Genomic DNA, 56575 nt, shown 5'->3' with positions numbered 1-56575 from the left:
ACAGCGCTTGGCGCCAACCTGATCTTCGATATGAATCGCCGCCGCGCCGAACTTGATCATCGACTTCACCGTGCGCGCGACGTTGAACGCCGACGAGCCGAAACCGGTATCGACGTCGACCAGCAACGGCAGATCGCAAACATCAGTGATGCGGCGCACATCGGTGAGCACGTCATCCAGACCGGTGATGCCCAGATCCGGCACGCCGAGCGAGCCTGCGGCCACCCCGCCACCGGACAGGTAGATCGCCTTGAAACCGGCGCGCTTGGCCAGCAGCGCGTGGTTGGCGTTGATCGCGCCGACCACTTGCAATGGATGCTCGCTGGCGACCGCATCGCGGAAACGCTGGCCTGGAGTGCTGTGCTTGGAACTCATGACTCACCTCGTTCAGTGGCTGTCTTATTGTGGGCGCCGTCCTGGTAATGACGGGCGATGTTGCGTTTCGAGGCGCCGATGTGGCGGCGCATCAACAATTCCGCGAGCTCGCCGTCACGGTCGGCGATGGCATCGAGAATCCGGTGGTGTTCGGCAAAGGCCTGGCGCGGGCGGTTCGGCGTGGTGGAAAACTGGATGCGGTACATGCGCACCAGTTGATACAGCTCGCCGCAGAGCATTTGGGTCAGCGTGCGGTTGCCGCTGCCCTGAATGATCCGGTAGTGAAAGTCGAAATCGCCTTCCTGCTGGTAGTAGCCGACGCCGGCCTGAAACGCGGCGTCGCGCTCGTGGGTTTCCAGCACCCGGCGCAGTTCGTCGATTTCTTCGACGCTCATGCGCTCGGCTGCCAGACGGCAGGCCATGCCTTCGAGGGATTCGCGGATTTCGTAGAGTTCGATCAGCTCGGCATGATTGAGCGAGACCACGCGCGCGCCGACATGCGGGACGCGTACCAGCAACCGCTGGCCTTCGAGACGGTGAATCGCCTCACGTAACGGTCCACGGCTGATGCCGTACGTGCGCGCCAGTTCCGGCTCGGAAATTTTGCTGCCCGGGGCGATCTCGCCTTTGACGATGGCCGCCTGAATACGCCGGAAGACGTTTTCCGAGAGCGTCTCGGAATCGTCACCGTTGATGACCGGGGGATCGAGTTGATCCAGCATGATTGTCGACACCTTTAAATCCAATGCGGCAAAAACTAGCTAATTCAGCCGAATCAGTCAAAGGATAAATGGGTATTGTCGACAATCGTCTAATAACCTTAAAAGATCGCAGCCTTCGGCAGCTCCTACAGGGATCAGTGTAGGAGCTGCCGAAGGCTGCGATCTTTGGATCTTGTATAGACCGCCCCCAGCGCTGGCGCCATAAAACCACCGTGCTAGAATGCCGCCCGCATTTGCTGGCCATTTGTACGGCTTGTCATAAAAAGCTGCCAGGCACACGCAGGCGCTTGCACAAGTCTTGCCAGGCACCTGAACCGACCACGGAACGCTGCGCACCAGGATTTATGAGACTCAAGCCTTTTCCCACATTTTTTGCCCTGTTTTGCCTGCCCGGCCTCGCCGCCGCGGGGGAAAAAACCGTGTACGGCCTCAACGAATACGCTTCGCTTGACGGCATCAATCTCGAAGTCGCGGCCAAACTCGACACCGGCGCGAAAACCGCCTCGCTGAGCGCCCGCGACATCAAACGCTTTAAACGCAACGGTGAGTCCTGGGTACGTTTCTACCTGGCGATCGACGCCGCGCATTCGCACCCGATCGAACGGCCACTGGCCCGCGTCAGCAAAATCAAACGCCGCGCCGGCGACTACGACCCGGAAGAAGGCAAGAAGTACACCGCCCGTCCGGTAATCGAGCTGGATATCTGCATGGGCACGGCGATGCGCAGCATCGAAGTGAACCTGACCGACCGAAGTGCGTTCCAATACCCGCTTTTGATCGGCTCCGAAGCGTTGAAACGCTTCGACGCGCTGGTCGACCCCAGTCTTAAATACGCTGCCGGCAAACCCGCCTGCACCATCGCCGCTCATACCGCCGAGTAATTTCCATGCGTTCTCTAACCTTCCACCTGAAAATCCTGATCACCATTTTGGTGTTACTGGGCGTTTCGGTTACGGCCTATCAGATTTTCGTACTCGGCATCCCGGTGACCGAAGATGCTACCGACGACTTGTGGAACATCGACGCCAAAGTCGAGTTCGTCGCCAGCACCAAGGATCCGGTGAAGATCCAGATGTTCGTACCGCCGCTGAGCCGCGATTACGTCAGCCTCAATGAGAGTTTTATTTCCAATAACTACGGCGTCGCGGTGAACCGTGTCGACGGCAACCGCAAGGTCACCTGGTCGGCACGTCGCGCCAAGGGCAACCAGACCCTTTATTACCGTCTGGTGCTGACCAAGCGTTACACCGCGGAAAAATCCAAGGTCAAAGGCCCGACTTTCCGCGACAGCATCGCCATCGAAGGCCCGGAAAAAATCGCTGCCGAGGCCCTGCTCGCACCGATCCGCCAACACTCGGCTGATGTCGAAACTTTCATCGGCGAAGCGATCAAACGCGTCAACAACCTCAACGACGACAATGTGAAACTGCTGCTGGCCGGCGATCCGTCGACTGCGCACAAAGCCAAAATCGTCGAATTGCTGCTGTCCATCGCCCACGTACCGGTGGAAAAAGTCCACACCATCCGCCTCGTCGCCGATCAACCGCAAATGCCCGAACTGTGGCTGCGCAGCTTCAACGGCAACGATTGGCTGTATTTCAACCCGGAAACCGGCGAGCAAGGCCTGCCGACCGACCGCCTGCTGTGGTGGACCGGCGATGAAAACCTGATCACCGTCGACGGCGGCAAGAAAGCCAATGTGACCTTCAGCCTGAACAACAGCGAGATGAACGCAATTCGTCTGGCCAAGCTGACCGACGAAAACACCGACGCCAACTTCCTCGAATACTCGCTGTACGGCTTACCGCTGCAGACCCAGCAGACTTTCATGATCATGGTGATGATCCCGATCGGAGTGCTGGTGATCCTGATCCTGCGCAACCTGATCGGCCTGCAAACCCTCGGCACATTCACCCCGGTACTGATCGCCCTCGCCTTCCGCGAGACGCAACTGGGCTTCGGCATTCTGCTGTTTACCGTGATCACGGCGCTGGGCCTGTCATTACGTTCCTATCTGGAACACCTGAAGCTGCAAATGCTGCCGCGACTCTCGGTGGTGCTGACCTTTGTCGTGGTGCTGATCGCGGCGATCAGTCTGTTCAGCCATAAACTCGGCCTGGAGCGCGGCTTGTCCGTGGCGCTGTTCCCGATGGTGATTCTGACCATGACCATCGAACGTCTGTCGATCACCTGGGAAGAACGCGGCGCCAGCCATGCGATGAAAGTGGCGATCGGCACGCTGTTCGCGGCGTCCCTGGCGCACCTGATCATGACCGTGCCTGAGCTGGTGTACTTCGTGTTCACCTTCCCGGCGATCCTGCTGATTCTGGTCGGCTTCATGCTGGCGATGGGTCGTTATCGCGGCTACCGCCTGACGGAACTGGTACGTTTCAAGGCTTTCCTGAAGAAGGCTGACGCCTGATGTTCGGTTTCTGGAAGACCTGGAAGGCGCTGGAAGCGCGCGGCATCATGGGCATCAATCGGCGTAACGCCGACTACGTGCTCAAGTACAACAAGCGCAGCCTGTACCCGATCGTTGATGACAAAATCATCACCAAGGAACGCGCAATCGAGGCCGGCATCCACGTGCCGGAATTGTATGGCGTGATTTCCACCGAGAAGGAAATCGACAAGCTCGGCGAGATCATCGGCGGGCGCAGCGACTTCGTGATCAAACCCGCTCAGGGCGCTGGCGGGGACGGCATCATCGTCGTCGCCGACCGCTTCGAGGGCCGTTATCGCACGGTGTCGGGCAAGATCGTTGACCACGAGGAGCTTGAGCACCACATCTCGAGCATTCTCACCGGTTTGTACTCGCTGGGTGGCCACCGTGACCGTGCACTGATCGAATACCGGGTGACCCCGGATCAGATCTTCAAAAGCATCAGTTATGAAGGCGTGCCGGACATCCGCATCATTGTGCTGATGGGTTATCCGGTGATGGCGATGCTGCGTTTGCCGACCCGGCAATCCGGCGGCAAGGCCAACCTGCACCAGGGCGCGATTGGCGTCGGTGTCGATCTGGCGACTGGTCTGACCCTGCGCGGCACCTGGCTGAACAACATCATCACCAAACACCCCGACACCACCAACGCGGTGGACGGCGTGCAACTGCCCTACTGGGACGGTTTCATGAAACTCGCGGCGGGCTGTTATGAGCTGTGCGGGTTGGGGTATATCGGCGTGGATATGGTGCTCGATCAGGAGAAAGGCCCGCTGATTCTCGAGCTGAATGCGCGGCCTGGGTTGAATATTCAGATCGCTAACGACTGTGGGCTGACGTTGCGTACGCACGCGGTTGAGGCACGGCTGGAAGAGCTGAAGGCGCGTGGGGTGGTGGAGACGGCTGAAGAGCGGGTGGCGTTTACTCAGGAAATGTTTGGGCATATTCCCGCCGTCGAAGGCTGATCTCCCCCGATGATCGTTCCCACGCTCTGCGTGGGAATGCATCCCGTGACGCTCCGCGTCACAGTGGACGCAGAGCGTCCATGGCGGCGTTACCACGCAGAGCGTGGGAACGATCAGTAAAACCCCGATCTGCTCCCTTTCCCCCTCGCCCCTTTGGGGGCGGTCCGACGTTTCGGGAGGGCTGGGGTGAGGGGTGGCTTTTGACTTTGATCTGGCATCGGAGAGGACTACAATCCCCACCCCGCCTCAACGGCCGATCTGCCCCGCCCATGTTGACCTGTTCCGTACACCCGCTGCCCTACCGCGCCAATCCTGCCGACTATTTCGCGGCCATCCGCCACGCGCCCGGCGCCGTGCTGCTCGACAGCGGCCGGCCGAGTGCCGACCGTGGTCGCTACGACCTGCTCAGCGCCTGGCCGCTGGAACAACTGGCGGTGTTGCCGGACGAGAGTGGCAGTCATTTCCTCCAGCGGTTGCGCGACAATTTGCAGCACTTGGGCGAGGCGGATTTACCGGCGGGTTTCGAGTTGCCATTCGCCGGCGGCTTGATCGGTTACCTCAGCTACGACTTCGGCCGGCATCTGGAAAACCTGCCAAGCCAGGCCCGCGATGATCTGCAATTGCCTGACGCACGTTTCGGCCTGTACGACTGGGCGCTGATCAGCGATCACCAGACGTCAACCAGCCAATTGGTCTTTCACCCGTCCGTGATCGACAGCGAGAAACAGCGGCTGATTTTGTTGTTCACGCAGCCAGTCGTTAGTGCTTTAACCCCGTTCAAGCTCAACAACCCGATGGCCGCCGACCTCTCGGCAGACGATTACCGTCAGGCCTTCGAACGCATTCAACATTACATCCAGGCCGGCGATTGCTATCAGGTCAACTTCGCTCAACGCTTCCGCGCTGAGTGCCAAGGCGATCCGTGGCTGGCCTATTGCGCATTGCGCGAAGCCTGCCCGACGCCGTTCTCCGGTTTCCAGAGCCTGCCTGACGGTGGCGCGGTGTTAAGCCTGTCGCCGGAGCGCTTCGTCAAAGTCAGCCAGCGCCAAGTGGAAACCCGCCCAATCAAAGGCACCCGCCCCCGAGGCCTGACCCCAGCCGAAGATGCCGCCAACGCCGCCGAACTGCTGGCCAGCCCCAAGGATCGTGCGGAAAACCTGATGATCGTTGACCTGCTGCGCAACGACCTCGGCCGCACTTGCCGCATTGGTTCGGTGCGGGTACCGGAGTTATTCAGTCTGGAAAGCTATCCGAACGTGCATCACTTGGTCAGCAGCGTCACCGGCGAACTGGCGGACGACCGCGACGCACTGGATTTGATAGCCGGCAGCTTCCCCGGCGGCTCGATCACCGGCGCCCCGAAAATTCGCGCGATGCAGATCATTGATGAGCTGGAGCCGACCCGGCGCGGGTTGTATTGCGGTTCGTTGCTGTACCTCGACGTGCGCGGCGAGATGGACAGCTCCATCGCGATTCGCAGTCTGTTGGTCAAGGATGGGCAGGTGTGCTGCTGGGGCGGTGGCGGAATTGTTGCCGATTCGGACTGGCAGGCTGAGTATCAGGAGTCGATCACCAAAGTCAGAATCCTCCTCGAAACCCTGCAAAACCTCTGAGTAATGATCGTTCCCACGCTCTGCGTGGGAACGCAGCCCGGGACGCTCGGCGTCCCATTCAAAGCCGAACGCGGAGCGTCCGTTGAGGCATTCCCACGCAGAGCGTGGGAACGATCATTTAGCCAGGCTTACAGGCTGAGGTCGCGGTTGGAGGCCTTAAGGAATTCCTGCTTCAACTCAGCAAAGGTATGCACCGCCGGAAACTGCGGAAACTCGCGAATCACATTCTCCGGCGCATGGAACAGAATCCCCGCATCTGCCTCGCCCAGCATCGTCGTATCGTTATACGAATCCCCCGCCGCAATCACCCGGTAATACAGGCTCTTGAACGCCAACACAGACTGACGCTTCGGATCTTTCTGGCGCAACTGATAGCTGGTCACCCGCCCGGTGTCGTCAGTAATCAGACGATGGCACAGCAACGTCGGGAAGCCCAACTGGCGCATCAGCGGCTGCGAGAACTCGTAGAACGTGTCCGACAGAATCACCACTTGAAAGCGCTCGCGCAGCCAGTTGACGAACTCCACCGCGCCGTCCAGCGGCTTCAGCGTGGCGATCACTTCCTGAATGTCGGCGAGCTTCAAGCCGTGCTCGTCGAGGATGCGCAGACGCTGCTTCATCAGCACGTCGTAATCGGGAATGTCCCGGGTGGTGGCCTTGAGGGAGTCGATTCCGGTTTTTTCAGCGAAGGCGATCCAGATTTCCGGCACCAACACCCCTTCAAGATCCAGGCAAGCAATTTCCACAAGACACTCCCGTTTGTATTGATTATTTGAGTCGAGCGAGGCCGAACTCTAGCGACTCAAATCCACTCGCGCAACGCACAGCGCGCCCCGAGCCGCGCAGCTTTTTGTTACCATCGGCCCCATATAGAGCGCCCAGCGCCACCGACCTGTAGGAAGCCGCCCTGATGAGTGCAACGTTCGACGTCGTGGAACTCGCCACGACCTATGCCAACAAATCCGCGCAAGACATTCTCAAACTCGCCTTTGCCGAGTTCGGCGATGACCTGTGGATATCTTTCAGCGGCGCCGAGGATGTGGTGCTGGTGGACATGGCCTGGAAGCTCAACAAGAACGTCAAGGTGTTCAGCCTCGACACCGGCCGCCTGCACCCGGAGACCTACCGCTTCATCGATCAAGTGCGCGAGCACTACAAGATCGACATCGAACTGGTGTCGCCGGACTACACGAAACTGGAACCGTTCGTGAAGGAAAAAGGCCTGTTCAGTTTCTACAAGGACGGCCACGGCGAATGCTGCGGCATCCGTAAGATCGAACCGCTGCGCCGCAAGCTGTCAGACGTCAAAGCCTGGGCAACCGGCCAGCGCCGCGACCAGAGCCCGGGCACGCGCAGTGCCGTGGCAGTGATGGAAATCGACACGGCGTTCTCCACGCCGGAACGCACCCTGTACAAGTTCAACCCGTTGGCGCAGATGACCAGCGAAGAGATCTGGGGTTACATCCGCATGCTCGAGCTGCCGTACAACAGCCTGCATGAGCGCGGTTTCATCAGCATTGGCTGCGAACCGTGCACCCGCCCTGTCCTGCCAAATCAGCACGAGCGCGAAGGGCGCTGGTGGTGGGAAGAAGCGACGCAGAAAGAATGTGGGTTGCATGCGGGGAATATCATCAGTAAGTCCAACTAAAAGATCGCAGCCTGCGGCAGCTCCTACAGGTGACCGCATTCCCATGTAGGAGCTGCCGCAGGCTGCGATCTTTTGATCTTGAAAAAATGTGTACACACGAATGTCACCATCGGTGCCATTTGTGTGTGCACTTTTTTGCTTCCGCGCCCTGAAAGGTTACATCCCCTCCGAAATCCCCACGCTTTTGCTCCCCGCCCAAATCCCCCACCGAAAATAAATACCTGTTCAATCGGTCAATTTTTAATCACCACATTTCAGTCACTTAGCGCTCCTCGATAACTTTTCGAAATGAGCAACGCCGTCCATAGATCAGTAACTGGCACAAATCTGGCTTTAGTGCATACATGTTTTGTATACAAAACTGCAAAACATAAACACACTTTCGATCCGCAAGCCTGAAGCGCCCTATCCCGTACAGGCTGCAGATGCCCCGTAACCAGTGATGTTTCACTGCCACGACGAAGATTTGTCGAGCCTGACGGCTTAAGCACAGTCATCGCGGCGCTGAACATCAGGAGCCTGCCGGAATGCGTACAAGTCTCTCCAATAACATCGCGCTGAATCTGCCCGCCTCTGCCCTCGATCAACCGTCGTCCTACGACGGTCTGACCGAACCGTTACAACTGAGCCACCGCCTGCATAACAGCGACCTCGCGCCGACCAAGGCCGAAGGTAGACGCTGGGGCAAATACAGCATCTTCGCTTTGTGGACGAACGACGTGCACAACATCGCCAACTACTCGTTCGCCATCGGCTTGTACGCGTTGGGCCTGGGTGGCTGGCAGATTTTGCTGTCGCTGGGGATCGGCGCGGCGCTGGTGTACTTCTTCATGAACCTGTCCGGTTACATGGGGCAGAAAACCGGGGTGCCGTTTCCGGTGATCAGCCGGATCAGTTTCGGCATTCACGGTGCGCAAATTCCTGCATTGATCCGGGCGGTTATCGCCATCGCCTGGTTCGGTATTCAGACGTATCTGGCGTCAGTGGTCCTACGAGTACTGCTCACGGCGGTGCATCCCGGTTTCGCCGAATACGACCACAACTCGATCCTCGGGCTGTCGACGCTGGGCTGGGCATCGTTCGTGGCGATCTGGTTCGTGCAACTGGCGATTCTCGCCTACGGCATGGAAATGGTGCGTCGTTACGAGGCGTTTGCCGGGCCGGTGATTCTGCTGACCGTCGCCGCCCTCGCCGCATGGATGTATTTCCAGGCCAACACGACCATCGCCTGGTCGACCCGCGATCCACTGACCGGTGGCGAGATGTGGCGCAACATCTTTGCCGGCGGCGCGTTGTGGCTGGCGATCTACGGCACGTTGATCCTCAACTTTTGCGACTTCGCCCGCTCTTCGCCATGCCGCAAGACCATCAAGGTAGGAAACTTCTGGGGTTTGCCCGTGAATATTCTGGTGTTCGCTGCGATTACCGTCCTGCTCTGTGGCGCGCAATTTCAGATCAATGGCCGAATCATCGAAAGCCCGACGGAAATCATCGCGTCGATTCCCAATACGTTCTTTTTGGTACTGGGTTGCCTGGCCTTCCTGATCGTCACCGTGGCGGTGAACATCATGGCCAACTTCGTCGCCCCGGCGTTCGTGCTCAGCAACCTGGCGCCGAAGTACCTGACCTTCCGCCGCGCCGGGCTGATCAGCGCAACCATCGCCGTGCTGATTCTGCCGTGGAATCTCTACAACAGCCCGCTGGTGATCGTGTATTTCCTGTCCGGCCTCGGCGCCCTGCTCGGCCCGTTGTACGGGGTGATCATGGTCGACTACTGGCTGATCCGCAAAGGCCGGATCAACGTGCCGCAGCTCTACAGCGAAGACCCGAACGGCGCTTATTACTACAGCCGTGGCGTCAACCTGCGCGCTGTTGCCGCGTTCATTCCTGCCGCGCTGATCGCCATCGTGCTGGCGCTGGTGCCGGGTTTCCACAGCGTCTCGCCGTTCTCCTGGCTGATCGGCGCCGGCATCGCCGGAATGCTCTACCTGATCATCGCCAAACGCGAAGCTCACTACGCCGACGTCAGCGGCGAGTCGATCGCGGTCGACAACGTCTGCCATTAATTTCCCTCGCGGCCCGGATGTCGGGCCGCAGAACTGCCCGCTATAAGGATTTCCCATGCGTATTCTCGTGGTCAACGTCAACACCACCGAGTCCATCACCCAAGCCATCGCCCGCTCGGCGCAGGCCGTCGCGTCACCGGGTACCGAGATCGTTGGCTTGACGCCGTTTTTCGGCGCGGACTCGATTGAAGGCAACTTCGAAAGCTACCTCGCCGCGATTGCCGTGATGGATCGGGTGATGGCCTACGACCAACCGTTCGACGCGGTGATTCAGGCCGGTTATGGCGAACATGGTCGCGAAGGTTTGCAGGAATTGCTTAACGTGCCGGTGGTGGACATCACCGACGCGGCGGCGAGCACTGCGATGTTTTTGGGCCACGCGTACTCGGTGGTGACCACGCTGGATCGCACCGTGCCGTTGATCGAGGATCGGCTGAAATTGTCGGGGCTTTGGGATCGTTGCGCTTCGGTGCGAGCCAGTGGTTTGGCGGTTCTGGAGCTGGAACACGAACCGCAGCGTGCGCTGGAAGCGATCGTGCATCAGGCCGAACTGGCGGTGACGCAGGATAAGGCCGAGGTGATTTGCCTGGGTTGCGGCGGCATGGCCGGGCTGGATGAGCAGATTCGTCGACGCACCGGCGTGCCAGTGGTGGATGGCGTTACGGCGGCGGTGACGATTGCGGAATCGCTGGTGCGGTTGGGGTTGTCGACGTCGAAGGTGCGGACTTACGCGACGCCGCGGCCGAAGAACATCATTGGCTGGCCGGGGCGGTTTGCCCGGTAGACCGCGTTATCGTTCATCGCGAGCAGGCTCGGCTCCTACAGGTTTTGTGTCGAATCACCATTTTGCATTCAACACAAAACCTGTAGGAGCCAAGCTTGCTCGCGAACGGGACAACTCGGTTTAAAGCCTTACTCAAATAGCACTAAACCGCCGCACCAACCCCCGCTCCGCAAACTGCTCAATCAAAAAATCCACAAACGCCCGGGTCTTCCCCGGCAACAATTTATGCTCGGCGTAGTAAATGGAAATATTGCCATCATCGACAAACCACTCCGGCAACACCCGCTGCAACCTTCCCGACTCCAGATACCCCACTGCAAACGGCATGCTCACCAACGCGATCCCCAACCCTTGCGCCGCCGTTGCGCACGCGGCTTCGGAATCGCTCAGGGTCATGCGCGCCTTGAGCATCAATGGCCGACAGTTCTGCGGATCGCGCCCGGTCAACTGCCAGGAACGCACGCGTCCGGTTTGCGGCGAACGGATCAGAATCCCGTCGTGATGGCTGAGATCGTCCGGCTCGGTGATTTCGGGATTGGCCTGTAGATAGTCGGCAGATGCCACCAGAACCCGGTGCGCCGGGCTCAACTTGCGCGCGATCACCCCTTGCGGCAGATCGAAGCCGCCACCGATGGCTGCATCAAATCCCTGCCCGATCAGATCAACCTGGCGATTATCGAAATGCCAGTCCGGACTGATCGCTGGATATCGCTGCAAAAACTCACCGAGCATCGGCACGATGTGCAAACAACCAAACGCGGCGCCCATGCTGACTTTCAGCGTTCCCGCCGGCAGCCCTTCGACACTGGACAGATTGGCCACGGCATTCTGAATGGTGGTCAGGCTGCCGCTGACCTGATTCAAAAACAGCTGCCCGGCCTCGGTCAGCGTCAGGCTGCGTGTACTACGCTGGAACAGCCGCACGCCGAGCCGCACCTCAAGTTTGGCAACACTTTTGCCAACGGCCGCCGGGGTCAGACTCAAGCGCCGTGCAGCCTCGGCAAAGCTGCCGACCTCGGCACTGCGCACGAAGCATTCGATGCTGCTGAAGGTTTCCATGATCGCCACTATAAACTTCTGGTTTACACAGACTATAGCAATCATGGTCTACACAGTTGTCGATACCACGCCGATACTCGCCACCAATACCAAGGCATTCCCGCCTTGAACACTCTGGAGATCGAACATGACCACTCAACACCTCAGCGGTAAAGTCGCTCTGATTCAAGGCGGTTCCCGCGGTATCGGCGCTGCCATCGTCAAACGTCTGGCCGCTGAAGGCGCTGCAGTAGCCTTCACTTACGTCAGCTCCACCGCCAAAGCCGAAGAGTTGCAAAACAGCATCACCGCCAACGGTGGCAAAGCCTTGGCGATCAAGGCCGACAGCGCCGACGCCGCCGCCATCCGCCACGCCGTTAGCGCCACCGTCGAAGCATTTGGCCGCGTCGATATTCTGGTCAACAACGCTGGTGTGCTGGCCGTCGCACCGCTGGAAGACTTCAAACTGGAAGACTTCGACCAGACCGTGGCGATCAACATTCGCAGCGTGTTCATCGCTTCGCAAGAAGCCGCCAAACACATGGGCGAAGGTGCGCGCATTATCAACATCGGTAGCACCAACGCCGACCGCATGCCCTTCGCCGGTGGCGGCGTGTATGCGATGAGCAAGTCGGCACTGGTCGGTCTGACCAAAGGCCTGGCCCGCGATCTCGGCCCGCGCGGCATCACCGTCAACAACGTGCAACCTGGCCCGGTCGACACCGACATGAACCCGGCGCACGGCGACTTCGCCGAAAGCCTGATCCCGCTGATGGCCGTCGGCCGCTATGGTAAAGCCGAAGAAATCGCCAGCTTCGTCGCCTACCTGGCAGGCCCGGAAGCCGGTTACATCACCGGTGCCAGCCTGACCATCGACGGTGGTTTTGGCGCCTGATACTTCAAAGCCGGAACGAAAAACGCCGCCGCTCTTTTCACAGAGCGGCGGCGTTTTTTTGTCTCAAGCGTTTACGCCCATTCCAGCGCCGGCAAACCGCAAGCACTCGGGGTGAAGGCTTTCAACGTACGAAGAATCCCGTCCGCGTGTGCGTATTTTTCATCAGCCATGGCGGCGTCCGGAATCGCAATCGCGGTCATGCCGGCGGCTTTCGCTGCGGTCACGCCAAACGGTGAATCCTCGAACACCAGACAATCCTCAGGCGCGACGCCCAGACGTCGCGCTGCGGTGAGAAAGATATCCGGCGCCGGTTTCGCCGCGCCGACTTCCGGATCGTCGGCGGTAACAATGAAGTCGAACAGCGCAAACCATTCTTGGTGCAGCGTGGTTTTCTGACCAAACGACTGACGCGATGAACTGGTGCCCACCGCGATCGGAATGTTGTGCGCCTTGAGGTGCCGAATCAGCTCCTCAGCGCCCGGCATCGCCTGCGCTTTCGGGAAACGCTCACGCATCAACGGCTCGCGGATCTCCAGGAACTCTTCGGCGGTGATCGGCAGATCCAGCGCCTGCACCACGTAATTGGCCAGATCGTTGGCACCGCGACCGATGATGTTCTGTTTGACGCTCCAGTCGAAGGTGCGCCCGTAGCGCTGGGCAATCAGCGACGTGACCTCGGTGTAAATGCCTTCGGTGTCGAGCAACAAACCGTCCATATCGAAAATCACGGCCTTGATCGGGCCGAACGCCTTCAGCGCTGCATTCATCATCGGATCCGTTTTCAAAGACATCCCAGGCGGCATCGCGCCGCTGCTCGGATCTGATTAAAGGGTTCAGCAGCATAACGAGCGCGACAGACATTGAGCAACGGGCAATGTCTGTTGCGCCGATGAACTACTCGCGAATATTTAGCGAAACGTCCTACAGGCATCACCTACTTGGCCGACTTCTTTCCTTTCTGATCCCCCGCAAAGTCCGTGCTCCTCCTTGATGTGCGCGAGCGACTGCGAATGTTTCAACCCGATCGGCTACTGGCCCTGAACAACAGCATTGGCCTGCTGATAGTTGCCGCACTGAATCCGGATCACCCGGATTTCGAAACCCTGATCGGCGAATTTCGCCTGTGCCTCAATAACTACGAAACCTGGGCCGAACAATACTGGACGGGCACAGCGCTGGATGTCGAGCAGGTGTTTACCGTCGGCAACGACGTGCGCCTCAGCGCCCCGATCAAATCCCGCAAACCGATCAGCTCATCCGTAGTCATGTGCCCCGCCAGCGGATCTTTGACCCTGGTGCACATGTTCGAAGCCGCCGGCTTCGTACCGATCGGCAACACCCCGGTGCTGCTCGAACCGGTGATTGGCGACGTCGGCGGTGTCCTGACCTTCGGCGAAGCGCTGCGCCATACGATCGGCCCGAGCGGGATATTGCAGGTGACCGATTGCGATCGGGGCCAGCGTTATCGCATCACCTTCTTTCCCGATGTTTCCACTGCGCATGTTCGTGAGTTGTATGACTCCTACGAAAGCATTCTCGGTGACCTCGAACGCTGGTTGCGTGCCGAGTGGACAGGTTTTCAACCGTTGTGGGCGGAGTTTTCCAACGCCGGATTTTCCGATCGTTACCGGCAGTTGCAACGGGCGGATTGGCGCGGTTTCGAGAAAGCGCTGAACGGTGTCTGGGACGACATCAAGCAACTGTTTGCCCTCCTCGCCGATCTGCAGGCCAACAGCGAAAAGCTCCTGGAATACCTCAGCGGCGCCGAGCTTGAAGCCCTGCTGCAAATCTCCAGCGACGCGATTGCCAATGCGTTGCTGATGCTCAGCGATGAGCCGCTGATGTTCATTCATCTGGCCGCGTTCACCAGTTGGCTGAAGATGCTGCCGCCGCAGTACCTGGCCGAAGTCGTGGCTGAGGTGCGCGTCGAACTGTTGATCAGTTTCCTGCTGATGCGGGTGTCGGGTGGCGTCGGCGTGCCGCTGCGCCTGAGCAGCAAAGTGCTGGCAAAGATCAAATCGCCACGGGCGCGGGAATGGCTGGCGGCCTCGGCGTTGCGCCTGGCTGAACTGACCTCTGCGCCGGAGCTGACCCAGCATGCGGGCGCGCTGAGACCGTTGATGCTGAGTGCGCGTGATGTGCCGTTGAAGCCGACGCCGTCGATTCCGCTGAACATTCGGCAGGCAGATGAAGTGGTGTTGACGGTGCCAAACCCGGCGCCGATTGCGCGGGACAAGTCGCAGGGCGCCACGCGAATGGAGCGTCATGAGCCTCACGATGACGCTTCGGATCAGGCGAAAAATCCAAATGGGGATAGCGCTGATTGTGTACCGCGTACCTGCACCAACGGCTGTCCGGTATCGATGGTCACTGGCGAGGAACTGCTGACGCTGACTGATGGCGTGCTTGATGGCGTGTTGCCGTTTGAGTTCACCCGGTTGTATCGCACGAGTGCGGTGGAAATCGATGTCGGGCTTGGGTTTGGCTGGAGCCATTCGCTGGCGCATCGGCTGGAGTTTGATGGCGACTCGGTTGTTTGGGTCGATCACGAGAATCGGCGCACACGGTTTCCGCTGCCGAATGTTGAGCGGCCTTCTATTCACAACAGTTTGTCGCGGGCAGCAATTTTTCTCGGGGATGAACCGGAGGAATTGATCCTAGCGCTGGCTGGGGAAACGGCGCGGTTTTACCACTTTCGGGCCGGGCGTCTGACGTCGATCAGCGATGCCTATGGCAATCGTCTGACGGTGCATCGCGATCGGTCTGACAGGGTTCAGCGACTGGATAACGGTGCAGGTCGCTCCTTATTGCTGCGTTACGACCGCGCGCAACTCATCGCGGTCGATTACCAACGTTTGCAAAACGCTGAATGGGCGACGGAGCAAATCCTTGTTCGCTATTGCCACGACGCGCGTCAGCGCTTGTTGGCGGCGACCAATGCATTAGATGAAAGCGAGCGCTACGACTACGACGATGCGCACGTCATCCTGCAGCGACAGCTGACCGGTGGTGCGAGTTTTTTCTGGGAGTGGGAAAGAGCCGGCAAGGCTGCGCGTTGCGTGCGGCACTGGGCGTCGTTTTCGCAGATGGACACGCGTTACGTCTGGAGCGACGACGGCAGTGTGGCGGTGCATTACGTCGATGGCACTGAAGAGGTTTACGTTCACGACGACCGTGCGCGACTGGTGCGCAAGGTTGAGGCGGATGGTGGCGAGCAACTCAAGGCGTACGACGATCAGGGACGGTTGGTCGCTGAACAGGATGCTTTGGGTTCTGTCACCGAGTACCGCTATGACGATGTCGGACGACTGATCGCGCTGATTCCTGCGGCGGATACGCCAACGTCCTACGAGTATCGCAACGGTTTCCTGCATCGGCGTTCGCGTGGCGATGCGGTGTGGATTTATCGGCGCAATGCCGAGGGCGACATCACCGAGGCTGTCGATCCTGACGGACAGGTCACTCATTACTACTACAGCGTTCGCGGGCAACTGGTGTCGATCCGGTATCCGGACACCAGCCGTCATCTGCTGGCCTGGAATGACTTGGGCCAACTGGTTGAAGAGACGTTGCCCCAGGGCGGCGTACGGCGTTTTTCCTACGATGCTTTGGGACGGCGGACGACCACGGTTGATCAACATGGCGCCGTTACGCGACAGCAATGGGACGCCGTTGGACGACTGGTTCAGACGACTTTTCCTACGGGTGCCACGCGTGGTTATAGCTACGGCGCTTACGGGCAAGTCACCGCCGAGCGTGATGAGCTGGGGCATATCACCCGGTATGAATACGACGATGACCTGCATCTGGTCTCCCGCCGCATTAACCACGACGGCACGCGGATTCAATATCGCTACGACCACGCGCAACTGTTGCTCACGGAAATCGAGAACGAGTCGGGTGAGAAATATCGGCTGGATTACACGCCGACCGGATTAATCCGACAGGAAACCGGTTTCGATGGGCGCCGTACCTCTTACGTGTATGACCTCAACGGTCACCTGCTGGAAAAGACCGAGTTCGGTGATGACGACTCTTGGCTAGTCACCGCTTATAAGCGCGATGGCGCCGGACGCCTGCTGGTCAAAACCCTGCCCGACGGCGTCAAAGTCAGCTACCAGTACGACCCACTCGGTCGCTTGATCGGTGTCGATAATGGCCAGAACCATCCGCTTGCCTTCGAGTACGACCGCCAGGATCGGCTGATTACCGAGCACCAAGGTTGGGGCACGCTGCGCTATGCCTACGACGCCTGCGGTCAGCTCAAAAGCATGCGTTTGCCGGACAACAGCAAACTCGACTATCAACACGCCAAGGGTGGCGCCCTCGCCGGCATCGACCTCAACGGCGCCCCACTCACCCGCCACGTCTACCAGTCCGGTCGCGAACAACAACGCGAGCAAGGCCTGCTGCTCAGCGAATACTCCTACGACGAACAGGGCCGACTGCTCGCCCATGCCGTAGGCCATAAACGCGATTCGATGTATCGCCGCGATTACGCCTACAGCGCCAACGGAAATCTGTCGTACATCGCCGACACCCGCCACGGCCAACGCACCTACGGCTACGACGCCCTCGACCGCTTGATCCGCGTCCGCCACTCCCGCGACGAACTCCCGGAAACCTACGCCCACAATCCCGCTGGCAACCTGCTCATGCAGGATCGCCCCGGCCCGAGCCAGATCAAAGGCAACCGCCTGCTGATGCAGGGCGATCGCCACTACGACTACGACGCCTTCGGCAACCTGATCCGCGAACGTCGCGGCACAGCGCACAAACTTGTCACCGAATACCGTTACGACTGCCAACACCGACTGATTGGCCTGACCCGTCCTGACGGTAAAACCGCGTCTTACCAATACGACGCCTTCGGCCGGCGCATCAGCAAAACCGTCGACAGCGCCACCACGGAGTTCTTCTGGCAAGGCGACAACCTCGTCGCTGAAAGCAGCGATACCGAATACCGCAGCTACGTCTACGAACCCGGCACCTTCCGTCCGTTAGCACTACTCGACGGCAAAGGCCCGAAAAAGGCCTGCCCGTTTTACTACCAGAACGACCACCTCGGCACGCCGCTGGAGCTGACCGATTACAGCGGGGAAATCGTCTGGTCGACGCAGTACGACGCCTATGGAAAAGTCGCGGCGGTGACGTTGGCGGCTGAAGAGTATCTGGATCAGCCACTGCGGTTTCAGGGGCAGTACTTCGATGCGGAGAGTGGGCTGCATTACAACCGGCATCGGTATTACGACCCGAGATTGGGGCGGTATCTGACCCCGGATCCGGTGAAGCTGGCGGGTGGGTTGAACCAGTACCAGTACACGCCGAATCCGATTGGGTGGGTGGATCCGTTGGGGTTGAACTCCAATTGTCCGCCGCCGAATAGGCCTGGGTGTGAGGTGCCGGGTGAGGTTAGCGGCGCTAAAGTAAATGAAGGTGACCCAACACTGCCAACAACAAGATCGCCACCAAAGGATTTTGGTAGCGAAGATAAGCTTGATTACCACTTTGAAAAGCATGGTGCAGAGTTCAAAACCGAGAGCAAAGAAGAATACTTAAGCATGGCCAGATTTCTGGTACGTCATGGCACACGAATTGAGTATGAATACAAGGACGAGACCCGATCGGGTTATCTGAAGCTAATGGGAAACAACCGGAAGGGAGAGGTAAAATTCGCTTTTTTGGGAACAAACCAAAACAATGAAATCACAACCCTCCATACAAAAAGCGGAAAGGAATTATGGCGAACGATAAATGGCGACGCGAAGGATAAAACAGTGAGGCCGGCAGATGACTAAGAGATATCTCGTACAAATAATTGAAATCGATCCAATAATCGAAGAATTAGTTGTCCTTAGCGTTCAAGGTGTGATCATCCGATGCTTCGCAGGATACTGTCCATCAGTCATTGAGGAGGGAAGAAACTACGAGGTCGAATTCGAAATGGTTTTGCCTGACGAATTAAACATCATAAAAGCAGAGAACGAAGAAGCACGTATCGAGATGCTAGATGATGGGTTTTCGTGTGATATCTACGGTTACATGGATGGGGATTTTTTCCGGTCTCTAATTGAATTTTCGGATCAAGGCATTCATTTCGAATACCCGCACCTCAACGAACAGTTCGTCAAAATCACTGCGGAGAGAATTGACGTCTCATTCTGAGTCTCAAGTATTATTCGAACCTCACAAAGGGCCTGAGAGAAACAGGCCCTGAAGAATTGGCGATCACGCCAAAAGCAGGCGCGAATCTAATAATTACGCTCACTGCTCATCCTCATCCTCTTCATACTCCATATCCGCCTCATCCGAATCATTCAGCGGCACCGTCGCATCATCCATCAGCGACCCCGGATCTTCGTTCCCCGGATCATTGATAAACGGCAGCCCGCTCGGGCCCTTCTCTTCCTTGCCTTCAGTTTCAGGAGTCATGGCGAACCTCATCATTTCCGGGGAGTGTAGACGTTCGAAAAGTCCTGCAGCCAATCGTTCCAGCGCCTGACCGGCAAATACGAAAAACCCGGCAAAACGCCGGGTTTCCGTTAAACCATTACATCAATCAATGATGGCGGTTCTTGTGTTTGTTCTTGTGCTTGTGACCCCCACCGGAGTGAGATCCGCCGTCGTCACCCAGGTTATTACCGACCGCACCACCCGCCGCGCCGCCCAATCCTGCGCCGACAGCCGAACCGGTTGATCCGCCGAGGCTATTGCCGACAACCGAACCACCCGCCGCGCCGAGGCCACCGCCGATGGCAGCTTCGGTGCGATTGTTTTTATTCGCCCCAACCGCACCGCCGGCCGCGCCGCCGACACCTGCGCCGACCGCTGCGCCAGTGCTGCCGCCGAGTTGTCCACCGACCACGTTGCCCAGCACGCCACCGAGCCCACCGCCCACGGCGGCTGAACCATCGCCGGCGGCCATTGCGCCTTGCGCCACGAGCAATCCGAAAAACAGTGCAGATAATGACAATCGCATGTGTACCTCACAGTTCCCGAATCGGGACAGTTCGCCCAAGCAAGGGCCTATGTGAGATTGGAGAGGTTTGCGGGAAAATCGTTCAGCCATGAAAAAGCCCGGCATCGAGCCGGGCTTTGTCTGCAAGCGATCAATCTCAGTGACGCTTGTGGCCTTTGGCCAAGTTGCTGCCGACGGCACCGCCCGCCGCGCCGCCCAGACCAGCACCGATGGTGGCGCCATTTCGGCCGCCCACGCTGTTACCGATTACCGAACCGCCCGCCGCGCCAACACCGCCACCAATGGCCGCTTTCGTCCGGCTGCCTTTGCGTGCGGCCACTGCGCTACCGGCCGCGCCCGCTACACCTGCACCAATCGCTGCACCGGTGCTGCCGCCCATTTTCTGACCGACGACATTACCCAGCGCGCCACCCAGACCGCCGCCCAATGCAGCGGTGCCGTCGCCGGCAGCCATTGCTCCTTGAGCGAACAGAAGGCCGAGAACCAGAGCGGGCAGTGTTAAACGCATGACGAAAACCTCAAAGACAGAGAAACAAAAAGGGGCGCGATTGAATGCCGTCACAGCGGCAAAGTCCAGAAAAAAGCGGAAGCATCCGCGCAATGGGCGCCGATTGGACAGTGATTCTGGAAAAGGTTTTATGACGGGCAAAAAAAAGCCCGCTGGGGAGACGGGCTGGAGACTTGCTTTCTAACGGATGGCTTCACCCTACTTAAGCGAACGTGAAAAGTTTGTGAAAGAAACACAGATCCTGACGACCGTCTGTAGGTCTAGTCCGAAATCAAATCTCAGAGCATAAAAAACCCCGTTCTTAGACGGGGTTGGTTGGCGGAGAATCATTTTCGGGCGCGTGCCGTGACCTTGGGTAAAAACTTCGCTTTCGGCCCTTTCGGCACCGTGGACTTGATCTTGCCGGTGTGAACCGGATCCTCGCCGAAACCAGACTGATACTCGGTCTGGCCACAACGAACGCAGTTGTTAAACGGAAACTCGGCGCCATCGTCTTCGATATACGGTTCTGTCATACCTTCGCCCCTGCGATGCGGATCGACACCGGCAAAACTTTTTTGCCTGAAAAAATATCGACCTCCAAGGCTTTTGAGACTAGCCGGTCATTACTGGACTTGTGGTTCAGATCGGCCAATGCCCGACGAATGGCCTACACCAATCAAACACGCTAATCTGGCACCCTCGTCTCATTGCCAAGGATTGCGAGCATGACAATAAAAACCATCGCCTTGCTGCTTTCAGCGCTAGCCGTTACTGGCTGCGGCACGATTAGCAGTGTCGTACAGGAAGACACCGTCGCCGGAAATGATCTAAAAAAACGCCAAACCTACTGTGATTCGATTTCCCGAATTTACAGCGGCGTCGGCTACGACTTCTGCATCCTGCACGCCCCCGATCTGCCGATAAAATCCTGGAAGGGTCGCCCTTCAGCCCCACTGGTTTTGATAGATCTGGCAGTCTCCGGTGTGACAGATACGTTGGTATTGCCATACACCGTGTATCAACAGGTTAAACACGGCAATATCGAAATCTACCAGGCACAAACGTCCGATCAGTGATCAGCGCAACTTCACGGCGGTGCCGGCCCGCCTACTGATCTCGAAATCAAAACCGCTGTCCGATAAATTCCAGACGCCAGAAACCACAAAACCCCTGACTTCTTTCGAAATCAGGGGTTTTGTGTACTGAATGTGGCGGTGAAGGAGAGATTCGAACTCTCGATACAGTTTCCTGTATACACACTTTCCAGGCGTGCTCCTTAAGCCACTCGGACACTTCACCGTATCTCTTCAAACATGTTCTGTCTGTCGAGGCGCGCTAATGTAGTCGAAAGCTTTTCCGATGGCAAACTTTTTTTTAAGATTTTCATGCGCTTAAGAGAAAAAGCCGTTTGCCCTACCGGCAGCCTATGGCAAACCGGCCAATCTTCGGTGGGTGCGGCCCTTCTATATAGAAGCAGAATGGCGTGCGGCGCTGGATCAGCCGGGATTCGGTGACCGGTGGGTCAGTCACGGCGCTTTACCTGGCCTGCGGTGGTGGGTAACGTCTGCTCATCTTTCTTACAAGGAATCGCGTCATGAGTGAGTTGATTGCCTACCACCTCGAAGACGGCATCGCGACCCTGACCTTGAGCAACGGCAAGGTCAATGCCATTTCCCCGGACGTGATTGCGGCGTTTAACGCGGCGCTGGATCAGGCGGTGACTGATCGTGCCATCGTGATCATTACCGGTCAGCCGGGGATTCTGTCGGGCGGCTACGATCTGAAAGTGATGACCGCCGGCCCTAAAGAAGCCGTGGCGCTGGTGACCGCTGGTTCCACCCTCGCCCGTCGCCTGCTTTCTCACCCGTTCCCGGTGATCGTCGCTTGCCCGGGTCACGCCGTGGCCAAGGGTGCGTTTCTGCTGTTGTCGGCCGACTACCGCATCGGTGTCGACGGCCCGTTCAGCATTGGTCTGAACGAAGTGCAGATCGGCATGACCATGCACCACGCCGGTATCGAGCTGGCGCGTGATCGTCTGCGTCGCTCGGCATTCCACCGGTCGGTGATCAATGGCGAGATGTTCGACCCGAAAAGCGCAGTGGACGCCGGTTTCCTCGACAAGGTGGTTTCTGCCGAAGAGCTGCAAGGTGCCGCCCTTGCCGCCGCGCGTCAGTTGAAGAAGATCAACATGCTCGCGCACAAGAACACCAAGCTGAAGGTGCGCAAAGCGCTGCTGGAAACCCTGGACAACGCGATTGTTCAGGATCAGGAGCATCTGGGTTAACCCCCGTATCCTGCGTCGAAGAAAAGCCCGACCCGCGTGTCGGGCTTTTTCTTGCGCGCTCGGTTGAAAACGCCGTGGCTGCTCTAGGACGGGTCTGACAAGCAATTCGGAAACATGCGCTTAAACATCGCCTATCTCCCGACTCTATAGTGGCAATTGCCGAAAACAGTGCACATCCGTACACTGCGCCACCTTTTGCGCCGGTGGGGCCTGAAAATGCTGTTCGTGTTTCGTATGTTATTGATGAGCCTGCACTTTATTCTGGCTGGCGTGCTTGGGGTGATCCTCGGCATATGCCGTCCGTTCAATCCGGACAACAGCCGTCTGTGCGCGCGCCTCTATGCATTGCCGGCCATGTGCATTTTGCGTTTGCGGGTGAAAACCGACGTCAGCGGTTTAATGAACAAACCTGCCAGTTGCGTGATCATCGCCAACCATCAATCCAACTACGATTTGTTTGTGTTCGGTAACGTTGTGCCCTACCGCACGGTGTGCATTGGCAAGAAGAGCCTGAAGTGGGTGCCGCTGTTCGGGCAGTTGTTCTGGCTCGCCGGCAATGTGTTGATCGACCGTGGCAATGCGCACAAGGCGCGCCAGTCGATGCTCACCACCACCAACACTCTGCAAAATGAAAACACCTCGATCTGGGTGTTCCCGGAAGGCACGCGCAACCTCGGCGAAGAGTTGCTGCCGTTCAAGAAAGGCGCGTTTCAGATGGCGATTGCCGCCGGTGTGCCGATCGTGCCGGTGTGTGTCAGCAGCTACATCAAGCACATGCGCCTGAACCGCTGGAACAGCGGGGAAATTCTCATACGCTCGTTGCCGGCGATTCCTACAGCCGGACTGACCATGGACGACATGCCCATGCTTATCGAGCAGTGCCGCGAGCAGATGCGCGAGTGCATCGAATCAATGGATCGGCAGTTGCAAGCCGCCTGAAAGCAAACCCGCCTTGTGCGGGTTTTCTTTTGCCGAATGAACGGTGCAGATTTCACTGACTCTCAAGTAGCGACACGGCTAAGCTGAAGCCTTGTATTCCTGCCACCTGCCAAGAAGAAGTGAATCACCACCATGGGTCGAGTTGTTGCTGCTGCTGTGTACAGCGCCGGTAAGAAAGTCACCAATATTTCCCTAGACGAAGGCGCCGCCTGGGCCGCGAAAACCGGCCACTTTGTCTGGATCGGCCTCGAAGAGCCGGACGCTCAGGAGCTGTCCAACCTGCAACGTCAGTTCAACCTGCACGAACTGGCGATTGAAGATGCGCTGGAAAAACACAGTCGGCCGAAGCTGGAAACCTTTGGCGACGCTTTGTTTATCGTCACCTACTCGCCGATCCGTGAAAACGGCGTGCTGCAATTCATCGAAACGCACATCTTCGCCGGCAAGGGCTACATCATCACCGCGCGTAACGGTCACTCGGCGTCCTACGCGCATGTGCGCCAGCGCTGTGAGGCGCGTCCGCTGTTGTTGGAGCATGGGGAAGATTTCGTACTCTATGCGCTGCTCGATTTCGTCATCGAGAACTACCAGCCTGTCGGTGAAGCGATCCATGCCGAGATCGATGAGCTGGAGCGCAACGTGCTGTGCAGCGCATTGAATGAGCGTGATATCCAGAAGCTGCACGGCTTGCGTCGTGATGTCGTGCGCCTGCGTCGCTATGCGGCGCCGATGGTGGAGATCGGCGAGGAATTGCAGAAGCTCAGCTTCCCGTTTATCGACAAGAACATGCGCCCGTACTTCCGTGATGTGCAGATTCACGTGACGCGGCAGATGGAAGACCTCAGCACGCTGGCCGATATTGCCAGCCAGACCATCGAGATCGGTGTGTTACTGGAGGCGTCACGGCAGAGCGTGGTGCAGCGGAAGTTTGCTGCGTGGGCGGCGATTCTGGCATTCCCGACGGCGGTGGCGGGGATTTACGGGATGAACTTCCAGAACATGCCGGAGCTGAGCTGGCATTACGGTTACTTCGGGGTGCTGGGGTTTATTGCGGTGGGGTGTGTGAGTTTGTGGGCGAGTTTCAAGAAGTCTGGGTGGTTGTAGAAAAGCAAAAGATCGCAGCCTTCGGCAGCTCCTACAGGGTCTCAGCGTAGGAGCTGCCGAAGGCGGCGATCTTTTGATCTGCTGTTAAGCGACCTCAGGTTTGTGCGCCACAAACCGCATCATCCATTCCGCAACCGTAGCGCCGTGGTGTTCTTGCTCCAGGCTCGCCACGCCTTTGCTGTAAATCTGCGAACCCAGCGCTTCCTGACGCAAATCCAGCAGCGCCCGCGAGTAATCGTGGATGAACTCTGGATGGCCCTGGAAGCACAGCACTTGATCGTTGATGTGGTACGCGGCAAACGGGCAGAAATCGCTCGAGGCGATGACGGTGGCGTTTTCCGGTAACGACGTCACTTGATCCTGGTGGCTGATCAGCAACGTCAGTTCTTCACGCACCGGGCTCATCCACGGCGCCTTGGCCGCGAGTTTGTAGTTGTGGGTGCCAACGCCCCAGCCCTGCGTCGCGCGCTCGCTCTTGCCGCCCAGCAGCAGCGCCAACAGTTGATGGCCGAAGCACACGCCGAGCAGTTTGTCGCCACGCTCGTAACGGCTCAGCAGGTATTCCCTCAGCGTTTCAATCCACGGGTCGGTACCGAACGAATCGGCCTTGCTGCCGGTGACCAGATACGCGTCAAAGGTCTGCTCGTCGCTTGGGTATTCGCCCTGCATCACGTTGTAGACGGTGAACTCGGCGGCAATCGGTTGCTGCGAGAACAGGCGCTGAAACATCTGCCCGTAACCCTGATATTGATCGACCAGTTCGGGACGCAGGATGTCGGTTTCCAGAATGCAGATGCGTAGCGACATAAAAAATACCTGACACGTGATGGGAATAATGAACACCCCAGAGCCTGCCTTGAAACACCCTGACAAGGCAAGCCCCGGAATGCTCGCCCCGTTAGAACATTTCACCTTTCGCCGCTTTATCCAGCAGCAACGCCGGCGGGGCGAAACGCTCGCCGTACTGTTCGGCCAGATACTGCGCGCGAGCGACGAAATCCTTCACCCCGTACTGATTGATGAACTGCAACGCACCGCCCGTCCACGCCGCAAAACCGATGCCGAAGATCGAGCCGACGTTGGCGTCCGCCGTCGAGGTCAGCACGCCCTCCTCCACGCAGCGCACGGTTTCGATGGCTTGCACGAACAGCAAGCGATCACGCACATCCTTCGGGGAAATCTGCCCGTCGGCCTTCTCGAAGCGCGTTTTCAGTTCCGGCCACAAATGCTTCTGGCCACCGGCCGGGTATTCATAAAAACCACCGCCAGCAGCCTTGCCCGGACGTTTGTATTCGTTGAGCAGCAAGTCAATCACGGCGAAGGCCGGGTGCTCAATCAGCGGTTTCCCTTCTGCCTGTAGGTCTTTGGCCGTTTGCTTGCGGATATGGCTCATCAGGCTGAGGGAAACTTCGTCGGAGATCGCCAGAGGCCCGACCGGCATCCCGGCCTTGCGTGCTTCAGTCTCGATCATCGGCGCACTGACGCCCTCACCGAGCATGGCGATGCCTTCGTTGGTGAAGGTGCCGAAAACCCGCGAGGTGAAGAAACCACGACTGTCGTTGACCACGATCGGGGTTTTCTTGATTTTCAGAACGAAATCGAAGCCGCGCGCCAGGGTTTCATCGCTGGTTTGCGCGCCTTTGATGATTTCCACCAAGGGCATTTTTTCCACCGGACTGAAGAAATGCAGGCCGATGAATTTGCTTTGATCCGGCACGGCACTGGCAAGGCCAGTAATGGGCAAGGTCGACGTGTTGGAGGCAATAACGGCGTCGGCGCCCACGACTTTTTGCGCAGCCACAGAAACCTTGGCCTTGAGCTCGCGATCCTCAAACACCGCTTCGATGATCAGGTCGCAACCGGCCAGATCGGCATCGCTTTCAGAGGGTTTGATCCGCGCCAGCACTTCATCGCGCTGGGCTGCATTCATCTGGCCACGGGCAACTTTTTTGTCGAGCAACGCGGCCGAGTGCGCTTTGCCTTTCTCGGCAGCTGCAAGGTTGATGTCCTTTAGTACCACGTCGATACCCGCCGAAGCACTGACAAACGCGATCCCCGCGCCCATCATCCCGGCACCGAGCACGCCGACCTTCTGCGTCTTATAAGGTGCAAAACCCTGCGGCCGCGAACCGCCGGCATTGATCTCGTTGAGCTGAAACCAGAATGTGCCGATCAGGTTTTTCGAAATCTGCCCGGTGGTGAGTTCGGTGAAGTAGCGGGTTTCGATCAGGTGCGCGGTGTCGAAATCGACCTGAGCGCCTTCAACCGCCGCACACAGAATCTTCTCCGGCGCCGGCAGTGTGCCTTGGGTTTTCGTGCGCAGGATCGACGGTGCAATCGCCAGCATCTGCGCGACTTTCGGGTTCGACGGCGTACCGCCGGGAATCTGATAACCCTTCACATCCCAACGCTGCACTGCCGTTGGATTGGCAACAATCCAAGCGCGCGCCTTGGCCAACAGTTCATCGCGATCCGCCGCCAGCTCATCGATCAAACCGGCCTGCAACGCCTGTTGCGGACGCACTTTTTTGCCTTCGAGCAGATACGGCAGCGCCTTCTCGATCCCGAGCATGCGCACCATGCGCACCACCCCGCCGCCGCCCGGCAGCAGGCCCAGCGTCACTTCCGGCAGGCCGAGTTGCACCGAGGCGTCGTCCAGCGCCACGCGATGATGGCAGGCGAGACAGATCTCCCAGCCGCCGCCCAACGCCGCGCCGTTGATCGCTGCGACCACCGGTTTGCCGAGGGTTTCCAAGGTGCGCAATTGGCCTTTGAGGGTCAGCACCATGTCGTAGAAAGCTTTGGCTTCAGGCTTGCCGACTTTGATCAATTCGTTGAGGTCGCCGCCGGCAAAGAAGGTTTTCTTCGCCGAGGTGATGATCACACCGGCAAGGTTGTCTTTATCCGCCACCAGACGGGCCACGCACTCAGCCATTGCCTCGCGGTACACGGCGTTCATGGTGTTGGCGCTCTGGCCCGGCATGTCGATGGTCAGCACGACGATGCCGTCCTGGCCTTTTTCGTAACGAATGGCTTTGCTCATAACAAGGTTCCTTGAATTCGTGGGCTCAGAGACGTTCGATGATGGTGGCAATGCCCATGCCGCCGCCGACGCACAGCGTCGCCAGGCCATAGCGCAGGTGCCGCGCTTCCAGTTCATCGAGCAAGGTGCCGAGGATCGCGCAACCGGTGGCGCCCAGCGGATGGCCCATGGCGATGGAGCCGCCGTTGACGTTGACCTTGTCCGGGTCGACGGCCATGTCCTTGATGAACTTCAGCACCACCGAAGCAAAGGCTTCGTTGACCTCGAACAGGTCGATGTCCTCCACGCGCAGCCCTGCCTTGGCCAATGCCTTGCGCGTAGCCGGCGCCGGGCCGGTGAGCATGATGGTCGGGTCGGTGCTGGTGACTGCCGTGGCGACAATTCGCGCCCGCGGTTGCAGGCCCAACGCGCGGCCCTTGGCTTCGGAGCCGATCAGCATCAACGCCGCACCGTCGACGATCCCGGAACTGTTGCCGGGTGTGTGCACATGATTGATCCGTTCAACGTGGCTGTAGACCCGCAGCGCCGTCGCGTCGAAACCCATTTGCCCGATCATTTCAAAACTCGGCTTGAGCTTGCCGAGCCCTTCCAGCGTCGATTCAGCACGAATGAATTCATCGTGATCGAGCAGGATGATGCCGTTCTGATCCTGCACCGGCACTAGCGACTTGTTGAACGAGCCATCGGCCCGGGCCCGCGCGGCTTTTTGTTGCGAGTGCAGCGCGTAGGCATCGACGTCGTGACGGCTGAAACCTTCGAGCGTGGCGATCAAATCGGCACCGACGCCTTGTGGGGTGAAGTGACTGTGCAAGTTGGTTTGCGGATCCAGCGCCCACGCACCACCATCGCTGCCCATCGGCACCCGCGACATCGACTCGACACCGCCGACCACCACCAGATCTTCGAAACCGGAGCGCACTTTCATCGCGCCGAGGTTCACCGCCTCAAGTCCGGACGCGCAGAAGCGGTTGATCTGCACGCCCGCCACGCTGACGTCCCAATCGGCGACTTGCACCGCGGTTTTGGCGATGTCCGAGCCTTGATCGCCAATCGGCGTGACACAACCAAGCACCACGTCATCGACCTGACTGGTGTCCAGCGCAGTGCGTTGTTGCAGCGCGGTCAGCAGCCCCGCTACCAGATTCACCGGTTTGACGCTGTGCAAGGCACCGTCGGCCTTGCCTTTGCCGCGTGGCGTGCGTAGCGCATCGAAAATCAAAGCTTGGGTCATGACGTCCTCGAACCTGTGCGGTGAGTGATTTCTTGTGCTTGCACTCTTGTCCCGGACGGCCACGGATTCAATGACCACAGTGCTCAATGCGGTTGACGGACACGCTCAGACGGACGGTCATTGGCCGTCGGGTGAACCGGTTCAGGTCACGGAGTTGTCTAGCAAGCGGGCGGCGCAGAAGCTGGCAATACGCCTCATGCCTTTTTAATCGCCGTTGGCAGCAACTCCATATGAAATGGATCTAAGCCAAGCGTGACGCGGGCCCTAAGGTAGTACATGTACGTCAGAGTCGTCGGGTTTTGCCGAGGCCGGCGTCCTTCAACAGGAAGTGCAGCGCTTGCCGTCATGGATATGCAGGCAGGCATCAGGAAATAACAATAAAGGCGGTCAAGCCATGTTCAAACAACCGAAAGTTCGTCAAGCAGGGCTCATTCTTTTCGCCACGACGCTGTTGTTGATTTTGCCGAATCTGACCAAGGTCATCGGCTGAATCGAGCGGCGGGTTTATCTATCGCCACTGAAAATGTGACTGGCCCGCTACCCGGGCCAGCGTGGCTGTGCCAACCTTTGCGCACTTCCACGACATGGACGGCGATCATTTGAAAACGCTCTTCGTACTCGGGGCCATGCTGCTGAGCATGCCTCTGTCTGCCGCACAGTTGGATTTGCAACTGGGCGAGCACAGCCGCACCTGGCAGACCGAGGAATTGCTCAAGCATCCTCAGGTGCAAAACATCACCATCAAAAACGATGTGTCCTATAAGAAGGACATGGTCTATCGCGCTGTGCCGGTGGCGGCGTTGTTGAGCGGGATTAAACCCGAGGATCATCTGCAAGCAGTCGCACTGGACGGCTTTGCTGCGGAATTGGCGGCGGCGCCATTGCTCAATGGCGAAGGCGCCCGAGCCTGGCTGGCGATTGAAGATCCGGCGCATCCGTGGCCACCGCTGTCGGAAGGCAAGCACAGCGCCGGGCCGTTTTACCTGGTGTGGACGGATCCGCAGGCGGGCAATATCAGCCCCGAGCAGTGGCCGTTTGAAGTGGCGAGCATCACACGCATGGCGCCGGTGGCCGAGCGCTTCCCTGCTCTGCTACCGGATCCGGCGTTGAAGAAAGATGATCCGGTGAATCTGGGTTTTGCGTTGTTTCAGAAGAATTGCTTGGCGTGTCACCGATTGAACGGTGCGGGGGATGCGCAGTTTGGGCCGGATCTGAATATTCCGTACAGTCCGACGGAGTATTTTGGGGCGGATTTCTTGAAGCGCTACATTCGTGATCCGCAGAGTTTGCGCCAGTGGCCGCAGGCGAAGATGCCGGGGTTTTCGGCGGAGGTGTTGCCGGAGGGGGATCTGGAATTGCTGGTGGGGTATCTGAAACACATGGCGGGGCGCAAAATTAAACCCTGAGCCCTTGAATTTTGGTTGTTTTGGCTGGCCTCTTCGCGAGCAAGCCCGCTCCCACATTTGGAATGCGTTTCCCCTGTGGGAGCGGGCTTGCTCGCGAAGCGGTATCCCGGATCTATTGTTGTTGCACGGAGATGACCGGGGTCGGTGAGACGAACACTTTTGCGTGCATCTGCTCGCAGCCGCCGCCCCGGCGCATGCCGCGTACCGGGCAGGCATCGAGGTAATCGAGGCCCACCGCCAGTTTCAAATGCCGTTCCGGCCGTGCCAGTTCGTTGGTCACGTCAAAGCTGTACCACGCGTCATCCAGCCACGCTTCCGCCCAGGCATGGCTGGCCAGATGTTCGCAATCCTCGCTGTACAAATACCCCGACACATAACGCGACGGCACGCCCAGGCTGCGCGCGCAGGCCAGAAACGCGTGGGTGTGATCCTGACAAACCCCGGCGCGTCCGGCAAAGGCTTCGGCGGCGCTGGTGTCGACTTCGGTGGAGCCCGGCGTGTAGGTCATGTGCTGATTCAAACCGTGCATCAAATCGATCAGCGCGGTGCGATCGCGCCGTTGCTTGCAGGATCTTTCCGCGAACGCTCGAAGCGCCTCATCGGCCTCGGTCAAGCGGGTAAAGCGCAGAAACGGCAGCGCCGACTGGCTCTCATGTTCCGCCTCGCGCAATTCATCAATATCAACCTGCCCACGCGCGCCAATGATGATTGCTTCGTGCGGCTCGTCCATGGTCAGCACGTGCAGGATGTTGCCGAACGGATCAAGTTGCGCGCGCACCGGGCGCGGCAGGTCGAGTTGCCAGCTCAGCACATGTTGACGCTCGCTGTCATGGGGGGTCAGCCGGAGGTACTGGATGCTCGCCCGCACCTTATCTTCGTAGTGATAGGTGGTCTCGTGGCTTATGGAAAGTCTCATGCAGCCTCCAGGTAGGAACTGTGAATGGCGTTGCCCAACTGGCGCACCAGCGGGATGAATTCGGTCAGCCAGGCGTGCAGGCCTTCCTCGAGGATTTCGTTGATGCCGGTGTAGCGCAGGCGCGCGTCCATCTCGGCGGCCAAGCGTTGCGCGGGACGACCGTTGGCACCGGGCAGTTGCGCAAGAATCTGGTCGATCTCTTCGGTGCAGGCGCGCAGCGAACGCGGCACGTCGGCGCGCAACAGCAGCAATTCGGCAACATGCCGGGCGCCGGGCGCGTCGCGATAGATTTCGGTGTAGGCCTCGAACGACGACAGCGCACGCAGCAATGCACTCCACTGGTAATAGGCGTGGGCCGTGCCGTCGCTGACCGCTTCGGCCTGATCGCCGGCCATTTCGTAGCGGGCATCAAGCAAGCGCAGCGTGTTGTCCGCGCGTTCGATAAAGGTGCCGAGACGAATAAAACGAAATGCATCGTTGCGCATGATCGTGCCGTAGGACGCGCCACGAAACAGGTGCGAACGCTCCTTGATCCACTCGCAGAAGCGACTCATGCCGTAGCGGCTGAGGCCCTGTTCAGCGATCCCGCGAATCTCCAGCCACGTCGAGTTGATGTTCTCCCACATATCCGCCGTGATGCGTCCGCGTACCGCATGGGCACTGGCCCGCGCCGCACCGAGGCAGCTGTAAATGCTCGCCGGGTTGGCCGCATCAAGGGCGAAAAAGTGCAGCAGCCGTTCGGCATGCAATGCGCCGTGACGCTCCAGATAATCCTCAAGGGTGCCGGTGATCAACAGCGGCATCGCCAGCTCATGCAAACCGTCGCCGCGTCCGTCCTGCGGCATCAGTGATAGCGAATAACTGATATCGAGCATCCGCGCGAGGTTTTCCGCCCGCTCCAGGTAACGCGACATCCAATACAGATCCGAGGCAGTTCTACTTAACATGGCAAGCTTCCTTCAATCCTCGACCACCCAGGTGTCCTTGGTTCCGCCGCCCTGTGATGAATTCACCACCAGCGAGCCTTCACGCAGCGCCACGCGGGTCAAACCGCCGGGCACCACGCGGGTTTCACGACCGGACAAGACAAATGGACGCAAATCGATATGGCGCGGCGCAATGCCGTTTTCGACAAAGGTCGGACAGGTCGACAGCGACAACGTCGGTTGCGCGATGTACGCGTGGGGTTTGGCCTTGATGCGTTCGCGGAAAGCATCAATTTCCGCCTTCGTCGACGCCGGCCCCACCAGCATTCCGTAACCGCCAGAGCCTTGGGTTTCCTTGACCACCAGATCTGGAAGATTGGCCAGCACGTGGGAAAGTTCAGACGGGTTGCGGCATTGCCAGGTCGGCACGTTTTTCAGGATCGGCTCTTCGTCGAGGTAGAAACGGATCATGTCGGTGACAAACGGGTACACCGATTTGTCATCCGCCACGCCGGTGCCGATGGCGTTGGCCAGCACGACGTTGCCAGAGCGATAGGACGACAGCAGCCCCGGCACGCCGAGCATTGAGTCCGGGTTGAACGCCAATGGATCGAGGAAGGCGTCGTCGAGGCGGCGGTAAATCACGTCCACTGCTTTCGGGCCGTCGGTGGTGCGCATGAAGACTTTGTCGTCACGCACGAACAGATCCGCGCCTTCGACCAGTTCCACGCCCATTTCCCGGGCGAGAAACGCGTGCTCAAAGAACGCACTGTTGAAGCGCCCCGGCGTCAGCACCACCACGCTCGGGTCGTCAATCGGGCTCGAGCTTTTCAGCGTGTCGAGCAACAGGTTCGGGTAGTGGTCAATCGGGGCGATGCGTTGCGCGGCGAACAACTCCGGGAACAATCGCATCATCATTTTGCGGTCTTCGAGCATGTAACTGACGCCGCTCGGCGTACGCAGGTTGTCTTCGAGCACGTAATACGTGCCGTCGCCATCGCGCACCAGATCGACGCCGGAAATGTGCGAATAGATATCGCGGTGCAGATCCAGGCCTTGCATCGCCAACTGGTATTGCTCGTTGGCCAGCACCTGTTCGGCAGGAATGATCCCGGCCTTGATGATGCGCTGCTCGTGATAGAGGTCGGCGAGGAACATATTCAACGCCTTGACCCGCTGGATGCAGCCGCGCTCGACGATCCGCCACTCGCTGGCGGGGATGCTGCGCGGAATGGTGTCGAAAGGAATCAGGCGCTCGGTGCCCTGCTCGTCTCCATAGAGCGTGAAAGTAATCCCGGCGCGATGGAACAGCAGATCGGCCTCACGTCGCCGTTGGGCCAGCAGCTCGTCAGGCGTGTCGGCCAGCCATCGGGCGAACTCCCGATAATGCGGGCGAACCTGGCCGCCGGCATCGTACATTTCATCAAAATAGGTGCGGATCATGCCGTACTCCTTGTCACCCGGACATACAGGCCTTCGCAAGGCCCGTGCCATCGGCATAAACGCTTTGATTTCAATCGGTTGGATATTCACGCCGCAGGCGCCGCACCATTCCTGTGCGGCAAATGCCCCAACCTGATTGCCCCCGCTTCATTGCGACGCACTGCATCGCCTATTAGCAGCATAGTCAGAGTTGATTTCACTGCCCGGGATCGGCTGCGGATAATCCGCGCATTCGCTGCAGAACTTCCCCGCGCACAGCGCCGCGAAGTCGACAGCTCAACTGATTGGGACTGCCCCGCAGCCCGCCCAGCCTTAACCCTGACCGGTTTCCTCTCCTTATCGGTCTTCCCTTTTAGCCACCCTCTCCGGTGGCTTTTTTTTGCCTTTTAGAAATGTTTTGAAAGCAAAAGCAAAAGATCGCAGCCTCCGACAGCCCCTACATGAATCTGTGTAGGAGCTGCCGAAGGCTGCGATCTTTTGATCTTCTATCTATAAATATTCAATTCAACCGGTGGCGGCTACGCACCTCCTGTTTCACGCCCCACCCTTCGATTATTCCGCCCAAAGGCTCGACCACCGCCGAAAAGCCCTGTTCAAAGTCGCCGATATCGTCATACGTCGCATACATCACTTTGCTTAATTCCAGCGCCCACGCACCGTCATCACGCACGCTGACCTGAGCATTGATGGATTCACCGCGAAATTTGCCTGCTGCCCTGCGCGCCCGCTCCTCGTCCGGGAAAATCGCGTAGAACTCGATGGGATGGAATCGGGAAAAATCGAAACCGCCTTCTTTCATGCGGCGCAGAACATTGCTGCTGATGTCTTCTTGATAGGCTGTGCTCATGAATCGTCCCCCTCGCATAGATGGATAGACTTTCCGTATTCCCGCCCCGGGCCTTTGGCCAAAGTACTGCGACAACGTCGTTGAACGCGGGAAACAAGCATGTAGCTGACAAGACCAGACCTTAGCGATCCGTTCGCTGATCTCGCTTGCAGAGTAGCCCCAAGATAGAGCTGCTGCCAAGGCCTGGTGGTGAAGGTGACAAGAAGAATGTCAGATAGGGGTGATGCTGCGGATTTCGATGCTGTTCTGGGTTTTCAGACTTTTCACGCCAGCATCGGCGGTGCGCCCTTCCAGATCATTGAGATCCAGCTCGGCGGCCACGGGCAGGAGCCGTGCCTTGATCAGTTGTGCGGCCTCATCGTCACTGGGGCATTCCGCACGTTCGAACACCTCATCGACAATTTCACCATGATCGTCCACGAAAGTGACTTTCCACTTTTGCATCGGTGCCTCCTCGATCAAACCCGCAAATGGGCTTACAACTATCTCGACTGTTTACGCAGAAAGTTGGTTCAAAAGGATTACAGCGGACGAAGATGAAAAAAACGACATCTACCGTGCGGGGCAAACAAATGTGGGAGCGGGCTTGCTCGCGAATGCGATTTGTCATCCAACAAATTTGTTGGCTGACAGTCCGCTTTCGCGAGCAAGCCCGCTCCCACAGGGGTTTTGCAGTGTTCTTTTAGTCGTTGCTTGGCTTGTTGATCGCCTGCAGCACGTACTGCGGCAAGGCGAATGCGCCGATGTGGATTTCCGGGTTGTAGTAGCGGGTGACGATGCCGCTGCCGATGAAGCGCTGTTGCAGGGTTTCACGGCTCAGTTTGCGGTAGGCCGGGTTGGTCGAGCCCCAGGCGAAGGTCATCGAACCGCCGATGTAGGTCGGCACGGCCGCCTGATAGAAGTGCCAGTCCGGGAACAGACTTTTCAGGCGACCGGCGGTGGTTTTCACTTCGTCGATCTGCATGAACGGCGTGCCGTTCTGGGTCACGAGGATGCCGCCTTCGTTCAGGCAGCGGTGGCAGGCCTGATAGAAGTTCTCCGAGAACAGCACTTCGCCCGGGCCGATCGGGTCGGTGGAATCGGAGATGATCACGTCGAATTTTTCCGTGGTGGTGGCGACGAAACGCATGCCGTCGTCGATCACCAGGTTCAGACGTGGATCGTCGTAGGCGCCGCTGGAGTGGTTCGGCAGGAATTCTTTGCACATGTCGACCACAGTGCCGTCGATCTCGACCATGGTGATGTGTTCAACGCCGGCGTGCTTGGTCACTTCGCGCAACATGCCGCCGTCACCGCCGCCGATGATCAGCACGCGCTTGGCGCTGCCGTGGGCGAGGATCGGCACGTGGGTGAGCATTTCGTGGTAGATGAATTCGTCGGCTTCGGTGGTCTGGATCACGCCGTCCAGCGCCATCACGCGGCCCATGCGCGGGTTCTGGAAGATCACCAGATGCTGGTGTTCGGTGCGCACTTCGTGCAGCAGTTTTTCCATGCGAAAACGCTGGCCGTAGCCTTCGTAGAGGGTTTCCAGGTACTCGCTGGTTTTGGTGATGGTCATGGTCAAGTGCTCCGATGAATGCGCGGGCGCCAATCGTGGGGACGATTGCCCGGGAAAGGCGCGCATTCTACGTTGCCGAAGATGACAGGTCGAACCTCAGAACCACAATCCCTGTAGGAGCTGCCGCAGGCTGCGATCTTTTGATGTTGATTTTTAAAAGCAAGATCAAAAGATCGCAGCCTTCGGCAGCTCCTACAGGGGTATTGCGGTGTTAGCTGATTCAGATCCGGACGTTACCGCGTGGCCCGGCGATTGCCCAGATGATCAGACCCAGTACCGGCAGGAGGATGATCAGCAGCACCCAGACGATTTTCATCCCGGTGGTCGCGCCGCTTTTCAGCACATTGATGATGGCCCAGATGTCGAGGGCGAGGATGATCAGGCCGATCAGACCGTTGAACGTGGAACCCATGGTGTCGCTCCAGAATAGTGGCATGCACTTTTAGGATAGACGGTCGCGCGCAGGGTTCCCTTTTATTGCACTCAGACGTGAACGGCGATCTTCAAGGCTTCCAGCGCGGGTGCAGCGTTGATGCCGACTTCGGCGCACAACTCCAGCACGCGCGGCACGTCGTTGCCGAAGACCAGCACCATTTGCAGCTCGTCGTCGAGCAACTGGCTGAAGTTCATCAGCGTGTAACCGCCGTTTTCCTTGTTCATGCTGCTCATCTGCACCTGAATGCGGTTGAGCGCGGTCAGGGCTTCGGTTTTCGCCAGTTGCTTGGGCTTGAGATTGAAATCCACGCCCGGGCCGAACGAGGCGACGATCTGCGCGAACAGGTCAACGTAGGTGTCTGCCTGGAACAACACGGTTTCCGGCAGGCTGCCGACGACGACCCACTCGCCCAACGGGATCGGGAAGGTGTCGTCGTAGTTGATGTCTGGGTTGGCTGTCAGAAAAGTATCGGCATCGGCGTAGGCTTGCGCCGCTTCATCGGCGACGTTCAGGATCTCGTCCTCGGCCATGCAGCCGGAGCTGATTTTGCTGATGAGTTCGACGAGTGCGGCTTTCATGAGGGCGGATCCTGTGGAAGGTGAAATTTGAGGGCGCGGAGGATAGCGCACAACGCAAAAGATCGCAGCCTACGGCAGCTCCTACAGAGGAATCAGTGTAGGAGCTGCCGCAGGCTGCGATCTTTTGACTTTATCAACCCAACAATTTTTCCAGCTGCGCCGTGGTATCGACTGCGCCCATGGTGCGCGCCGCGTCCAGCGCCGTCGCGCCGTTGGCGTCCTTGGCCTGCGCGTTGGCACCTTTGCCGAGCAAGTAATCGACGATCTCTACACGGTTAAACATCGCCGCCATCATCAACGCCGTGCGGCCGTCAAACGACGAACCTTCGATCTCGGCACCCGCCTCGACCAACGCCTTGACCACGGCCAGATCACCTTTGAATGCCGCCCCGGCAATCGGGCTCTGGCCGTTGCCATTGCGCATTTCCGGATCGGCTTTGTGTTTAAGCAGCACATTCACCGCGTCGATATGGCCGTAGTAACTGGCGAGCATCAGCAGCGTGTCGCCCTTGCTGTTCTTCAAGTTGACCGGCAAACCGGCGCTGACCAGGCGATCAAGCATCTCGGCATCACCGTCGCGCGCCTTGTTGAAAACCTGCTCGGTGAATTCGGCGGCTTCTTCAGGGGTCATCTGGCGGCTTTGTTCGGACATGGGCAACTCCACTTTCGGTCAATCGGAAAGCCGACAGTTTCCCGAGCGCGAGGAAAACTGTCACCCCCTTTTTCTCAAGTCGGCCTATAGCCAGATTCAATAACGATGCTTGCCCTGATAAATGCCCGCCAATATTTCATCGGTCACGCGAACGTAAGTCTGCGTACCGGGCAGCCATGCGTAAATCGGGTCATCGCCCGTCTGGCCGGGGTCGAAGCCTTCATTCTTCAGGCGGGTTTTCTGGTATTTGAAAGTACCCGTGGTTTCCATCTTCACCTTTACCCGCAGGAACAGCGGCACCGCGTAGGCCGGCATGCGCTCCCGAGCAAAAGTCAGTAACTCGGCGAAATCCAGGGTCGCGAGGGATTCCGCTGGCGTAATCGCCGCCATGCCGGCGCGGCCGTTGGTATTGCGGATTTCCACGCCATAGGCCACCGCTTCAGAGATGTGCGGATGTTGCAGCAGCAGGTTTTCAACCTCGGTGGTCGAGACGTTTTCGCCCTTCCAGCGATAGGTGTCACCGAGTCGATCAACAAATTGCGCATGACCGAAACCGATGTTGCGCAGCAGATCGCCGGTATTGAAGAATCGGTCACCTTTGGCGAACACATCCTGCAGTACAACTTTCGCGGTTTTCTGTGGATCGGTGTAACCGTCCAGCGGCGCTTTCTCGTCGATCCGCGCCAGCAACAGGCCCTGCTCGCCTTTGTCGACCTTGCGCATAAAACCGTCGTCGCTGCGCAGAGGCTCACCGCTGTCGTGATCGTAGGCGACCAACTCCCAGGCCATCAGCGAGAAACCGATGGTGTTGTCGAAGTTGAGAATATTGGTGAAGCCGATGTTGCCGTCGCTGGCCGCGTACAGCTCGCAGATGTGATCCACCGCAAAGCGCGTTTTGAACTCAGCCCAGGCGCCGGGGCGCAAACCGTTGCCGATCATCTTGCGCACGTCGTGGCGGTTGTCGTCGGCGCTGGCCGGTTGATCGACCAGATAACGGCACAATTCGCCGACGTAACCAATGGTGGTGGCGCGATAACGGCGCACGTCGTTCCAGAACTGACTGGCGCTGAATTTACGCCGGATCGCGAAGCCTGAAGCGCCGTTGACCGCCGAGCCCCAGCACACGCAGAGGCCGGTGGCGTGGTACAGCGGCAAGGTGCAATAGACGACGTCGTCGGGGCCCATGTTGAGGGCGATCATGCCGAAGCTCGCGGAGCTGCGCATCCAGCGCCCGTGCTTGAACACCCCGGCCTTCGGCAGCCCGGTGGTGCCGGAGGTGTAGATGTAGAAACACGGGTCGTCGAAGAAGATTTGCTGGCTGCTCGGCGGATTTTCGCTGGAGGCGTCGGCACTGGCGCTGATCAGATTGACGAAGCCGTCGGGCGCAATGCCCGGATGGCTGTAAGTGTCCTGATCGGCGACAAACCAGGTGCGTGGCGCGGTGATTGCCACTTGCTCGCGCACCGTTGAATAAGCCGCAACCAGCTCTTCGCCAACGACAATCGCTACCGGCGCTACCAGATTAATGCTGTGGATCAGCGTGTCGCGGGTCTGCGACGTGTTCAGCAGCGCACTGACGGCGCCGACCTTGGCCAACGCCAAAATCGTCACCAGCAACTCCGGACGGTTCTCGATAAACACCGCGACCACGTCGCCCTTGCCGATGCCCTGCCCGTTCAGATAGTGAGCGATACGGTTGGCCCACTGGTTGACTTGTGAGTACGTCAGCGCCACGTCGCCGTGCAATAGCGCCGGGCCGTCGGGGTTGCGCAGGGTTGCTTGTTCGAACGTCCAGCCAAGGCCACAGCTTTGGGTCGGATCCGTGACGTTGGCCACCTTCATGCCTTTGACCACCCGCGGGATGGCTTTGGCAATCATCGGCAGTTTGCGGAGCATCATGCTCCAGGTAATCGTGTCGCTTGGCGCGTGACGCATGGAAGCTCCCCGTTCGACCTTGGCGTGCAGGTCGATGTTTTTATTTTTCGGGCTGTGCCTTGAAGCAACCGGCGCATTCGAGCGCGGGTCGAGATCGAAAATACGTCAGCGCTTCTCAGGCTGTACACGCGGTTTTTGCAATGTTTTGTATCCGCTGACGTGGCGGGCGCGGAGCTGATCTCCGGGTCAGCGTTTGGTTCCGTAGAAATGATCATGATCCCGCAAAATGCAGGATGCACGATGGCCACTCATGCAGATTGCACGACGCCTTCAAAAATAATAATTTTCAAGCTATTGATTTATAACGATATTTTTTTAATCAAATGCTGGCACAAACTCTGCAACCTCCTCTGCATGCTTGCCATTCAAGTGCATACGGAGCTGAAAGACATGAGCCTGATCCAAGAGAAATTTACCTCCCTGTTCTCCAACTTCGACGTCACCACTGCGCCACGTCCTGATGGCGGGATCCTGCTGACCCTGCGCAGCAGCGACGGCAAAGTGTTTAAACGCGCACTGACTTATCAACAACTGCATGCCGGCGACCAACTGTCGTGGGCGATCAGCGCGATCCGTCGTGACCTGGCAGAACAAGCCAGTGAGCTGCCACAAATCGGCATGCTGCAAAGCCAACAGCGTTTTGCCCTGCCGACGTATCACTCGCTGTAATTGGTAGAACGCTTTAAACGAAACAGGCCGTGGAGCTCTCGCTTCACGGCCTGTTTTTTTGTGCGCGATCTCTACTGCGATCGCGAACTCTTTGTAGTAGCTGCGGAACGCTGCGATCTTTTGATCCTGATTCTAAAAACAAGATCAAAAGATCGCAGCGTTCCGCAGCTCCTACAGGGGTTTTGTGTGGTTAGAAGGCTTCGGGTTCTATTCCGGTGAAGGTGTCGACGGTGATGTGGTTGCCCAGCTCGCCGCCTTCGCGGGCCAGGCCGCAGGTTTGCAGGCCGGCGGCTTGTGCGGCGTCGAGTTCTTCGACGATGTCCGAGAGGAATAAAATTTCCTCGGGCGCGACGCCGATGGCTTGCTGAATGTTGGTGTAAGACTGCGCCTCACGCTTGGGCCCCGACGTGGTGTCGAAATACCCGCTGAATAGCGGCGTCAAATCCCCCGCCTCGGAACAACCGAAAATCAGCTTCTGCGCCTGAATCGACCCCGACGAATACACAAACAGTTGATAACCCGCCGCGTGCCAGCGTTGCAGCGCTTCAACCGCGTCCGGGTAAACATGCCCTTTCAACTGCCCGGCGTGATAACCCTGCGCCCAGACCATGCCTTGCAAAGCCTTGAGCGGCGTGGCTTTGCGGTCTTCCTCGATCCAGCTCAGCAGAATTTCAACAACTCGCTCAACATCGGCCTGCGGTGCATTGCTGTCACGGCGCACGGCGTCGAGTTGCTCGGCGACATCGGCACGCTCGGCGTTCTGCCGCACGAAGTCCGGCAAATGCTTGGCCGCGTACGGAAACAACACGTCGAAAACGAAACTCACCGCACTGGTGGTGCCTTCGATGTCAGTGACAATGGCTTTGATCGACATCGACTCAATCCTCCAGACGCGGGAAACGACCGGCAATGTCTTCGCCGGTGAAGTTGGCAACCCAACCTTCAGGATTGTTGAACAAGCGGATCGCGACAAAGTGCGGATGCTCGCCCATATCAAACCAGTGTTTGGTGCCGGCCGGTACCGAGATCAGATCGTTCTTCTCGCAGAGTACGGCGTAGACGTAATCGTCGACGTGCAGGGTAAACAGCCCACGGCCGGCGACGAAAAAGCGTACTTCGTCTTCGCCATGGCGATGTTCTTCGAGGAACTTGGCGCGCAATTCGGCTTTTTGCGGGTGATCGCTGTTCAGGCTGATCACGTCGACGGTGATGTAACCGCGTTCGGTCATCAGCATGTCGATCTGCTCTTTATAAGCGCTGATCACTTCTTCCTGGGTAGCGCCGGGCTGGATCTTGGCGGCGGCTTGCCAGCGGTCGAAGCGCACGCCCTGCTCGGCCAGGGTCGAGGCGATGTCTTCAAAGTGGGTCAGCACTTTGTTGGGAATGTCGGGGCTGGAGACGTGATAGACGGACAGGCTGCTCATTGGGGCAATTCCTCGGTATCGGCCTTGCCGTCCGGTTCTTGCAGACCGGTCGGGCACAGCATTTCATCAGGCAAATGGGCTACTTCTGGTGAAGTCAGCCTTGGCGGTTCATGACGCTGCGGGTTTTCAACTCGCATTCAAACAGAAATTCAAAGGCCTCGATCTGGCGCAACGCGTCGTTCATCTGCGCGCCCCAGGTATAGAGGCCGTGGCCGCGAATCAGATAGCCGACGCAATCAGGGTGGGCGTCGAGCCAAGGCTGCACCTTGGCGGCGAGGCGCGCAATGTCCTGGTCGTTGTCGAAAATCGGCACGCGCACCCGCGATTCATGGGTCGAAACACCGCTGAAGGCTTTTTGCAGTTCGTAGTCTTCGAACTCGATAAAGTCTTCCGGGGTCAGGCGCGACAGCACCGTGGCGTTGACCGAATGGGTGTGCAACACCGCGCCGATCTCCGGCCGCCAGCTATACAGCTGAGTGTGCAGCAGGGTTTCGGCGGACGGTTTTTTGCCCGGCTCCAGGCTATTGCCGGAAAGGTCGGTGGCGAGCACATCGTCCAGACCCAACTGGCCCTTGTGCTTGCCCGACACCGTCAGCAGCGCTTCACTCGGCGACAGACGCGTCGAGTAATTGCTGCTGGTGGCCGGCGACCAGCCGCGACCATAAAGAAAACGCCCGGCGTCGACGATTTGCTGGGCGAACTGTTCACGCGTAAGGCTCATGGCCTGTCCTCTTGCATACGTGTGGCAATGATAACGGCAGCGGCGAGCGCCGCGAGACTGGCAATACTAAAGGTCAATGTCGCGCCGAGGGCATTCCAGCTGTAACCGGAATACAACGCGCCCATCGCGCCGCCGGTGCCGGCCAGCGCCGCATACAGCGCTTGGCCCTGCCCTTGCTGGCGCGCGCCGAAGCTACGTTGCACGAAGGCGATGGCAGCGGCGTGAAAACTGCCGAAGGTCGCCGCGTGCAGAACCTGCGCGAACAACAGCACCCAGAGAAACTCGGCGAACGAACCTAGCAGCAACCAGCGCAGCGCCGCCAGCAGAAAACTCACCATCAACACCCGACGCAGAGAAAACCGCGCGAGAATCCGGCTCATCGCCATGAACATCAGCACTTCGGCGACGACACCCACGGCCCAGAGCATGCCGATGGTGCCGCGCGTGTAGCCAAGCCGTTCAAGGTGCAAGGTCAGAAAGGTGTAATACGGGCCGTGGCTCATCTGCATCAGCGCCACGCAGCCATAAAACGCCAGCACGCCGGGATTGCGCAGTTGCTTGAGGAAACCCTCGCCGGTCGGACGATTGCCTTGCGGCGGTTGTGCGTTTGGCACCCACAAGCTACTGAGGACGATGCCGGCCATGATTAGCACCAGCGCCGCCGGGTAGATGTCGAGGCTGAGCCATTCGAACAGACGACCGAGCACGACCACGGTGATGATGAAACCGATCGACCCCCACAGGCGAATCTGGCTGTAACGCGAGGTCTGCCCCTGCAAATGCGCGAGGGTGATGACTTCGAACTGCGGCAGCACCGCGTGCCAGAAGAATGCGTGCAGCGCCATGACCATTGCCAGCCAGGCGTAGGTTTTGCTGACGAAAATCAACGAGAAGGTCAGCAGCGTACACACGGCGCCGAAGCGCACGATCGCCAGACGTTTGCCGGTGTAGTCGCCGAGCCAGCCCCAGATGTTCGGCGCCACGCAGCGCATCAGCATCGGGATGGCCACCAGTTCACCGATTCGCGCCGGACTGAAACCGAGGTGATCGAAGTACAGCGCCAGAAACGGCGCAGTCGAACCAAGCAAGGCGAAATAGAACAGATAGAAACTGGCCAGCCGCCAGTAAGGGAGCGCCGCCACGCCAGTTATGCCGCGACGGCTTTAGAGCCTGCCATCAAAGCTGACCCAGCACCGGCGTGCTCACGCGCACATCGGCGTTCTGGCCACGGTGACGCAGCAGATGATCCATCAACACGATGGCCATCATCGCTTCGGCAATCGGCGTGGCGCGGATGCCAACGCACGGGTCGTGACGGCCCTTGGTGATGACATCGACCGGGTTGCCGTGGATGTCGATCGAACGGCCCGGGGTGGTGATGCTGGAAGTCGGCTTCAAGGCCAGATGGGCAACGATCGGCTGACCGGAAGAAATACCACCGAGAATGCCGCCGGCATTGTTGCTGAGGAAACCTTGCGGGGTCATTTCATCGCGGTGTTCGGTGCCGCGTTGGGCGACCGAGGCGAAACCGGCGCCAATTTCCACGCCTTTGACCGCGTTGATGCTCATCAGCGCGTGCGCCAGTTCTGCGTCGAGACGGTCGAAAATCGGCTCGCCGAGACCCGGCATCACACCTTCGGCGACGACGGTGATCTTCGCCCCGACCGAGTCCTGATCGCGACGCAATTGATCCATGTAGGCTTCCAGTTCCGGGACTTTGTCCGGATCGGGGCTGAAGAAGGCGTTCTCTTCCACCGAATCCCAGGTCTTGAACGGGATTTCGATCGGGCCGAGCTGGCTCATGTAGCCACGGATGACGATGCCTTGGCTGGCCAGGTATTTCTTCGCGATTGCACCGGCCGCCACGCGCATCGCGGTTTCGCGCGCCGAGCTGCGGCCACCGCCACGGTAGTCGCGCTCGCCGTATTTATGGTGATAGGTGTAGTCGGCGTGGGCCGGGCGGAACAGATCCTTGATCGCCGAGTAGTCCTTGGACTTCTGGTCGGTGTTGCGGATCAGCAGGCCGATCGAGCAGCCGGTGGTGCGCCCTTCGAACACGCCGGAAAGGATTTCGACTTCGTCGGCTTCCTGACGCTGGGTAGTGTGGCGGCTGGTGCCGGGCTTGCGGCGATCGAGGTCGCGCTGCAGGTCTTCGAGGGAGATCTCCAGGCCCGGCGGGCAGCCGTCGACAATGGCGACCAACGCCGGACCATGGCTTTCGCCAGCGGTGGTGACAGTGAACAACTTGCCGTAGGTATTGCCGGACATGCAGGACGCTCCGTGAAATCAAACCCAAATTCGTGATGCGCGCCAGTATACGCAGGCTAACCGAGTAGTTCATCCTCGAACCTTAGCGGTGTTGGCGAGTCCAACCGGCACCTTGACCAATGATGGCGTGATGATGCTGCGAGTTTTGCTCTTGAGTCTTACCTTGTTTACGGGCTTTGCCCAAGCGACGGTCTTACAACGCCCGGTCACTCTGGATACCGGCAGCGGCGAACTTTTCGGCTCGCTGTTGCTGCCAAAGTCCGACAAGCCTGTGCCGGTTGTCCTGATCATTTCCGGCTCCGGCCCTACAGACCGCGACGGAAACAACCCCGACGGCGGGCGCAACGACAGCCTTAAACGGCTGGCGTGGGTGCTGGCCAAACACAACATCGCCAGCGTGCGTTACGACAAACGTGGAGTGGCCGCGAGCCTGCCGGCGACGCCCGACGAGCGCAATTTGTCGATCGAATCTTATGCCGCCGATGCCGTGGCGTGGGGGCAGAAGCTCAAGGCTGATCCGCGCTTCGGCCCGCTGATTCTGCTCGGTCACAGTGAAGGCGCGTTGATCGCCAGTCTCGCCGCGCCGAAAGTCGATGCGGCGGCGGTGATCTCTCTGTCGGGGAGTGCCCGACCGGTCGATCAAGTGATTCGTGAACAACTGGCACGGAGCCTGCCGCCGGCGTTGATGCTGCGCAGTAACGAACTGCTCGACAGCCTCAAGGCCGGTCGCACCGATGACAACGTGCCGCAGCCGTTGCAGGTGATCTTCCGCCCGAGCGTGCAGCCTTATCTGATCTCGCTGTTCCGTCAGGATCCGGCGCAAGACTTCGCGCAATTGAAAATGCCGGCGCTGATCATTCAGGGCACGAACGATATTCAGGTCAGCGTTGACGACGCCAAGCGGCTCAAGGCTGCCAAACCGGATGCCGAACTGGTGGTGATCGAGGGCATGAACCACGTGTTGCGCATTGTGCATAACGACATGAAGCGGCAATTGGCCTCCTACAAGGATCCAAACTTGCCACTCGCGGCCGAGTTAGGCGCGACAATCCTCAGTTTTATTGACGGACTTCGCACCCGTTAAACGCTTTTGCCCTCCAGTACCGCAAAAAACGGCCGATAAGCCTTTGTCGCCAGCGCAACGGCTGGCGACAAGCAGGGCTTGGACAGGATCTCGCCGTTATGACTGATACCCAGACTTCACCCGACACCGCCGCTGAAAAAGACGCACCGCCAGCGGCCGAGCTGCCGTGGGCGGACGTCCACGTCGAGCACCACAAGATGCTCCGCCTGGCCCCGCTGCAGACCGACCGCAACACCGGAGGGCGGCCACTGCGCTTTGTCGAATTCGGTTACGCCGAGCGCAACAGCAAAGAAATCAGCCTGATGCGCATGGCGATCAAACTGCCGGGCCAGCGGGTGCGCAAAGAGCAGAACCAACTGGATGTGTGGGTTGATCACGCGACCAAGCGTGTGCATTTCGGCCCGGACAGCGGTTTGCAGATCGAACCGTTGAACCGTGGCATCGGCCGTTACATGGCCGCGCAAGGCATCAATTGGGCGAAGAAGCGCTGGCCGACCTACACCGTCGACGGCATGGATTTGAACAACAAGGACGCGTTGAACGAAGACACGCGCCTGCGTCGCGATCATTTCCTGCGCGTGCACGGCTTTGATGTGGTCTACGCCGATGCCCAGCATTTGAAGGGCAGCGTCAAGGAAGTGCAGGTCGGCGATTTGCTCGGCGACTGGAACAGCGAAAAGCTGCAAATCGTCGAGATTCTTGAAGCGGCGCAGATGCTCCAGCAGGCTGAGCAGAATCTGGCTGAGCAGGAAGTGAAGCTGAAGAAGCAGGAAGAGAAAGTCGGCAAGTTCAAGCGTGAAGACGCCGGGTTGCGCTTTACGATTACTTGTCTGGTGGCGTTTGCGGTGTTCCAGGCGGGGTTGTTGATCTGGATTGCAACGCACCGGTAGATCAAAAGATCGCAGCCTGCGGCAGCTCCTACATTGGGATCGGTGTACACCCTTTTGGATCGTTCCCACGCTCCGCGTGGGAATGCAGCCCGGGACGCTCCGCGCTCCAAAAGCGGACGCGGAGCGTCCATTGAGACGTTCCCACGCAGAGCGTGGGAACGATCGGTCTCGATTAGACGCGGGAAGCGAACAGGGCCTGGTGGTTGCGGCACTGTTCTGCGGTCAGCATGAACACGCCATGCCCGCCGCGCTGGAAGTCCAGCCAGGCGAAATCGACTTCCGGGTACAACGCGTCCACGTGCACCTGGCTGTTGCCCACTTCCACGATCAGCAAACCCTTCTCGGTCAGGTGATCCGCCGCCTCAGCCAGCATCCGCCGAACCAGATTCAAACCATCATCGCCGCAGGCCAGACCCAGTTCAGGCTCATGCTGATATTCATCCGGCATGTCGGCGAAATCTTCCGCATCGACATAAGGCGGGTTCGACACGATCAGGTCGAAACGCTGACCCGGCAAACCATCAAAACCATCGCCCTGCACCGTGTACACGCGCTCATCGACGCCGTGGCGCTCGATGTTCTGATTGGCCACTTCCAGCGCTTCGAACGACAGATCGGCCAGCACCACTTCGGCGTTCTGGAACTCGTAGGCGCAGGCAATGCCGATGCAACCGGAGCCGGTGCACAGGTCGAGAATGCGCGCAGGCTCGGTGCCGATCCACGGCGCGAAGCGGTTTTCGATCAGTTCGCCAATCGGCGAACGCGGAATCAACACACGCTCGTCGACAATGAATGACATGCCGCAGAACCACGCTTCGCCCAACAGGTACGCGGTCGGAATGCGTTCCTCGATGCGGCGCTTGAGCAGGCGTTGCAGGTTGACCAGTTCGTCGTCTTCCAGCGCGCAATCGAGATAGCTGTCGGCGATTTCCCATGGCAGGTGCAAGGCACCGAGTACCAATTGGCGGGCTTCGTCCCACGCATTGTCGGTGCCATGGCCGAAAAACAGATCCTCCCCATGGAAGCGGCTGACGGCCCAACGGATGTGGTCGCGCAGGGTACGAAGTCGGGAAGTGATCACGGGGCAGAACTCCAGAAAAAACGACTGGCGATTCTACCAGCCAAAACGCGTAACGACGACGCAGGAAAAACTTCGAGCGACGGTAGGAGTTTTCTTTTTTTTGCATCAGCCGTTGAACAGAACGTGTAACGTGACGGGGCTGCAGGCCACAATCGACGGTGCCTACGATGGTAGCGATTCACAGAATCGCTCAGCCAGAGGACAATGCCGCAAAAGCCCCACCCCAAGGAGCCCCAGAATGTCCGTTCCAAAAACGATGTTTCAACTCAGCGGCCGCGGTTACGCAGCGGCCACTCTGAGCCATGCCACCGTGGTCATCATCGATGCCCAGAAGGAATACCTCAGTGGCCCGCTGGCCCTGAGCGGCATGGACGCGGCCGTCGCGAACATCAAACAAGTGGTTGCCGCAGCCCGTGCAGCCGGTCGGCCGATCGTGCACGTGCGTCACCTCGGCACCGTTGGTGGTCTGTTCGACCCGCAAGGCGAGCGCGGTGAGTTCATCCCGGGCCTCGAACCGCAGGGCGACGAAACCATCATCGGCAAACTGCTGCCGAGCGCGTTCCACGGCACCGAGTTGCTCGATCGCCTGCAAAACCTTGGTTCGCTGGATCTGATCGTTTGCGGTTTCATGAGCCACTCCAGCGTCAGCACCACGGTGCGCGCCGCGAAGAATCTGGGTTTCCGCTGCACTTTGGTTGAAGACGCCTGCGCCACCCGTGATCTGCCGTTCAAGGGCCGTGTGCTCAGCGCTGAACTGGTACAAGAAGCCGAAATGGCGATCATGGCCGACAACTTCGCCACCCTCGCCTTGACTCAGGATCTGATCTGATTCGAGCTCAGATGAGCGGCGCGCATGGCCGCTCATCCGCAAAACCCTCTCATTTGCCGCAATTGCCTTAGCCTCAGGAACAACATCGTCAACTCCCGGTCGAAGGGCCGATACCATTGAGGAAGGTCGGAATGAAGTTATCCGATGGATTTGACGCTCGCCGCTTGCGGCCCAAAGGCCAAAGTAACTGGCGTTTTCGATTCGGCGCTGCGATCGCTGCCATTCTGGCGACGTTCGGGGTGCTGCTGGCGATGGCCGGTGCCGCCAGCCTGCTGGGGCGCCCGCCGGCGCTCGGTGATTTGAATGCCACGCCGATGGGTTCGGCAATCATTCTGGCGGTCGGTTTGCTGTTTCTGTATTTCGGTGTCGCCCTGTGGCGCCGCTGCCGCCGTCGCGCACGGCAATCGCGGGAACTGAACATGTCCCCGCACCTGATGAAAAAACACGATTGAACAATGGCCTGGCTTTTTGCCGGGCCGTTTTGTTTCGACTTGGGTAAACTGGCCGCCCTTCGCGGAGGCTGACATGCAAGACGACGATTTTTCCCTGTTCAAAAACGAGCTGCGCGGCGTCAAGCCGATCAAGCACGACCGCGCCGACACCGGCAAGCCCAAAACTGATCGCGCGCAAATCGCCAAGCTGCGCCAGTCCGCCACCGTGCGCACCGACGCCACCACCGTCGATGGTCTGTCCGATCAGTTCGTGATCGATGTCGGCCCGGAAGACGAGCTGATGTGGTCGCGCGACGGCGTGCAGGAAAGTCAGATGCGCAAGCTCAAAGTCGGTCAGATTCCGTTTGAAGGCAGCCTCGATCTGCATGGCATGAGCGTCGAAAAGGCTCGCGAAACCCTTTGGGCGTTTCTTGCCGAAGCGACCAAATTTGAAATCCGCTGCGTGCGTGTCACCCATGGCAAAGCCGTGCGGCTTGACGGCAAACGCCCGATGATCAAAAGCCACGTCAACACCTGGCTGCGTCAGCATGCACAGGTGCTGGGGTTCTGCTCGTGTCAGGCCAAACATGGCGGCGCCGGTGCGGTGTACGTGATGCTCAAACGCACGATGATGGAAGGTCGCGACGAGTAACGCGAACCGCGCATCACGCCGTTTATTGATAGGCAATGTTGACCAGCACCGAAGCCTCGACCGTTCCCGAGGTGATCGGCGCAGCGCTTTGTACATACTCGACGGCCAAAGGCAGGTTAATGACCTGGCTCGCGCCGGGCTCGGAATCGAGGGTCAAATGCGTTCCGCCGACCGAGAACAATTCATTCGGCGTCATTTCGATGGGTACGCCATCGGATAGTAACTGCACGCCAATGCCCTTCGCTGTTGAACCGGTGTTCAGCGTAACGACAGACCCGGTGGTACCCGGTGTGGAACCATCCGTGAGTGCCACAACCGCATGGGCATTTGGATCGCATTGGAAGCCCAGGTTGAAGGCCGTACGTCGCGCAACACTGCCTACACCATTGAAACTGGTGCGCGAAACGGCAGGCAATATGACGGATGTATTAGAAACCACTGGAACGCAGGTGCTGGTCACTCGCGTTATATTGGCACCGTAGGAAATATAACTACTGGTCTCATTGTTGTTTGCCCACTCCGCATGCTGACAACCCACGGAGAAGTTTGGGGTCACTGTAGTGCCTTCAGCTACTACAGGCTTTATTTTGATCAAACGGTAACGAAGCGTTACTGCTTGTAAGCCGTCGACAGGTGTATCCGGACTGATGATAAATACTGCAGTGGCGCCTTGATAGAGTATGGGCACTGGTGTGCCATCGCTTCCTAAAAATTGGAAGCCGATTCCATCGTTCAAACCGGCATAGGTATAGGTATTGGCGAACTGAGTAGCGGTTAGCGAAAAGCCTCTGCCCGCCAACGACCAGCCACCACCACCTTCACAGCCAGTGTCGGCATCTGATTTACTGCTGCATTGAATATGCAACGAAGTAGAGTTATCAGACCCGGGAATGACTGATCCGATGGGCAGAGCGCTCCAGCTTTTTGCCTGAAACCCCAGTCTTGTTGGAAGCTCCGCCGTAGAACAGTTGTCATGTGGCTGATCCCATGCATTGGCAGAAACCGAAAATAGCGACATCAAACAAGAAAAAATCCATGCGATTAAATGTTGATTATTTTTTCTATCCAGCATGATTAAGGGCTCTCTGATAATTCGAATGGAAGAGCAACTTCAGCCAACGACTCAGCCATGAACACACGTGGCGTCGACCTGCTGATACAACTGATCCTCTGCCCCGGTTGCCGGGTCAAAAAGCAACAGGCATGACTGCCCTGAATCCTCTCCCCAGACCGCTTTCAAACCTTGGTGCTCACCGCGCACGAAGATCAAACCGCCCTGCCCGACCAACGCAATCTGTTTACCGTCCGCGTCCACTACCTGCGCCCCGAAAGGCACGTCGGCGTTATTGTCCAGTTGCAGCAACAGCGGTTTGCCGATGATCGTCGGGTAATCCAGCCGCACGATCGCACCCCGGCGCGGCGCGACTTGTTGCTGGGTGTTCTCCAGTTCAACGTCGACGGGCAAGCCTTTTGGGTTGATTCCGACATTGTTGTTGCGATACGGCACCAGCCCCGCTGTCAGTGCCTGGCCATCGTCATCGAGCGCGTTGCCCTGACCGTTGGCCACACTCGCCCCGCCGGCGCCTCTGGCTTCAATCAATGCCATGGTCTCGCCCTGTTCGGGACTGAAAACGATGCCGCCGGAGTGGGCAACAACGGTACCGCTGGCCGAACCGGTGTATTGGGTAAAATCTTCGCCGCGACTGACGCTCGCCCCGACCTGCGCTATCGAGGAGCGGTACTGCACGTTGCCGCCGTAACTGTGCGTGGAATCGTCATCGCTGCTGGAGCGACTGGCGTACACGCCATAGTTGGCCTGATTGCGCTCGCCGGCCGTGCCAGTGACGTTGGTACGCACCGTGCTGTTGTTGTCGCCGTCATAAGAGGCAGTTGTGCTCAAGGTCGGACGTCGTGAGCCGGAACCCAGCGGAACACTCAAGCTGAGCAGATAGGTGTCGTTGCTTTCGTCGTCCTGGAACTCGCGACCGGCCGACACGCTCAGGCTGCCCCAGTTGAAACTCTTGCTGTAGCCCACCTGATACGTGGTGGAGTCGGCGCGGCCATCCCAATAACTGCTCGACACACCGTTCACATAGAAGTCACCCACTTCGCCCATCGGCTGGCTGACGCTGACCTGAAAACGGTTGCGCTCGAGGTAGGCCTGGGTTGGATCGCCTTCGTGCAAGTGAGCAAACGTGCTGAGCCCCAGATACCCCTCACTGGAAAATCGGTAGGCAGCCAAGGCGAAATTGGTGCGGGTTTCATCGATCAGTTTGCTGTAACTGATGCGGTAACTGCGCCCGCTCGAATCACCGGAGCCTTCATCGGTGGTAATTTGCGGCAAACCTGAGGCCCTCGAGAACGAGGCATCAAACGCGATCGCACCAATCGGCGTACCGACTGCGGCACCGGTGATCAGCGAGCCGTAGTCTTCGGCCAGAATTCCGCCGCCGTACAAGGTCAGCAGATTGGATATGCCTCGGCGGTAGGTGCCTTGGGTGAAACGCAACTGGTCGTCGAGGTTGTCATCGCGGTAACGCCCCACGGTCAGGCTGAAACGCGATGAGCCGGGACGCAGCATTTGCACCACAGAGGCAAACGCAACCGTGAAGGTTTTCTGCCGGCCATCGGCCTCGGTGACGGTTACGTCGAGATCACCGGCATACCCGGTGGCGTACAAATCGTCGATGACGAAGGCGCCGGGAGCCACGGTGACTTCGTGGATGATCCGCCCGGCCTGGCGAATGGTGACTTTGGCGTTGGTGTCGGCGATACCACGGACAATGGGTGCGAACCCGCGTTCGCTTTCCGGCAGCATGCTGTCGTCGCTGGCCAGTTGCACACCGGTGAAAGGCACACTGTCGAAGCTGTCGCCGGGGGTGAAATATTCGCCCAAAGTGAACTGCGCTTTCATCGACGAGACATCGTGCTGTGCATAGCTGTTGGTGGCGCTGTACGTGCTGCCGGCATCGTCGTCGTAGTTGAAATTGCCGTTATGGCGCAATCGCCAGTCGGCGATGTTGAAACCGCTGTTCACACCGAGACTGAAACTGCTGCTGTCGTCGCCGACGCTGTTCTGGTTTTCGAAGGCGTTGGCGTTGTAAGTGACAAAACCGGCGGTGACGCCCGAATCCCATTCCGAAGGATCGACGTAACCGCGCCTCACTCGCCCGGCGTAGGCCTGCGGGATACTCAGATCGCCTTGCAGACTGGCCATGTCCATACGAAAGGAAGCACCGGGAATCAGCGCCTGTACTTCTACGCAATCGCTGGCGAGGGTCTTGGCGACCTGCTCCTGATCCGGCAGTTTGTTCACTCTCACGCCCCAACGCTCGACGTCAGCAGCGCGAAAGCAAAAGCGTGATGCATTCTTCCCGGCGGCGACCACGCGCACGGTCTGACTCATTTGATCCTTGCCATTGACCGTCACCTGCAGTCGATATTCACCGGCGGGCACCATGCCGGCCCGGGCGTAGCGCGACAGATCGAGATTCTGGCCATAGCCTTGCAAAAACGTACTGTCAAAGGTGACGTCAGCAGGCTCGGTGCCTGCGAAAACCGCGCCACTTGCGCCGCCTATCAACAACGTCAACGCTTGTAGAACAGCCGTCTGCAAACGCTTCTTGCGCACAGCAAAATGCTTCCCGACTGCCGAATGCAGTCGATACAAATCAGTCATGGCGAACTCAATGCTTTTCGATCAAGTCAGCGTTCAGGCAGATCCGTTTTGCCGGCGCTCACGTGATGTAGAAAATTTTCCTCGATAACCGCGCACAGCGGTCACTGGCCGAGGCTGTACCGTTGGGCGTTGGCATTGCCGTAGTCACTGATCCATCGACTGTCGACTTCGCCACTCGCCACGTTTGAGCTCAAGCCCTTCAAGGGGAAATCGAAGGTGCCACTCGGTCCGACCATGCCGCCGTCGATATTGGCGTAACGCTGGCCGCCGGCGTTGAGCGCCACTTCACTGAAGCTGATGTTGTAACGAGCCTTGTTGTGCGCGCGCAGCACGTAACCTTGCGCCGCGTGCACCACTTCCCAGGTCACTTGCTCGGCGGCTTTTTCCGGACTGCCCGGTAAGTCCGAAGGTCGCAGGAATAATTTCAGGCGTGAGCGAAAGGCGATCTGCATGACGTTTTGCCCTGGCGCGCTCGCCGATTTTGGCGGCACTTCGAGCACATTGAGCCAATACACCGACTCACGATCCTTGGGTACATCACCGCCGATGTAAGCAATGCGCAATGTCTGGCCCTTGCCCGGCTCGATACGCATGAGCGGCGGGACGATCACGAACGGCAGCTTTTGCGCGCCCGGAGTCGACGCGGGATCGCCCTTGTCCAGCCAGGTTTGCACCAGCGCCGGCTGGCTGCCGCTGTTGGTCAGGCCAACAGTGATTTCACGCTCTGCCGTCGGGTAGACAAAACGGGTGCCGGCGACCTGTACGCTTGCCAGCGCGACATTCGATCCCAGTAGCGCGCTGAGCAAAAGGCCTTTGAGCAGGTGTGTCGAGGTGGTCTTCATGGTTTTTTCCACAGGCGCCGGGCAGGCAGTTGCGCGGATAACCGCGGCTGGCTGCCCACGTGTCTTTACTGGTAGTCCAGGGTGTAAACCAACTGGGTATCGACCTGGCCCGCCGTCGCAATGCCCGTTGCCACGTAACGCGCGGCATAGTTGAGATCAGCCACACCGGCACCGCCCTGATCCACGAATGGCACGTAGCTGTTGCCGGTGTTATCGCGCAGGTCGATGGGGGTTGCCGCACCATCAAGCACTTGCACCTGGACGTTTGTGGCAGCACTCACCGAGGCGGTGTTTTGCAGATAGCCAGTGGCCGGATCCACGTTCAGTGGCGCAAACGCGGCGCGAACGCTGCCAGTGGTTGGGCAACCACTGAGTTGCATGGTGAAACCTTTGGCACCGGCGGTGTCGCCCGGAGTCGCGAGAGCGCTTTTGGAAACCGCCGGCAAGGTGATTGTGGAGTCGCCGGTGCCACCGTCCACGGCGATCAAGCAGGAAGCATCCGTTACCTGACCTTGAATGGTGATGGTGCCGTCCGCCGCAGAGGCGCCCGACGCGGCTAAAAGACCAGCACCAGCCAGCAAACCGACCATGTAGATTTTCGCGCTCATTGCAGTGTTTTTCATTGGGTTGAATTCCTGTCAGTCAGTCCCCTCTGCCGTCAAAACTTGCTAGCGGCAGACATCTCGATGTTTTCGAGGGGAGAAACTTTGCCGAGGAACGCCCAAGAACACTGTAGGAAATTTCCTATTCCCAGAAAGAAAATGTGGAATTGATAAAACTTCCAGCATGCGGATACGCGGCCAGAATTGGCCCTTCGCGCCCACCGGCCATACAACTGCCGACACACTTACGCTACCATGTGCGCCATGGCGGGTATGAACCCTGCGTTTATTGTCATTCAGCCTGAAACAGCTGCTTGGCACACAATTGGTACAGACACAAAACAGTACCCCTCTGAAACCCTTATGGAATCAGCCTCTGTGACACTGGAACAGAACTACACCGCGATTCTCGGCCAACTGGGCGAGGACGTCTCCCGCGAGGGCCTGCTCGACACGCCGAAGCGTGCCGCCAAAGCCATGCAGTACCTCTGCCGCGGTTATGAACAAACGCTTGAAGAGGTCACCAATGGTGCCCTGTTCAGCTCCGACAACAGCGAAATGGTGCTGGTCAAGGACATCGAGCTGTACTCGTTGTGCGAACACCACATGCTGCCGTTCATCGGCAAGGCGCACGTTGCGTACATCCCGAGCGGCAAAGTGCTGGGCCTGTCGAAGGTTGCGCGCATCGTCGACATGTACGCGCGTCGTCTGCAGATTCAGGAAAACCTCAGCCGCCAGATCGCCGACGCCATCATGCAAGTGACCGGCGCACTGGGCGTTGCCGTAGTGATCGAGGCCAAGCACATGTGCATGATGATGCGCGGTGTCGAGAAGCAGAATTCGTCGATGATCACTTCGGTGATGCTCGGTGAGTTCCGTGAGAACGCTGCCACCCGCAGCGAGTTTCTCAGCCTGATCAAGTAACGCGCCGCACGAAAAAAACCGGCATTCATCGCCGGTTTTTTTTCGCCCGTGAAAAATCGGGTAAGCTGCGCGCCTTTCTCAATCTGCACCGTGAGGCTTTCAACGTGTTCGTCAAAGCGCTTCGTGTCGGCCTCGGCCAACTGGTTATCTTCATCGACTTCCTCACCCGTCCGGGCAAGAAAAAGCGCCCCGCCGCTGCTCAGGCTCAAGTGGACGCTGCCGCGAAAGATCTGACCCTGTATCAGTTTCACGCCTGCCCGTTCTGCGTGAAAACCCGCCGTACGTTGCGTCGTCTGAATGTGCCGGTGGCGCTGAAGGATGCGAAGAACAATGAGCAGGATCGTCAAGCGCTGCTGGAACAGGGCGGCCGGATCAAGGTGCCTTGCCTGCGGATTGAAGAGAATGGGCAGACGACGTGGATGTATGAGTCGAAGGTGATTATTGATTATCTGGATAAGCGATTTGCTGCGGTCTGATATTTTGTTGTCGTGCTGACTGACGCCTTCGCGAGCAAGCCCGCTCCCACAATTTGAAATGCATTCCCCTGTGGGAGCGGGCTTGCTCGCGAAGAGGCCCTCCCAGGCACCTAAAATCCCAGACAAAAATAAACCGGCCCTTGAGCCGGTTTATTTGTTTTTATCAGGCCGCTTTATTTATCTGCGCCTGCCGCACCACCGCAGCCAGCCGCTTCAACCCTTCATCCAGCCGCGCCGGATCAATATGGCTGAAATTCAAACGCAAGTGCCCATGATGATTATCCGGCTCCGGGAAGAACGGCTCGCCCGGCATAAACGCCACATCATTGGCCAACGCCTCATTCAATAGCGTTCGCGTATCCAGCGGTTGCTTCAACGTCAGCCAGAAAAACAGCCCGCCCTGCGGCATGTTCCAATCTGCCAAATCGGCAAAGTGCGTTTCCAGTGCCGATTGAAACGCATCGCGTCGCTGGCGATAGAACCCACGCAACTCACTCAAATGCTGCTGATATTTCTCTGTGCCGATCCATTGCAGCGCCTGCCACTGGCCGATGCGGTTGGTGTGCAGATCCGCCGATTGCTTGAGTTTAAGCAAATGCGGAAACAGATCCGGGCTGGCGATCAGATAGCCAACGCGCAAACCCGGCAGCAGGGTTTTCGACACGGTGCCGGTGTAGATCCAGCTGG

The 56575-nt window shown here is 58.6% G+C and carries 56 protein-coding genes and 1 tRNA gene (2 of these 57 only partly in view); 23 read left to right on the top strand and 34 right to left on the bottom strand.

The genetic code is table 11. The features are described from left to right. Positions 1 to 375: the 5' end (the start) of a methylisocitrate lyase gene (gene prpB / locus KFS80_RS06970; protein ID WP_007916432.1), read on the bottom strand. Its footprint begins 516 nt before the window's first position; 375 of the gene's 891 nt are visible here — the first part of the coding sequence; its start codon is at positions 373 to 375; its stop codon lies off the left edge, out of view. After that, complete coding sequence (locus KFS80_RS06965; RefSeq protein ID WP_172680069.1) at positions 372 to 1094, bottom strand: GntR family transcriptional regulator; 723 nt, start codon at positions 1092 to 1094, stop codon at positions 372 to 374. Before KFS80_RS06965 ends, prpB begins: the two co-directional genes overlap by 4 nt. 347 nt (positions 1095 to 1441) lie before the next feature. On the opposite strand from KFS80_RS06965, the gene rloA reads away from it, so the two are divergent. The 4 genes from rloA to pabB all read left to right on the top strand — a co-directional run bounded on the left by rloA (position 1442) and on the right by pabB (position 6118). Further along, positions 1442 to 1978, top strand: a complete 537-nt coding sequence (gene rloA / locus KFS80_RS06960; protein WP_053116866.1) for a retropepsin-like aspartic peptidase RloA — start codon at positions 1442 to 1444, stop codon at positions 1976 to 1978. Between the two features lie 5 nt (positions 1979 to 1983). Continuing rightward, positions 1984 to 3519, top strand: a complete 1536-nt coding sequence (gene rloB, locus KFS80_RS06955) for an osmotic stress tolerance membrane protein RloB (RefSeq protein ID WP_159815415.1) — start codon at positions 1984 to 1986, stop codon at positions 3517 to 3519. Beyond that, positions 3519 to 4505 carry an alpha-L-glutamate ligase-like protein gene (locus KFS80_RS06950; RefSeq protein WP_053116864.1) on the top strand — a complete coding sequence of 329 codons (987 nt, stop codon included), beginning with the start codon at positions 3519 to 3521 and terminating at the stop codon, positions 4503 to 4505. Before rloB ends, KFS80_RS06950 begins: the two co-directional genes overlap by 1 nt. 269 nt (positions 4506 to 4774) lie before the next feature. Beyond that, a complete protein-coding gene (gene pabB / locus KFS80_RS06945; RefSeq protein ID WP_212544326.1) occupies positions 4775 to 6118 on the top strand; it encodes an aminodeoxychorismate synthase component I in 1344 nt (447 codons plus the stop codon). A gap of 128 nt (positions 6119 to 6246) precedes the next feature. Here the strand turns inward: pabB and thrH are convergent, their stop codons facing one another. Continuing rightward, complete coding sequence (gene thrH, locus KFS80_RS06940; RefSeq protein ID WP_212544325.1) at positions 6247 to 6864, bottom strand: bifunctional phosphoserine phosphatase/homoserine phosphotransferase ThrH; 618 nt, start codon at positions 6862 to 6864, stop codon at positions 6247 to 6249. 164 nt (positions 6865 to 7028) lie between these two features. On the opposite strand from thrH, the gene KFS80_RS06935 reads away from it, so the two are divergent. From KFS80_RS06935 to KFS80_RS06925, 3 genes are all read left to right on the top strand, one after another. Then, positions 7029 to 7766, top strand: a complete 738-nt coding sequence (locus tag KFS80_RS06935) for a phosphoadenylyl-sulfate reductase (protein WP_212544324.1) — start codon at positions 7029 to 7031, stop codon at positions 7764 to 7766. 527 nt (positions 7767 to 8293) lie between these two features. Then, entirely contained in the window at positions 8294 to 9832 is a 1539-nt protein-coding gene (locus KFS80_RS06930; protein ID WP_212544323.1) for an NCS1 family nucleobase:cation symporter-1, read from the top strand. A 55-nt stretch (positions 9833 to 9887) separates the two neighbouring features. Continuing rightward, on the top strand, positions 9888 to 10616 hold the full coding sequence (locus KFS80_RS06925; RefSeq protein WP_159815281.1) for an aspartate/glutamate racemase family protein: 729 nt from the start codon (positions 9888 to 9890) through the stop codon (positions 10614 to 10616). A 132-nt stretch (positions 10617 to 10748) separates the two neighbouring features. Here KFS80_RS06925 and KFS80_RS06920 read toward each other — a convergent pair whose 3' ends face one another. After that, positions 10749 to 11675, bottom strand: a complete 927-nt coding sequence (locus tag KFS80_RS06920) for a LysR family transcriptional regulator (protein ID WP_212544322.1) — start codon at positions 11673 to 11675, stop codon at positions 10749 to 10751. Positions 11676 to 11802: 127 nt separating this feature from the next. On the opposite strand from KFS80_RS06920, the gene KFS80_RS06915 reads away from it, so the two are divergent. Beyond that, on the top strand, positions 11803 to 12549 hold the full coding sequence (locus tag KFS80_RS06915) for a 3-oxoacyl-ACP reductase family protein (RefSeq protein WP_053116857.1): 747 nt from the start codon (positions 11803 to 11805) through the stop codon (positions 12547 to 12549). A 71-nt stretch (positions 12550 to 12620) separates the two neighbouring features. Here KFS80_RS06915 and KFS80_RS06910 read toward each other — a convergent pair whose 3' ends face one another. Next, on the bottom strand, positions 12621 to 13316 hold the full coding sequence (locus KFS80_RS06910) for an HAD-IA family hydrolase (protein ID WP_053116856.1): 696 nt from the start codon (positions 13314 to 13316) through the stop codon (positions 12621 to 12623). 243 nt (positions 13317 to 13559) lie between these two features. On the opposite strand from KFS80_RS06910, the gene KFS80_RS06905 reads away from it, so the two are divergent. Beyond that, positions 13560 to 18347, top strand: coding sequence for an RHS repeat-associated core domain-containing protein (locus KFS80_RS06905; protein ID WP_212544321.1), 4788 nt, complete (start codon positions 13560 to 13562; stop codon positions 18345 to 18347). Further along, complete coding sequence (locus tag KFS80_RS06900; protein WP_212544320.1) at positions 18340 to 18714, top strand: hypothetical protein; 375 nt, start codon at positions 18340 to 18342, stop codon at positions 18712 to 18714. Before KFS80_RS06905 ends, KFS80_RS06900 begins: the two co-directional genes overlap by 8 nt. Before the next feature lie 99 nt (positions 18715 to 18813). On the opposite strand, the gene KFS80_RS06895 is transcribed toward KFS80_RS06900, so the two are convergent. From KFS80_RS06895 to KFS80_RS06880, 4 genes are all read right to left on the bottom strand, one after another. Beyond that, positions 18814 to 18981 (bottom strand): hypothetical protein, encoded by a 168-nt coding sequence (locus KFS80_RS06895; protein ID WP_163005296.1) that lies wholly within the window; start codon positions 18979 to 18981, stop codon positions 18814 to 18816. Positions 18982 to 19108: 127 nt separating this feature from the next. Further along, positions 19109 to 19528 carry a glycine zipper domain-containing protein gene (locus tag KFS80_RS06890; RefSeq protein ID WP_159815287.1) on the bottom strand — a complete coding sequence of 140 codons (420 nt, stop codon included), beginning with the start codon at positions 19526 to 19528 and terminating at the stop codon, positions 19109 to 19111. 136 nt (positions 19529 to 19664) lie between these two features. Next, positions 19665 to 20036 (bottom strand): glycine zipper domain-containing protein, encoded by a 372-nt coding sequence (locus KFS80_RS06885; protein WP_212544319.1) that lies wholly within the window; start codon positions 20034 to 20036, stop codon positions 19665 to 19667. A 326-nt stretch (positions 20037 to 20362) separates the two neighbouring features. Beyond that, on the bottom strand, positions 20363 to 20551 hold the full coding sequence (locus KFS80_RS06880; protein WP_053116851.1) for a hypothetical protein: 189 nt from the start codon (positions 20549 to 20551) through the stop codon (positions 20363 to 20365). 192 nt (positions 20552 to 20743) lie between these two features. Between KFS80_RS06880 and KFS80_RS06875 the strand changes: the two genes are divergently transcribed. Further along, complete coding sequence (locus tag KFS80_RS06875) at positions 20744 to 21094, top strand: YceK/YidQ family lipoprotein (protein ID WP_053116850.1); 351 nt, start codon at positions 20744 to 20746, stop codon at positions 21092 to 21094. 133 nt (positions 21095 to 21227) lie between these two features. Here the strand turns inward: KFS80_RS06875 and KFS80_RS06870 are convergent. Beyond that, positions 21228 to 21317: transfer RNA gene (locus tag KFS80_RS06870), tRNA-Ser, on the bottom strand. Between the two features lie 295 nt (positions 21318 to 21612). Here KFS80_RS06870 and KFS80_RS06865 point away from each other — a divergent pair. The 3 genes from KFS80_RS06865 to KFS80_RS06855 all read left to right on the top strand — a co-directional run bounded on the left by KFS80_RS06865 (position 21613) and on the right by KFS80_RS06855 (position 24345). Next, on the top strand, positions 21613 to 22302 hold the full coding sequence (locus tag KFS80_RS06865) for a crotonase/enoyl-CoA hydratase family protein (RefSeq protein WP_053116849.1): 690 nt from the start codon (positions 21613 to 21615) through the stop codon (positions 22300 to 22302). A gap of 216 nt (positions 22303 to 22518) precedes the next feature. Continuing rightward, positions 22519 to 23241, top strand: a complete 723-nt coding sequence (locus KFS80_RS06860) for a 1-acylglycerol-3-phosphate O-acyltransferase (RefSeq protein WP_159815291.1) — start codon at positions 22519 to 22521, stop codon at positions 23239 to 23241. Between the two features lie 132 nt (positions 23242 to 23373). Next, entirely contained in the window at positions 23374 to 24345 is a 972-nt protein-coding gene (locus KFS80_RS06855; RefSeq protein WP_053116847.1) for a magnesium and cobalt transport protein CorA, read from the top strand. Between the two features lie 84 nt (positions 24346 to 24429). Here the strand turns inward: KFS80_RS06855 and KFS80_RS06850 are convergent, their stop codons facing one another. The 3 genes from KFS80_RS06850 to KFS80_RS06840 form a co-directional block, all read right to left on the bottom strand. Then, positions 24430 to 25152 carry an amidotransferase gene (locus KFS80_RS06850; protein ID WP_053116846.1) on the bottom strand — a complete coding sequence of 241 codons (723 nt, stop codon included), beginning with the start codon at positions 25150 to 25152 and terminating at the stop codon, positions 24430 to 24432. Positions 25153 to 25243: 91 nt separating this feature from the next. Next, the gene (locus tag KFS80_RS06845) at positions 25244 to 27388 is read right to left on the bottom strand and encodes a 3-hydroxyacyl-CoA dehydrogenase NAD-binding domain-containing protein (RefSeq protein WP_212544318.1); all 2145 of its coding nucleotides are present in this window, start codon (positions 27386 to 27388) and stop codon (positions 25244 to 25246) included. Between the two features lie 25 nt (positions 27389 to 27413). Next, complete coding sequence (locus KFS80_RS06840) at positions 27414 to 28619, bottom strand: acetyl-CoA C-acetyltransferase (RefSeq protein ID WP_212544317.1); 1206 nt, start codon at positions 28617 to 28619, stop codon at positions 27414 to 27416. 584 nt (positions 28620 to 29203) lie between these two features. Between KFS80_RS06840 and KFS80_RS06835 the strand changes: the two genes are divergently transcribed. Beyond that, entirely contained in the window at positions 29204 to 30025 is an 822-nt protein-coding gene (locus tag KFS80_RS06835) for a c-type cytochrome (protein WP_212544438.1), read from the top strand. A 112-nt stretch (positions 30026 to 30137) separates the two neighbouring features. Here KFS80_RS06835 and KFS80_RS06830 read toward each other — a convergent pair whose 3' ends face one another. The 10 genes from KFS80_RS06830 to KFS80_RS06785 form a co-directional block, all read right to left on the bottom strand. Beyond that, positions 30138 to 30941 carry a transglutaminase family protein gene (locus KFS80_RS06830; protein WP_053116842.1) on the bottom strand — a complete coding sequence of 268 codons (804 nt, stop codon included), beginning with the start codon at positions 30939 to 30941 and terminating at the stop codon, positions 30138 to 30140. Continuing rightward, a complete protein-coding gene (locus tag KFS80_RS06825) occupies positions 30938 to 31888 on the bottom strand; it encodes an alpha-E domain-containing protein (protein ID WP_053116841.1) in 951 nt (316 codons plus the stop codon). The genes KFS80_RS06830 and KFS80_RS06825 overlap by 4 nt, the downstream gene beginning before the upstream one ends. Before the next feature lie 12 nt (positions 31889 to 31900). Beyond that, positions 31901 to 33310 (bottom strand): circularly permuted type 2 ATP-grasp protein, encoded by a 1410-nt coding sequence (locus KFS80_RS06820; protein ID WP_007914061.1) that lies wholly within the window; start codon positions 33308 to 33310, stop codon positions 31901 to 31903. A gap of 499 nt (positions 33311 to 33809) precedes the next feature. Beyond that, positions 33810 to 34157, bottom strand: coding sequence for a ribonuclease E inhibitor RraB (locus tag KFS80_RS06815; RefSeq protein WP_008080948.1), 348 nt, complete (start codon positions 34155 to 34157; stop codon positions 33810 to 33812). A 210-nt stretch (positions 34158 to 34367) separates the two neighbouring features. Then, positions 34368 to 34601, bottom strand: a complete 234-nt coding sequence (locus KFS80_RS06810) for a hypothetical protein (protein ID WP_053118693.1) — start codon at positions 34599 to 34601, stop codon at positions 34368 to 34370. A 238-nt stretch (positions 34602 to 34839) separates the two neighbouring features. Further along, complete coding sequence (gene speE, locus KFS80_RS06805; RefSeq protein WP_212544316.1) at positions 34840 to 35715, bottom strand: polyamine aminopropyltransferase; 876 nt, start codon at positions 35713 to 35715, stop codon at positions 34840 to 34842. 220 nt (positions 35716 to 35935) lie between these two features. Then, a complete protein-coding gene (locus KFS80_RS06800) occupies positions 35936 to 36127 on the bottom strand; it encodes a PLDc N-terminal domain-containing protein (protein ID WP_007914053.1) in 192 nt (63 codons plus the stop codon). 71 nt (positions 36128 to 36198) lie between these two features. Next, entirely contained in the window at positions 36199 to 36729 is a 531-nt protein-coding gene (locus KFS80_RS06795; protein ID WP_212544315.1) for a hypothetical protein, read from the bottom strand. Between the two features lie 133 nt (positions 36730 to 36862). Next, the gene (locus KFS80_RS06790; RefSeq protein WP_053118689.1) at positions 36863 to 37381 is read right to left on the bottom strand and encodes an ankyrin repeat domain-containing protein; all 519 of its coding nucleotides are present in this window, start codon (positions 37379 to 37381) and stop codon (positions 36863 to 36865) included. 96 nt (positions 37382 to 37477) lie between these two features. Beyond that, the gene (locus tag KFS80_RS06785; protein ID WP_212544314.1) at positions 37478 to 39316 is read right to left on the bottom strand and encodes a long-chain-acyl-CoA synthetase; all 1839 of its coding nucleotides are present in this window, start codon (positions 39314 to 39316) and stop codon (positions 37478 to 37480) included. A gap of 390 nt (positions 39317 to 39706) precedes the next feature. Between KFS80_RS06785 and KFS80_RS06780 the strand changes: the two genes are divergently transcribed. Beyond that, complete coding sequence (locus tag KFS80_RS06780; RefSeq protein WP_053118700.1) at positions 39707 to 39985, top strand: DUF3509 domain-containing protein; 279 nt, start codon at positions 39707 to 39709, stop codon at positions 39983 to 39985. Between the two features lie 190 nt (positions 39986 to 40175). Here KFS80_RS06780 and mtnC read toward each other — a convergent pair whose 3' ends face one another. From mtnC to aroC, 5 genes are all read right to left on the bottom strand, one after another. Further along, complete coding sequence (gene mtnC / locus KFS80_RS06775) at positions 40176 to 40859, bottom strand: acireductone synthase (RefSeq protein ID WP_212544313.1); 684 nt, start codon at positions 40857 to 40859, stop codon at positions 40176 to 40178. A 4-nt stretch (positions 40860 to 40863) separates the two neighbouring features. Further along, positions 40864 to 41409 carry a 1,2-dihydroxy-3-keto-5-methylthiopentene dioxygenase gene (locus KFS80_RS06770; protein ID WP_212544312.1) on the bottom strand — a complete coding sequence of 182 codons (546 nt, stop codon included), beginning with the start codon at positions 41407 to 41409 and terminating at the stop codon, positions 40864 to 40866. A gap of 94 nt (positions 41410 to 41503) precedes the next feature. Beyond that, positions 41504 to 42130 carry a methylthioribulose 1-phosphate dehydratase gene (locus KFS80_RS06765; protein ID WP_212544311.1) on the bottom strand — a complete coding sequence of 209 codons (627 nt, stop codon included), beginning with the start codon at positions 42128 to 42130 and terminating at the stop codon, positions 41504 to 41506. Continuing rightward, positions 42127 to 43272, bottom strand: a complete 1146-nt coding sequence (locus tag KFS80_RS06760) for an MFS transporter (RefSeq protein WP_212544310.1) — start codon at positions 43270 to 43272, stop codon at positions 42127 to 42129. The genes KFS80_RS06765 and KFS80_RS06760 overlap by 4 nt, the downstream gene beginning before the upstream one ends. Before the next feature lie 34 nt (positions 43273 to 43306). Beyond that, entirely contained in the window at positions 43307 to 44398 is a 1092-nt protein-coding gene (gene aroC, locus KFS80_RS06755; RefSeq protein WP_008080929.1) for a chorismate synthase, read from the bottom strand. A gap of 130 nt (positions 44399 to 44528) precedes the next feature. On the opposite strand from aroC, the gene KFS80_RS06750 reads away from it, so the two are divergent. Then, positions 44529 to 45482, top strand: coding sequence for an alpha/beta hydrolase (locus KFS80_RS06750; protein ID WP_212544437.1), 954 nt, complete (start codon positions 44529 to 44531; stop codon positions 45480 to 45482). A gap of 98 nt (positions 45483 to 45580) precedes the next feature. Next, positions 45581 to 46372 carry a hypothetical protein gene (locus KFS80_RS06745; RefSeq protein WP_212544309.1) on the top strand — a complete coding sequence of 264 codons (792 nt, stop codon included), beginning with the start codon at positions 45581 to 45583 and terminating at the stop codon, positions 46370 to 46372. A gap of 172 nt (positions 46373 to 46544) precedes the next feature. On the opposite strand, the gene prmB is transcribed toward KFS80_RS06745, so the two are convergent. Next, a complete protein-coding gene (gene prmB / locus KFS80_RS06740; protein WP_053118677.1) occupies positions 46545 to 47453 on the bottom strand; it encodes a 50S ribosomal protein L3 N(5)-glutamine methyltransferase in 909 nt (302 codons plus the stop codon). Between the two features lie 238 nt (positions 47454 to 47691). Between prmB and KFS80_RS06735 the strand changes: the two genes are divergently transcribed. The 3 genes from KFS80_RS06735 (at position 47692) to KFS80_RS06725 (ending at position 49365) form a co-directional block, all read left to right on the top strand. After that, on the top strand, positions 47692 to 48282 hold the full coding sequence (locus KFS80_RS06735; protein ID WP_053118675.1) for a cysteine hydrolase family protein: 591 nt from the start codon (positions 47692 to 47694) through the stop codon (positions 48280 to 48282). 131 nt (positions 48283 to 48413) lie between these two features. Continuing rightward, a complete protein-coding gene (locus KFS80_RS06730; RefSeq protein WP_007914024.1) occupies positions 48414 to 48734 on the top strand; it encodes a hypothetical protein in 321 nt (106 codons plus the stop codon). Between the two features lie 73 nt (positions 48735 to 48807). Further along, on the top strand, positions 48808 to 49365 hold the full coding sequence (locus tag KFS80_RS06725; RefSeq protein ID WP_159815712.1) for a Smr/MutS family protein: 558 nt from the start codon (positions 48808 to 48810) through the stop codon (positions 49363 to 49365). Positions 49366 to 49387: 22 nt separating this feature from the next. Here the strand turns inward: KFS80_RS06725 and KFS80_RS06720 are convergent, their stop codons facing one another. From KFS80_RS06720 to KFS80_RS06705, 4 genes are all read right to left on the bottom strand, one after another. After that, positions 49388 to 50437, bottom strand: coding sequence for a fimbrial protein (locus KFS80_RS06720; RefSeq protein ID WP_212544308.1), 1050 nt, complete (start codon positions 50435 to 50437; stop codon positions 49388 to 49390). Between the two features lie 51 nt (positions 50438 to 50488). Further along, a complete protein-coding gene (locus KFS80_RS06715) occupies positions 50489 to 53044 on the bottom strand; it encodes a fimbria/pilus outer membrane usher protein (protein WP_212544307.1) in 2556 nt (851 codons plus the stop codon). A gap of 101 nt (positions 53045 to 53145) precedes the next feature. Next, positions 53146 to 53886 (bottom strand): fimbria/pilus periplasmic chaperone, encoded by a 741-nt coding sequence (locus KFS80_RS06710; RefSeq protein WP_218959206.1) that lies wholly within the window; start codon positions 53884 to 53886, stop codon positions 53146 to 53148. Between the two features lie 65 nt (positions 53887 to 53951). Beyond that, the gene (locus tag KFS80_RS06705) at positions 53952 to 54509 is read right to left on the bottom strand and encodes a fimbrial protein (RefSeq protein ID WP_212544305.1); all 558 of its coding nucleotides are present in this window, start codon (positions 54507 to 54509) and stop codon (positions 53952 to 53954) included. Positions 54510 to 54866: 357 nt separating this feature from the next. Here KFS80_RS06705 and folE point away from each other — a divergent pair, with 357 nt between their 5' ends. After that, complete coding sequence (gene folE, locus KFS80_RS06700) at positions 54867 to 55412, top strand: GTP cyclohydrolase I FolE (protein ID WP_053118666.1); 546 nt, start codon at positions 54867 to 54869, stop codon at positions 55410 to 55412. A 104-nt stretch (positions 55413 to 55516) separates the two neighbouring features. Further along, the gene (locus KFS80_RS06695; RefSeq protein WP_159815716.1) at positions 55517 to 55888 is read left to right on the top strand and encodes a glutaredoxin family protein; all 372 of its coding nucleotides are present in this window, start codon (positions 55517 to 55519) and stop codon (positions 55886 to 55888) included. Positions 55889 to 56051: 163 nt separating this feature from the next. Here KFS80_RS06695 and KFS80_RS06690 read toward each other — a convergent pair whose 3' ends face one another. Continuing rightward, a protein-coding gene (locus KFS80_RS06690; RefSeq protein WP_212544304.1) for an aminotransferase-like domain-containing protein crosses the window boundary here: on the bottom strand, positions 56052 to 56575 show its end. 643 nt of this gene lie beyond the right edge of the window; only the last 524 of its 1167 coding nucleotides appear in the window; the start codon falls outside the window, past its right edge; the stop codon is at positions 56052 to 56054.

It is taken from the genome of Pseudomonas rustica, assembly GCF_018336155.1.
GTDB lineage: Bacteria > Pseudomonadota > Gammaproteobacteria > Pseudomonadales > Pseudomonadaceae > Aquipseudomonas > Aquipseudomonas rustica.
The sequence above is the reverse complement of the archived record's forward strand: the minus strand, read 5'-3'. Positions and strand labels throughout refer to the sequence as shown.

Coding starts and splice junctions, on each gene's coding strand:
- KFS80_RS06910 (WP_053116856.1), bottom strand. CDS start 13,316: ATGAATGCAGCGCTGAAGGCGTTCGGCCCGATCAAGGCCGTGATTTTC.
- KFS80_RS06710 (WP_218959206.1), bottom strand. CDS start 53,886: ATGAAGACCACCTCGACACACCTGCTCAAAGGCCTTTTGCTCAGCGCG.
- KFS80_RS06765 (WP_212544311.1), bottom strand. CDS start 42,130: ATGAGCCTTACGCGTGAACAGTTCGCCCAGCAAATCGTCGACGCCGGG.
- KFS80_RS06950 (WP_053116864.1), top strand. CDS start 3,519: ATGTTCGGTTTCTGGAAGACCTGGAAGGCGCTGGAAGCGCGCGGCATC.
- KFS80_RS06770 (WP_212544312.1), bottom strand. CDS start 41,409: ATGAGCAGCCTGTCCGTCTATCACGTCTCCAGCCCCGACATTCCCAAC.
- KFS80_RS06780 (WP_053118700.1), top strand. CDS start 39,707: ATGAGCCTGATCCAAGAGAAATTTACCTCCCTGTTCTCCAACTTCGAC.
- KFS80_RS06825 (WP_053116841.1), bottom strand. CDS start 31,888: ATGTTAAGTAGAACTGCCTCGGATCTGTATTGGATGTCGCGTTACCTG.
- KFS80_RS06860 (WP_159815291.1), top strand. CDS start 22,519: ATGCTGTTCGTGTTTCGTATGTTATTGATGAGCCTGCACTTTATTCTG.
- KFS80_RS06925 (WP_159815281.1), top strand. CDS start 9,888: ATGCGTATTCTCGTGGTCAACGTCAACACCACCGAGTCCATCACCCAA.
- KFS80_RS06855 (WP_053116847.1), top strand. CDS start 23,374: ATGGGTCGAGTTGTTGCTGCTGCTGTGTACAGCGCCGGTAAGAAAGTC.
- KFS80_RS06850 (WP_053116846.1), bottom strand. CDS start 25,152: ATGTCGCTACGCATCTGCATTCTGGAAACCGACATCCTGCGTCCCGAA.
- KFS80_RS06895 (WP_163005296.1), bottom strand. CDS start 18,981: ATGACTCCTGAAACTGAAGGCAAGGAAGAGAAGGGCCCGAGCGGGCTG.
- KFS80_RS06795 (WP_212544315.1), bottom strand. CDS start 36,729: ATGAAAGCCGCACTCGTCGAACTCATCAGCAAAATCAGCTCCGGCTGC.
- KFS80_RS06735 (WP_053118675.1), top strand. CDS start 47,692: ATGTCCGTTCCAAAAACGATGTTTCAACTCAGCGGCCGCGGTTACGCA.
- KFS80_RS06800 (WP_007914053.1), bottom strand. CDS start 36,127: ATGGGTTCCACGTTCAACGGTCTGATCGGCCTGATCATCCTCGCCCTC.
- KFS80_RS06815 (WP_008080948.1), bottom strand. CDS start 34,157: ATGAGCACAGCCTATCAAGAAGACATCAGCAGCAATGTTCTGCGCCGC.
- KFS80_RS06790 (WP_053118689.1), bottom strand. CDS start 37,381: ATGTCCGAACAAAGCCGCCAGATGACCCCTGAAGAAGCCGCCGAATTC.
- KFS80_RS06930 (WP_212544323.1), top strand. CDS start 8,294: ATGCGTACAAGTCTCTCCAATAACATCGCGCTGAATCTGCCCGCCTCT.
- rloB (WP_159815415.1), top strand. CDS start 1,984: ATGCGTTCTCTAACCTTCCACCTGAAAATCCTGATCACCATTTTGGTG.
- rloA (WP_053116866.1), top strand. CDS start 1,442: ATGAGACTCAAGCCTTTTCCCACATTTTTTGCCCTGTTTTGCCTGCCC.
- mtnC (WP_212544313.1), bottom strand. CDS start 40,859: ATGTCGATCAAAGCCATTGTCACTGACATCGAAGGCACCACCAGTGCG.
- KFS80_RS06935 (WP_212544324.1), top strand. CDS start 7,029: ATGAGTGCAACGTTCGACGTCGTGGAACTCGCCACGACCTATGCCAAC.
- KFS80_RS06745 (WP_212544309.1), top strand. CDS start 45,581: ATGACTGATACCCAGACTTCACCCGACACCGCCGCTGAAAAAGACGCA.
- KFS80_RS06750 (WP_212544437.1), top strand. CDS start 44,529: ATGATGCTGCGAGTTTTGCTCTTGAGTCTTACCTTGTTTACGGGCTTT.
- KFS80_RS06830 (WP_053116842.1), bottom strand. CDS start 30,941: ATGAGACTTTCCATAAGCCACGAGACCACCTATCACTACGAAGATAAG.
- KFS80_RS06820 (WP_007914061.1), bottom strand. CDS start 33,310: ATGATCCGCACCTATTTTGATGAAATGTACGATGCCGGCGGCCAGGTT.
- KFS80_RS06915 (WP_053116857.1), top strand. CDS start 11,803: ATGACCACTCAACACCTCAGCGGTAAAGTCGCTCTGATTCAAGGCGGT.
- KFS80_RS06880 (WP_053116851.1), bottom strand. CDS start 20,551: ATGACAGAACCGTATATCGAAGACGATGGCGCCGAGTTTCCGTTTAAC.
- KFS80_RS06785 (WP_212544314.1), bottom strand. CDS start 39,316: ATGCGTCACGCGCCAAGCGACACGATTACCTGGAGCATGATGCTCCGC.
- KFS80_RS06725 (WP_159815712.1), top strand. CDS start 48,808: ATGCAAGACGACGATTTTTCCCTGTTCAAAAACGAGCTGCGCGGCGTC.
- KFS80_RS06835 (WP_212544438.1), top strand. CDS start 29,204: ATGGACGGCGATCATTTGAAAACGCTCTTCGTACTCGGGGCCATGCTG.
- KFS80_RS06705 (WP_212544305.1), bottom strand. CDS start 54,509: ATGAAAAACACTGCAATGAGCGCGAAAATCTACATGGTCGGTTTGCTG.
- KFS80_RS06865 (WP_053116849.1), top strand. CDS start 21,613: ATGAGTGAGTTGATTGCCTACCACCTCGAAGACGGCATCGCGACCCTG.
- KFS80_RS06730 (WP_007914024.1), top strand. CDS start 48,414: ATGAAGTTATCCGATGGATTTGACGCTCGCCGCTTGCGGCCCAAAGGC.
- KFS80_RS06840 (WP_212544317.1), bottom strand. CDS start 28,619: ATGACCCAAGCTTTGATTTTCGATGCGCTACGCACGCCACGCGGCAAA.
- KFS80_RS06905 (WP_212544321.1), top strand. CDS start 13,560: ATGTTTCAACCCGATCGGCTACTGGCCCTGAACAACAGCATTGGCCTG.
- KFS80_RS06890 (WP_159815287.1), bottom strand. CDS start 19,528: ATGCGATTGTCATTATCTGCACTGTTTTTCGGATTGCTCGTGGCGCAA.
- speE (WP_212544316.1), bottom strand. CDS start 35,715: ATGACCATCACCAAAACCAGCGAGTACCTGGAAACCCTCTACGAAGGC.
- KFS80_RS06885 (WP_212544319.1), bottom strand. CDS start 20,036: ATGCGTTTAACACTGCCCGCTCTGGTTCTCGGCCTTCTGTTCGCTCAA.
- KFS80_RS06900 (WP_212544320.1), top strand. CDS start 18,340: ATGACTAAGAGATATCTCGTACAAATAATTGAAATCGATCCAATAATC.
- pabB (WP_212544326.1), top strand. CDS start 4,775: ATGTTGACCTGTTCCGTACACCCGCTGCCCTACCGCGCCAATCCTGCC.
- KFS80_RS06875 (WP_053116850.1), top strand. CDS start 20,744: ATGACAATAAAAACCATCGCCTTGCTGCTTTCAGCGCTAGCCGTTACT.
- KFS80_RS06845 (WP_212544318.1), bottom strand. CDS start 27,388: ATGAGCAAAGCCATTCGTTACGAAAAAGGCCAGGACGGCATCGTCGTG.
- KFS80_RS06720 (WP_212544308.1), bottom strand. CDS start 50,437: ATGCTGGATAGAAAAAATAATCAACATTTAATCGCATGGATTTTTTCT.
- KFS80_RS06810 (WP_053118693.1), bottom strand. CDS start 34,601: ATGCAAAAGTGGAAAGTCACTTTCGTGGACGATCATGGTGAAATTGTC.
- KFS80_RS06715 (WP_212544307.1), bottom strand. CDS start 53,044: ATGACTGATTTGTATCGACTGCATTCGGCAGTCGGGAAGCATTTTGCT.
- aroC (WP_008080929.1), bottom strand. CDS start 44,398: ATGTCCGGCAATACCTACGGCAAGTTGTTCACTGTCACCACCGCTGGC.
- KFS80_RS06920 (WP_212544322.1), bottom strand. CDS start 11,675: ATGGAAACCTTCAGCAGCATCGAATGCTTCGTGCGCAGTGCCGAGGTC.